At 61.8% G+C, this 54,534-nt stretch carries 62 protein-coding genes and 1 riboswitch (1 of these 63 only partly in view); of the genes, 30 read left to right on the top strand and 32 right to left on the bottom strand.

Going from position 1 to position 54,534, the window contains the following annotated elements:
- The 5 genes from GV832_RS15035 to GV832_RS15015 all read right to left on the bottom strand — a co-directional run.
- On the bottom strand, positions 1-123 hold the 5' portion of the coding sequence (locus tag GV832_RS15035) for a hypothetical protein (protein WP_168775706.1). It extends 318 nt beyond the left edge of the window; 123 of the gene's 441 nt are visible here — the first part of the coding sequence; it begins with the start codon at positions 121-123; the stop codon falls past the left edge of the window.
- 71 nt (positions 124-194) lie between these two features.
- Positions 195-401, bottom strand: a complete 207-nt coding sequence (locus GV832_RS15030; RefSeq protein ID WP_168775705.1) for a hypothetical protein — start codon at positions 399-401, stop codon at positions 195-197.
- A 1-nt stretch (position 402) separates the two neighbouring features.
- Positions 403-780, bottom strand: coding sequence for a DUF6915 family protein (locus tag GV832_RS15025; protein ID WP_168775704.1), 378 nt, complete (start codon positions 778-780; stop codon positions 403-405).
- 10 nt (positions 781-790) lie between these two features.
- The gene (locus GV832_RS15020) at positions 791-1,285 is read right to left on the bottom strand and encodes a DUF6878 family protein (RefSeq protein ID WP_168775703.1); all 495 of its coding nucleotides are present in this window, start codon (positions 1,283-1,285) and stop codon (positions 791-793) included.
- A gap of 184 nt (positions 1,286-1,469) precedes the next feature.
- Complete coding sequence (locus tag GV832_RS15015) at positions 1,470-1,634, bottom strand: hypothetical protein (RefSeq protein WP_168775702.1); 165 nt, start codon at positions 1,632-1,634, stop codon at positions 1,470-1,472.
- A 624-nt stretch (positions 1,635-2,258) separates the two neighbouring features.
- Here GV832_RS15015 and GV832_RS15010 point away from each other — a divergent pair.
- Together GV832_RS15010 and GV832_RS15005 are read left to right on the top strand one after the other, a co-directional pair.
- Positions 2,259-2,888 carry a DUF6088 family protein gene (locus GV832_RS15010; RefSeq protein WP_227754449.1) on the top strand — a complete coding sequence of 210 codons (630 nt, stop codon included), beginning with the start codon at positions 2,259-2,261 and terminating at the stop codon, positions 2,886-2,888.
- Positions 2,863-3,918: a nucleotidyl transferase AbiEii/AbiGii toxin family protein gene (locus GV832_RS15005; RefSeq protein WP_227754448.1), complete on the top strand. Its 1,056-nt coding sequence runs from the start codon at positions 2,863-2,865 to the stop codon at positions 3,916-3,918. Before GV832_RS15010 ends, GV832_RS15005 begins: the two co-directional genes overlap by 26 nt.
- Before the next feature lie 87 nt (positions 3,919-4,005).
- Here GV832_RS15005 and GV832_RS15000 read toward each other — a convergent pair whose 3' ends face one another.
- A complete protein-coding gene (locus GV832_RS15000) occupies positions 4,006-4,329 on the bottom strand; it encodes a DUF736 domain-containing protein (RefSeq protein ID WP_168775701.1) in 324 nt (107 codons plus the stop codon).
- A gap of 696 nt (positions 4,330-5,025) precedes the next feature.
- On the opposite strand from GV832_RS15000, the gene GV832_RS14995 reads away from it, so the two are divergent.
- Entirely contained in the window at positions 5,026-5,253 is a 228-nt protein-coding gene (locus GV832_RS14995; protein WP_168775700.1) for a hypothetical protein, read from the top strand.
- Positions 5,254-5,315: 62 nt separating this feature from the next.
- Here GV832_RS14995 and GV832_RS14990 read toward each other — a convergent pair whose 3' ends face one another.
- From GV832_RS14990 to GV832_RS14975, 4 genes are all read right to left on the bottom strand, one after another.
- Positions 5,316-7,454 (bottom strand): ParB/RepB/Spo0J family partition protein, encoded by a 2,139-nt coding sequence (locus GV832_RS14990; protein ID WP_168775699.1) that lies wholly within the window; start codon positions 7,452-7,454, stop codon positions 5,316-5,318.
- 116 nt (positions 7,455-7,570) lie between these two features.
- Positions 7,571-8,038, bottom strand: coding sequence for a JAB domain-containing protein (locus tag GV832_RS14985; RefSeq protein WP_354001968.1), 468 nt, complete (start codon positions 8,036-8,038; stop codon positions 7,571-7,573).
- A 170-nt stretch (positions 8,039-8,208) separates the two neighbouring features.
- Positions 8,209-9,408, bottom strand: coding sequence for a DUF932 domain-containing protein (locus GV832_RS14980; protein ID WP_168775697.1), 1,200 nt, complete (start codon positions 9,406-9,408; stop codon positions 8,209-8,211).
- Between the two features lie 194 nt (positions 9,409-9,602).
- A complete protein-coding gene (locus GV832_RS14975; RefSeq protein WP_168775696.1) occupies positions 9,603-10,664 on the bottom strand; it encodes a replication initiation protein in 1,062 nt (353 codons plus the stop codon).
- A gap of 636 nt (positions 10,665-11,300) precedes the next feature.
- On the opposite strand from GV832_RS14975, the gene GV832_RS14970 reads away from it, so the two are divergent.
- Positions 11,301-12,503, top strand: a complete 1,203-nt coding sequence (locus GV832_RS14970; RefSeq protein ID WP_168775695.1) for an AAA family ATPase — start codon at positions 11,301-11,303, stop codon at positions 12,501-12,503.
- Positions 12,500-13,495, top strand: a complete 996-nt coding sequence (locus tag GV832_RS14965) for a ParB/RepB/Spo0J family partition protein (RefSeq protein WP_168775694.1) — start codon at positions 12,500-12,502, stop codon at positions 13,493-13,495. Before GV832_RS14970 ends, GV832_RS14965 begins: the two co-directional genes overlap by 4 nt.
- Before the next feature lie 45 nt (positions 13,496-13,540).
- On the opposite strand, the gene GV832_RS14960 is transcribed toward GV832_RS14965, so the two are convergent.
- From GV832_RS14960 to GV832_RS14950, 3 genes are all read right to left on the bottom strand, one after another.
- Positions 13,541-14,437, bottom strand: a complete 897-nt coding sequence (locus tag GV832_RS14960; RefSeq protein WP_168775693.1) for a recombinase family protein — start codon at positions 14,435-14,437, stop codon at positions 13,541-13,543.
- Positions 14,438-14,495: 58 nt separating this feature from the next.
- Positions 14,496-15,398 carry a tyrosine-type recombinase/integrase gene (locus tag GV832_RS14955; protein WP_168775692.1) on the bottom strand — a complete coding sequence of 301 codons (903 nt, stop codon included), beginning with the start codon at positions 15,396-15,398 and terminating at the stop codon, positions 14,496-14,498.
- Between the two features lie 135 nt (positions 15,399-15,533).
- Entirely contained in the window at positions 15,534-16,631 is a 1,098-nt protein-coding gene (locus tag GV832_RS14950) for a tyrosine-type recombinase/integrase (RefSeq protein ID WP_435531767.1), read from the bottom strand.
- 126 nt (positions 16,632-16,757) lie between these two features.
- Between GV832_RS14950 and GV832_RS14945 the strand changes: the two genes are divergently transcribed.
- Together GV832_RS14945 and scpB are read left to right on the top strand one after the other, a co-directional pair.
- A complete protein-coding gene (locus GV832_RS14945; RefSeq protein ID WP_168775690.1) occupies positions 16,758-17,645 on the top strand; it encodes a DUF1403 family protein in 888 nt (295 codons plus the stop codon).
- Positions 17,646-17,647: 2 nt separating this feature from the next.
- Positions 17,648-18,256, top strand: a complete 609-nt coding sequence (scpB, locus tag GV832_RS14940; RefSeq protein WP_168775689.1) for an SMC-Scp complex subunit ScpB — start codon at positions 17,648-17,650, stop codon at positions 18,254-18,256.
- Here the strand turns inward: scpB and GV832_RS14935 are convergent.
- Genes GV832_RS14935 through GV832_RS14925 form a run of 3 tightly spaced genes read right to left on the bottom strand, consistent with a single transcriptional unit; the run spans position 18,253 to position 21,837 of the window.
- The gene (locus GV832_RS14935; protein ID WP_168775688.1) at positions 18,253-19,296 is read right to left on the bottom strand and encodes a TniQ family protein; all 1,044 of its coding nucleotides are present in this window, start codon (positions 19,294-19,296) and stop codon (positions 18,253-18,255) included. The two genes, scpB and GV832_RS14935, sit on opposite strands and share 4 nt — an antisense overlap.
- A complete protein-coding gene (locus GV832_RS14930) occupies positions 19,293-20,174 on the bottom strand; it encodes a TniB family NTP-binding protein (RefSeq protein ID WP_305545309.1) in 882 nt (293 codons plus the stop codon). Before GV832_RS14930 ends, GV832_RS14935 begins: the two co-directional genes overlap by 4 nt.
- 1 nt (position 20,175) lies before the next feature.
- A complete protein-coding gene (locus tag GV832_RS14925; protein ID WP_168775687.1) occupies positions 20,176-21,837 on the bottom strand; it encodes a TnsB C-terminal domain-containing protein in 1,662 nt (553 codons plus the stop codon).
- Between the two features lie 128 nt (positions 21,838-21,965).
- On the opposite strand from GV832_RS14925, the gene GV832_RS14920 reads away from it, so the two are divergent.
- Positions 21,966-22,952, top strand: coding sequence for a hypothetical protein (locus GV832_RS14920; protein WP_227754452.1), 987 nt, complete (start codon positions 21,966-21,968; stop codon positions 22,950-22,952).
- Positions 22,953-23,030: 78 nt separating this feature from the next.
- Here GV832_RS14920 and GV832_RS14915 read toward each other — a convergent pair whose 3' ends face one another.
- Both GV832_RS14915 and GV832_RS14910 read right to left on the bottom strand, forming a co-directional pair.
- Positions 23,031-24,434, bottom strand: a complete 1,404-nt coding sequence (locus GV832_RS14915; RefSeq protein ID WP_168775686.1) for an ATP-binding protein — start codon at positions 24,432-24,434, stop codon at positions 23,031-23,033.
- Positions 24,431-25,153, bottom strand: a complete 723-nt coding sequence (locus GV832_RS14910) for a response regulator (protein ID WP_168775685.1) — start codon at positions 25,151-25,153, stop codon at positions 24,431-24,433. The genes GV832_RS14915 and GV832_RS14910 overlap by 4 nt, the downstream gene beginning before the upstream one ends.
- A gap of 184 nt (positions 25,154-25,337) precedes the next feature.
- Here GV832_RS14910 and GV832_RS14905 point away from each other — a divergent pair, with 184 nt between their 5' ends.
- The 4 genes from GV832_RS14905 to GV832_RS14890 all read left to right on the top strand — a co-directional run bounded on the left by GV832_RS14905 (position 25,338) and on the right by GV832_RS14890 (position 27,046).
- Positions 25,338-25,841 carry an EF-hand domain-containing protein gene (locus GV832_RS14905; RefSeq protein WP_227754447.1) on the top strand — a complete coding sequence of 168 codons (504 nt, stop codon included), beginning with the start codon at positions 25,338-25,340 and terminating at the stop codon, positions 25,839-25,841.
- Positions 25,842-26,048: 207 nt separating this feature from the next.
- Positions 26,049-26,435 carry a DUF302 domain-containing protein gene (locus tag GV832_RS14900; protein WP_112312830.1) on the top strand — a complete coding sequence of 129 codons (387 nt, stop codon included), beginning with the start codon at positions 26,049-26,051 and terminating at the stop codon, positions 26,433-26,435.
- 81 nt (positions 26,436-26,516) lie between these two features.
- Positions 26,517-26,699: a TCR/Tet family MFS transporter gene (locus GV832_RS14895; RefSeq protein WP_168775684.1), complete on the top strand. Its 183-nt coding sequence runs from the start codon at positions 26,517-26,519 to the stop codon at positions 26,697-26,699.
- A gap of 71 nt (positions 26,700-26,770) precedes the next feature.
- Entirely contained in the window at positions 26,771-27,046 is a 276-nt protein-coding gene (locus GV832_RS14890; RefSeq protein WP_168775683.1) for a hypothetical protein, read from the top strand.
- 69 nt (positions 27,047-27,115) lie between these two features.
- Here the strand turns inward: GV832_RS14890 and GV832_RS14885 are convergent, their stop codons facing one another.
- The 8 genes from GV832_RS14885 to GV832_RS14850 all read right to left on the bottom strand — a co-directional run bounded on the left by GV832_RS14885 (position 27,116) and on the right by GV832_RS14850 (position 35,058).
- Positions 27,116-27,700 carry a hypothetical protein gene (locus GV832_RS14885; RefSeq protein ID WP_168775682.1) on the bottom strand — a complete coding sequence of 195 codons (585 nt, stop codon included), beginning with the start codon at positions 27,698-27,700 and terminating at the stop codon, positions 27,116-27,118.
- The gene (locus tag GV832_RS14880; protein WP_168775681.1) at positions 27,681-27,857 is read right to left on the bottom strand and encodes a hypothetical protein; all 177 of its coding nucleotides are present in this window, start codon (positions 27,855-27,857) and stop codon (positions 27,681-27,683) included. The genes GV832_RS14885 and GV832_RS14880 overlap by 20 nt, the downstream gene beginning before the upstream one ends.
- Positions 27,858-27,881: 24 nt before the next feature.
- The gene (locus tag GV832_RS14875; RefSeq protein WP_168775680.1) at positions 27,882-29,549 is read right to left on the bottom strand and encodes a cbb3-type cytochrome c oxidase subunit I; all 1,668 of its coding nucleotides are present in this window, start codon (positions 29,547-29,549) and stop codon (positions 27,882-27,884) included.
- Positions 29,550-29,562: 13 nt separating this feature from the next.
- On the bottom strand, positions 29,563-30,237 hold the full coding sequence (locus tag GV832_RS14870) for a cupredoxin domain-containing protein (protein WP_168775679.1): 675 nt from the start codon (positions 30,235-30,237) through the stop codon (positions 29,563-29,565).
- A gap of 668 nt (positions 30,238-30,905) precedes the next feature.
- A complete protein-coding gene (locus GV832_RS14865; protein WP_168775678.1) occupies positions 30,906-31,661 on the bottom strand; it encodes a CbtA family protein in 756 nt (251 codons plus the stop codon).
- A gap of 18 nt (positions 31,662-31,679) precedes the next feature.
- Entirely contained in the window at positions 31,680-31,856 is a 177-nt protein-coding gene (locus tag GV832_RS14860) for a CbtB domain-containing protein (protein WP_168775677.1), read from the bottom strand.
- 35 nt (positions 31,857-31,891) lie between these two features.
- Positions 31,892-32,107: riboswitch (cobalamin riboswitch) on the bottom strand.
- 17 nt (positions 32,108-32,124) lie between these two features.
- A complete protein-coding gene (gene cueR, locus GV832_RS14855) occupies positions 32,125-32,595 on the bottom strand; it encodes a Cu(I)-responsive transcriptional regulator (RefSeq protein ID WP_168775676.1) in 471 nt (156 codons plus the stop codon).
- A 12-nt stretch (positions 32,596-32,607) separates the two neighbouring features.
- On the bottom strand, positions 32,608-35,058 hold the full coding sequence (locus tag GV832_RS14850; RefSeq protein ID WP_265332517.1) for a heavy metal translocating P-type ATPase: 2,451 nt from the start codon (positions 35,056-35,058) through the stop codon (positions 32,608-32,610).
- A 196-nt stretch (positions 35,059-35,254) separates the two neighbouring features.
- On the opposite strand from GV832_RS14850, the gene GV832_RS14845 reads away from it, so the two are divergent.
- The 3 genes from GV832_RS14845 to GV832_RS14835 all read left to right on the top strand — a co-directional run bounded on the left by GV832_RS14845 (position 35,255) and on the right by GV832_RS14835 (position 38,073).
- Entirely contained in the window at positions 35,255-35,443 is a 189-nt protein-coding gene (locus tag GV832_RS14845) for a heavy-metal-associated domain-containing protein (protein WP_168775674.1), read from the top strand.
- A gap of 29 nt (positions 35,444-35,472) precedes the next feature.
- The gene (gene copM, locus GV832_RS14840; RefSeq protein ID WP_168775673.1) at positions 35,473-35,898 is read left to right on the top strand and encodes a CopM family metallochaperone; all 426 of its coding nucleotides are present in this window, start codon (positions 35,473-35,475) and stop codon (positions 35,896-35,898) included.
- A gap of 225 nt (positions 35,899-36,123) precedes the next feature.
- The gene (locus GV832_RS14835) at positions 36,124-38,073 is read left to right on the top strand and encodes a copper-translocating P-type ATPase (protein ID WP_168775672.1); all 1,950 of its coding nucleotides are present in this window, start codon (positions 36,124-36,126) and stop codon (positions 38,071-38,073) included.
- Positions 38,074-38,201: 128 nt separating this feature from the next.
- On the opposite strand, the gene GV832_RS14830 is transcribed toward GV832_RS14835, so the two are convergent.
- From GV832_RS14830 to GV832_RS14820, 3 genes are read right to left on the bottom strand one after another with little or no spacing between them, the layout of a single operon-like run.
- Positions 38,202-38,789, bottom strand: a complete 588-nt coding sequence (locus GV832_RS14830) for a cobalamin biosynthesis protein CobQ (RefSeq protein ID WP_168775671.1) — start codon at positions 38,787-38,789, stop codon at positions 38,202-38,204.
- 4 nt (positions 38,790-38,793) lie between these two features.
- Positions 38,794-39,513, bottom strand: a complete 720-nt coding sequence (locus GV832_RS14825) for a DsbA family protein (protein ID WP_227754446.1) — start codon at positions 39,511-39,513, stop codon at positions 38,794-38,796.
- 44 nt (positions 39,514-39,557) lie between these two features.
- On the bottom strand, positions 39,558-40,121 hold the full coding sequence (locus tag GV832_RS14820) for a L,D-transpeptidase (protein WP_168775669.1): 564 nt from the start codon (positions 40,119-40,121) through the stop codon (positions 39,558-39,560).
- Positions 40,122-40,643: 522 nt separating this feature from the next.
- Here GV832_RS14820 and GV832_RS14815 point away from each other — a divergent pair.
- The 10 genes from GV832_RS14815 (at position 40,644) to GV832_RS14770 (ending at position 48,905) form a co-directional block, all read left to right on the top strand.
- The gene (locus GV832_RS14815; protein WP_168775668.1) at positions 40,644-41,204 is read left to right on the top strand and encodes a L,D-transpeptidase; all 561 of its coding nucleotides are present in this window, start codon (positions 40,644-40,646) and stop codon (positions 41,202-41,204) included.
- 510 nt (positions 41,205-41,714) lie between these two features.
- Positions 41,715-42,395, top strand: a complete 681-nt coding sequence (locus GV832_RS14810; protein WP_168775667.1) for a cytochrome c — start codon at positions 41,715-41,717, stop codon at positions 42,393-42,395.
- 2 nt (positions 42,396-42,397) lie between these two features.
- Positions 42,398-43,381, top strand: coding sequence for a c-type cytochrome (locus GV832_RS14805; RefSeq protein ID WP_227754445.1), 984 nt, complete (start codon positions 42,398-42,400; stop codon positions 43,379-43,381).
- Between the two features lie 22 nt (positions 43,382-43,403).
- Positions 43,404-43,799 (top strand): hypothetical protein, encoded by a 396-nt coding sequence (locus GV832_RS14800; RefSeq protein WP_168775666.1) that lies wholly within the window; start codon positions 43,404-43,406, stop codon positions 43,797-43,799.
- Positions 43,789-44,280: a hypothetical protein gene (locus GV832_RS14795; RefSeq protein ID WP_161763852.1), complete on the top strand. Its 492-nt coding sequence runs from the start codon at positions 43,789-43,791 to the stop codon at positions 44,278-44,280. The genes GV832_RS14800 and GV832_RS14795 overlap by 11 nt, the downstream gene beginning before the upstream one ends.
- Positions 44,277-45,020: a ferric reductase-like transmembrane domain-containing protein gene (locus GV832_RS14790; RefSeq protein ID WP_227754444.1), complete on the top strand. Its 744-nt coding sequence runs from the start codon at positions 44,277-44,279 to the stop codon at positions 45,018-45,020. The genes GV832_RS14795 and GV832_RS14790 overlap by 4 nt, the downstream gene beginning before the upstream one ends.
- Complete coding sequence (gene mrdA / locus GV832_RS14785) at positions 45,007-46,962, top strand: penicillin-binding protein 2 (RefSeq protein ID WP_168775665.1); 1,956 nt, start codon at positions 45,007-45,009, stop codon at positions 46,960-46,962. Before GV832_RS14790 ends, mrdA begins: the two co-directional genes overlap by 14 nt.
- A complete protein-coding gene (locus GV832_RS14780; RefSeq protein WP_168775664.1) occupies positions 46,959-47,435 on the top strand; it encodes a c-type cytochrome in 477 nt (158 codons plus the stop codon). Before mrdA ends, GV832_RS14780 begins: the two co-directional genes overlap by 4 nt.
- Before the next feature lie 112 nt (positions 47,436-47,547).
- Complete coding sequence (locus GV832_RS14775; protein ID WP_168775663.1) at positions 47,548-48,270, top strand: DsbA family protein; 723 nt, start codon at positions 47,548-47,550, stop codon at positions 48,268-48,270.
- Entirely contained in the window at positions 48,267-48,905 is a 639-nt protein-coding gene (locus GV832_RS14770) for a hypothetical protein (RefSeq protein WP_168775662.1), read from the top strand. Before GV832_RS14775 ends, GV832_RS14770 begins: the two co-directional genes overlap by 4 nt.
- A 39-nt stretch (positions 48,906-48,944) precedes the next feature.
- Here the strand turns inward: GV832_RS14770 and GV832_RS14765 are convergent, their stop codons facing one another.
- Positions 48,945-49,412, bottom strand: coding sequence for a DUF411 domain-containing protein (locus tag GV832_RS14765; RefSeq protein WP_168775661.1), 468 nt, complete (start codon positions 49,410-49,412; stop codon positions 48,945-48,947).
- A 94-nt stretch (positions 49,413-49,506) separates the two neighbouring features.
- Positions 49,507-50,118: a hypothetical protein gene (locus GV832_RS14760; protein WP_168775660.1), complete on the bottom strand. Its 612-nt coding sequence runs from the start codon at positions 50,116-50,118 to the stop codon at positions 49,507-49,509.
- 182 nt (positions 50,119-50,300) lie between these two features.
- Here GV832_RS14760 and GV832_RS14755 point away from each other — a divergent pair, with 182 nt between their 5' ends.
- From GV832_RS14755 to GV832_RS14735, 5 genes are all read left to right on the top strand, one after another.
- Positions 50,301-50,657, top strand: a complete 357-nt coding sequence (locus tag GV832_RS14755; RefSeq protein WP_168775659.1) for a hypothetical protein — start codon at positions 50,301-50,303, stop codon at positions 50,655-50,657.
- Between the two features lie 61 nt (positions 50,658-50,718).
- Complete coding sequence (locus GV832_RS14750; RefSeq protein WP_168775658.1) at positions 50,719-52,194, top strand: multicopper oxidase family protein; 1,476 nt, start codon at positions 50,719-50,721, stop codon at positions 52,192-52,194.
- A gap of 58 nt (positions 52,195-52,252) precedes the next feature.
- A complete protein-coding gene (locus tag GV832_RS14745; RefSeq protein ID WP_227754443.1) occupies positions 52,253-52,777 on the top strand; it encodes a TlpA family protein disulfide reductase in 525 nt (174 codons plus the stop codon).
- Between the two features lie 94 nt (positions 52,778-52,871).
- Positions 52,872-53,606: a response regulator gene (locus tag GV832_RS14740; RefSeq protein WP_168775657.1), complete on the top strand. Its 735-nt coding sequence runs from the start codon at positions 52,872-52,874 to the stop codon at positions 53,604-53,606.
- A gap of 50 nt (positions 53,607-53,656) precedes the next feature.
- On the top strand, positions 53,657-54,118 hold the full coding sequence (locus GV832_RS14735) for a hypothetical protein (RefSeq protein WP_168775656.1): 462 nt from the start codon (positions 53,657-53,659) through the stop codon (positions 54,116-54,118).
- 20 nt (positions 54,119-54,138) lie between these two features.
- On the opposite strand, the gene GV832_RS14730 is transcribed toward GV832_RS14735, so the two are convergent.
- Positions 54,139-54,534: IS66 family transposase (locus GV832_RS14730; protein ID WP_168775655.1), on the bottom strand; the 396-nt coding region annotated here is incomplete at its 5' end.

The following is a 54,534-nucleotide window of genomic DNA, read 5'->3' as shown; positions in this document are numbered from 1 at the left end:
TTCGGGATCGTCCGCGTCTTCCTCCTCTGCGCGCAAGCGCAGCAGGAGGTCGAGCGCCGCGGCGGCGTTTTCGGGGGTGCCTGCGTCAAGGGCGCAGGAGAAATGGGTGAAGTAGTCAGCCACGATGGGCTCCTTTCAGGATGAGAAACCCGGGCCACATGGCCAGGTCAGGATGGGTTGCTGTGGGGAGGAGATCAGCCCGCTTCCGCGGGCTGAGGGCGTTCGGCGGCGGCCTGCGCTGCGGCATGGGCCTGCAGCAGCTCGCGGTAATAGCGCTTGCGCGCCGCGCGCCAGCTGCGGACGGCCAGCGTGTCGGGGTGCAACCGACGGATCGCCGTCCGCAGGACGGTGAGGTTCGAGACCTCCGGCGGCAGGCCGAGGTTCAGATAGGCCCGGCTCATGTCAGCGGACCTCCAGCACAGGCAGTGCCATATGCGGATCGACCTCGGCTTCGATCTTTTGGGTCCGGCCCATCCAGGGCTCGGCCCGGATCGACCGCGCCCAATCGGCAAAGCTGGGGATGAAGCCCAGATCCTCGCGGACATGCTGTTCACCGACCCAACGGGTCGGGATGACCCGACCAGTGGACAGGGTCAGGGTTTTCCCGTGGACCTGCTCCAATAGGAAAATTCCCTCGGCATGATGCCGCAGCGCCCGATGCCGAAAGTCCGCAAGGATGAGTTTCGAGGCGTCGAAAAATTCGTGAAGGGGCAGGTAGTCGTCGACCGTCCCGCCCCATTTCTTCACCGAGGAGAGGGCGTGGTGGTATGGATGTGCCATCTCCGCCCCCTCAGAAATCATGGGTGTAGAGTTCGGACGAGGTAAACCGTTCGTTGAACTCAAGGTGGATGGTCCGGGCGCGGGCATCGATGCAGAACTCGCCATAGGCGCCGTCATTGTCCTGCCAGCCGGAATGGGTATCGGAGAGGAGGTCGTAGACCAGTTCCTCGACGGCACCCTCAAGGGTCAGGCGGCGTTCGGTCGGTGCACCGCTTTGCCAGTCGATGCTGGCAAAGGTGATCTGGGCGGCGGGCAGCGTGACGCTGGCATCGAGGTCATTGCGGGCGTCAATGCTTTCGAGCTGGCCGCTGTCGCCTGAGCCATCGAAGCTGACGAGGACATGGGCAATGCCGACGAGGCGCAGCCCGTCGAACAGCACCTCCTTGTTTCGGGTGTGCAGGGCCACTTCGGCAGCCTCACGCTCGGCCTGTTCGGCCATGATCCGCGCCAGGTCTGGCGCGACCTCGGCGGCCGCCGCAGCGCGGCCGGGAAGGTGAATGGTCATGTCGGGATCTCCGGGAGAGCGGATCAAGGGCAAGCCCGCCGCTGCTCTCTCTTCCCCGGCGGGCTCGCCCTGCCCGCTCCCTTCTCGACCTCTCCCTTGCCGGAACCTTCGGTTCGGCGCCGCTTCCCCGGATGGGCACGCTGGAAGAGCGCGACCCGATGAGGGGAGTGAGGCGCTTCGCGCCTCATTGCCAGGGGTCTATTTCCAGGGCGACGAGCGCCTCGTCGCCGTCGTATTCATCGGACGGCATCGCCCCGTGCGTGCCGTCCCCGGCCTGAAACACGGTGATCGCGACCATCAGCGTGGCGGCAAGGCTGGCGGCGTAAGCGGTGGCATCCTTCTTGGACATGGGGTCGGCTCCTGTCTTCTTGGGGGCGGAGGACCATCCCCCGCGCGACAGGCGCCCGAAGTGTCTGACCGGATCTGCAATCACCCTCGTGCGTTTGGCTCGTCCAAATCCGCGAGGGCGGCACGCCCGCGTAGCCGACCCCTCTGGGGTTGAATGTCAAAGAGACGGATCAGACCAAGGACAGCGAATGGAAGCGGGGGATGGGGCTTTGCCCCGGACAGGAGCCCCTGCCCCGTCTGAGGATGCCCACCGCTCGCCAGCCTTGATGCCATGCGGGTCACCGGCGATCACCATGGTTCAAGCCGGGAAGGAATGGCAGCCCGCTGCCGCAGTTGATGTATACGGGCGGGCAAGCACGCCACCTGGAAATCCCTGGCACGAGGTCGAAGCGCCGAACCCATCGGCACTGCTTTCCTTCCGGCCAGACTGGCCGTCGCGCAAGGGATCGTTGCCCGAGTGGGGGAGACTGCCTGGCAGGCTCCAGTCGGCACGACCAGTGCCTGGTCCCGGCCCTGCCGGGATGTGCAATGCTTTTTGCACACCATCTACCTCTGACACCACCCGCAGCCAAGATCAGAGTCTCCACACTTGATTGTCAGAAAAACATAGCCTATTTTCTGACACATGATGACGCCATCCGCCTCTGTTCCCGACCGGGTCATGAAGCGTGCCCGTGCAAACGGACGCGGCAGCGTTTTCACACCTCGCGATTTCCTCGACATCGCGGCCCGGGCCGCTGTCGACCAGGCCCTGTCACGACTGGCGAAATCCGGCCAACTGCGGCGGCTTGCCCGCGGGCTCTATGATTTTCCCAGGCTGCACCCCAAACTCGGAGCCCTGTCCCCTGCGCCGGACGATGTGGCACAGGCGCTCGCCCGGGAAACCGGTTCCCACCTACAAATCGACGGTGCCCGCGCCGCGAATGCGCTTGGCCTTTCGACCCAGGTTGCCGCCCAAAGCTCCTGGCTCACCGATGGCCCCTCCCGGCGCGTCGTGCTGGGCAAGCGCATCGTGGACCTTCGCCATGCCTCGCCTAAGCATCTAATTGCGCCCGGCAGCCCAGCCGGGACCGTCGTTCAGGCGCTGCGCCATGTCGGCGTGTCCCGCGCTGCAGATGTGGCACAAGTCGCGGCCCGTACCCTGTCAGACGGCGACAAGAAGATCCTCAGCAAGAGCGCAGCTCAAGCGCCTGCCTGGATGCGCGCTACGCTTCTGTCGATTGCCGGTCATGGAACGGGCGACCTTCGTGGATAAGGTCGCCCGACTCCCCGCCGCCGAACGGGCCGCACTGTTCGGGGAAAGCGCCGCCGCGAGAGGTGTCTCCAACACGATCATCGAGAAGGACTTCTGGGTCTGCTGGACCCTCCGGCGTATCTTTGCCTTGCCGAAAGGCGAGACCGCGTCGCTTGTCTTCAAGGGTGGCACATCGCTTTCGAAGGCATATGACGCAATCCGGCGGTTTTCCGAAGATATCGACCTGTCGTTTGACCGCGCCGACCTTGGGTACGCGGGCGAACGAAACCCCGAAAAGGAAGGCCTCGGCCGAAAGAAGGCAGAGAAGCTGATCGACGATCTCGGTGACGATGTCGCGGCCCATATCGCAGGCAGATTTCTCCCTACCCTGCGGGCCGCCGTCGTCAGCGCCTTGGGAGAACCTTCCCAGGGAGAATGGTCTCTGGTCATCGATCATGCCGATGCCCAGACAGTGAACTTCCACTACCCGCCGGCGTTTGCCAGCGCAGAATATGCCGGAATGTCCTACATTACCCCCCGCGTGAAACTCGAACTCGGAGCCCGCGGTGATCCCTGGCCAACCGAGGAAAAGGTGATCCGGCCCTATGCAGCCGAGGACTTCCCTGACTACTTCGAGGACCCCGACACGACTGTGACCGTCCTGTCTGCGCGACGCACCTTTTGGGAGAAGGTCACGGCACTCCATGCAGAAGCCCATCGGCCAGAAGGCTCACCCGCGCCGCAATATTTCTCGCGACACTTCTACGATATCGCGATGCTGCTTGAGACCGTCGAGGGGAAGGCGGCAGCGCAAGATTTCGACCTCCTGGCGCAGGTCGCGCGGCACAAGTCGATCTTCTTCCGCTCGGCATGGGCCAGCTATGACACGGCAAAGCCAGGATCACTGCGGCTGCTGCCGAGTGAGGCAAGGCTCAAGGATCTCCGCGCCGATTACCGCGCCATGGCGCCGATGATGTTCGACGCGAAGGCTCCAGCCTTCGACGAAATCCTGGCCCGGATCGGGCAGTTTCAGGACGATGCGAACCGCTGAGGCCCACTTGGCGCCGGAGAGCGGTTGTCGCCGATCTGGAAGAGGCCTTCGGCCCCGGTCTTTCGACCGGGGCCTTTTCCTTGGCGATCAGTCGCCGCGGCGGGTGTTGGGGCGGGACCAGATCAGGCTCGCGCCCTCGCCGTCTTCGTCGTCGAAGAGGTTGGCGTAGATCGGAGCCGCGAAGCTCGGATCGTCCAGCTTCAGGCCCAGGTATTCGCGGTTCTCGTTCGATTTCTTCGTCCAGGCGGCGCCGATCTCGGCGCGGCCGACCAGGACCCGGTGGGTGGGGGCATTCTCGCCCGAGGCGCCCGAGGTCGGGACGAGGCGCACGCCCTTGGCCTGCAGGCTGAGGGTGAAGATTTCGCCGGTGTATTCGGTGCCGGTCTTCTTGAAGGTGCCGATGGTCGCCATGATCTTTCTCCGTTTTGCTGTTTCGGGCCCGCGTCCTTGCGGCCTCGATGGCGATCGACAGCCCGGAGGCGACCGATGGCGCACCCCCTTCACGGGGGCTGGACAGCACAGGAGGAACTTTCTTGCTTCGCGAGGAATGGCGGTGCCCGCACCGGCAGGGGAAGAAAGTTGCGACGACGCTGTTGCGCCGAAGCGGTCGAGGCGAAGACGTCCTTCGGGCAGATCAGCCCATCACCAGAGGCCGATTGGACGCGGGCTGGGACAAGAAATTCACGGAGATCAAGGCGACCCTGAAGGCCCGGCAGGAAAGACAGGTCAGGCACTTCCGGCGATGGGATCACCTCTGGTTAGGTCAGGCCGGTTTGCACATCCCCCTGCCCTGCCGCCGCGCGACTCCCGCCACCCCACCGGTTCAGGTCTGCCAGCGTGATGGCAGGTAACGAACGATACTCGAACGAGGGCAGCGATTGGGCCAAGACGCTGGCTGATCGGGCTGACACGACGAGTTCAACAGCCCTCCTCAATGACAATCCGGCCGTAGGGCCTTGCCCTCCTCCCCCGCCCGATGTCCTGCCGCTTCAATGATCGCATGGCAAAGGCACGTCGAAACCCCGGGCCACCGCAAATGCACCTGAGCTTGAACGAAACACGAACAGTCACTATGCTTCTTCAGCATATTGTGACGCAGGGACTCGAATGACACCATATCGTGATTGGGACCAAGATTCCGGCATCCGTGCCTATGACATCGGCTCCACGCATGTGGATGTCGCGTTCAAGGACGGAGCGATCTATCGCTACACCTCGGTGTCAGCCGGCCAGGCCAATATCGACCGCATGATCGTCCTCGCGCGATCAGGCGATGGGTTGAACGAATTCATCAACCGGGCCGTGAAGAAGCGATACTCCGAACGCCTTGCCTGAAGGCCCCGCCTCTCAATCCCCCACATGAAAAAACGGGGTGACCGAAGCCACCCCGTTCAAGGTCATTCCGCCGCGATCAGCTGCTGGCGCTCCTCGTCGTCTTCGGGCTGAGTCTCGTCGTCGCCCGTGAGGAAAGCGGGCAGTTCAACGCCGGCATCCTCTGTCGCCATATCTTGCCCCAGGTCCGGGTCGTCCAAACGCAGCGGCTCGGGCAGCCAGCCGGAGCCGTGGAGGAGCCGCTCGGCCTCGCGTGCCATGTCGCCCTTCTTCAGATGGTCGATGAGTTGGGCCGCGCCTTCGCCCACCCCTTCGCGCACGGCTTCCAGAATGCGGCTCTTGGTGACCCGACCGAGGTAGTTGGCCACCGTCGGCTTCCAGCCCGCTTCGACCAGATCGAGCCGGGTAGTGCGAGCCAACCGGTCAGCTTCACGCAGGCGGCGGTCGAGGCCGTGCTGGCTGATCCCCATGCCGCTGTAGGGGTTTGGACGCTCGTAGAGGGCATTCACCCCGAAGCTGAGGCAATGGGCCAGAAGCGCCTGACGGCTGGCCTCGTCCAGCGCGTGGATCCAGTCCCAGAGTACATCGTCCCCCTGCCCCAGCGGCATGTCCGCCTTCCAGGCAGAGTGCCGCGCGTCGATGTTCTGCGCCGGATAGCTGTCGGCCAGGTCGGCGGCCTGCACCGGCAGGTGGATGTCGCGCACATTGGCCTCTAGCGCCGCTCCAGAGGCACGGGAGACGAAGCAGTCCGTGACCAGCTTGTGCAGAAGCGCCGTCATCGCAATGCGCGGGTTGTTCGCCACCGCATCTCGCAGCGCCAGCGTGCGATGCGCTGTCAACTCGATGACCAGACGCTCGGGCAGCGGTTTGATCGCATCGCCTTCGTCCTCATCGTCCTCTTGTGGAGGCGTGTGGCCTGCCGTGCTGATCACCGGAGCGTGACGTTCACTGATACTGGGGTCCGTCGACCCGGTCTCATCCGGACCGCTATCACTCGCATCGCCCAGGGGTTCTGCGCGCGCTTCATCCTCGGGGCGGACAAAGCCGCGCTCGACCAGCAGGCTGCCGTCGCTGTCGATGCTGACGAAGGCCCCTGCCCTGCCGACCTCAACCGGATCGAAAGCCATCGGGCGGCTATCGAAGGCGCTGAGCTGGCGTTCGATTTCGCCGAGCCGTTGGTCGACCTCTTCGGGCAGATCCTCGGCCTCGGCATATTCCGCCTCCAGCCGATGGTATTCATCGCGCAGCGCTTCGCGGGTGACCCGCTCCGCGTCCGTCAGATCGACCGTGGTGCCCAGAAGCTCGCGCAGGCCCATGGTGTGGCCATAGGGAAAGCCCACGGCGACCTCGATCCATTTCCAGCCCTCGCCAACAATGACCGCGGCCTCCGCCTTCAGCTTCTCGCCCACCAACCGTTCGAGCACGACAGGGTCTTGCAGCCAGCCGCCGTCATCCTGCTGGAAGAGATCGCGCAGCACAAAGCCCCCAGCGGCCTCATAGGCCGCGAGCCCGAGGAAGCGGACACGCTTGTCGGAGGCCCGTACTGCGGTTTCCGTCAGCATGCGGCGGATTTGGTAGGGCTCTTTCGACCAGGAGTTCTTCACCGCCTCCCAGACTTGCGCCTGACGCGCGTGATCGCTGGAGACGGTGAAGGCCATCAACTGTTCCAGCGTCATCTCGTCGGCGGCATAGACCTCAAGCAGCACGGGCGCGACAGTGACGAGGCGCAGGCGCTGTTTGACCACCTTCGCATCGACGAAGAAGGCCGCAGCGATGGCCTCCTCGGTCATTCCCTTCTCGCGCATGGCCTGGAAGGCGCGGAACTGGTCCAGCGGATGCAGCGGCGCACGCTCGATATTCTCGGCGAGCGAGACTTCGTCGATCAGGACGCCATCATCGGCCGCGCTAACGATGCAGGGCACCGGAGCCGATTTGGCAAGGCGCTTTTGCTTCACCAAGAGTTCCAGCGCGCGGTAGCGGCGCCCGCCGGCGGGGACTTCGAACTTGCCGGTCTCCGCTCCGTCCTCGCCGATCACCGGGCGGACATGCAGGCTCTGGATCAATCCGCGGCGGGCGATGGACTCGGCCAGTTCATCGACCGAGAGCCCGGCCTTCACGCGCCGGACGTTGGACTGGCTGAGGACCAGGTTGTGGAAAGGGATATCCCGCGACGAGGCGAGGGTGATTTTCTGCATGTTGGTCATCGGACCGATCTCCAGACGGGCGCCGAGAGCCTCTCTCTCGGTCTCCAACCCGTCGACCCCCCCCCCTGCCCTTCTCTTCCTCTGACCGACTTGGCCGCCACGCCCGGGGCCGGTCATCAGAAATCCCCCCGACCGCGCAGGCTGACTTCTCGGCCGGCACCGACGATGATGTGGTCATGCAGGACGAGACCGAGGGCCTGACAGGCCTTCTGAACCTCCTTCGTCATGGCGATATCGGTGTCCGAAGGCTCAGGATCGCCCGACGGGTGATTGTGTACCAGAATCAGGGCGGACGCATTGAGGTCCAGGGCACGCCGGACGACTTCACGAGGATAAACCGGAACATGATCGACGGTGCCGGTACCAAGACGCTCGTCGGAGATGAGCCGGTTCTTGCGGTCCAAATACAGGACATGAAACCGCTCGACCTCGCCCATCACCGACAGGGCGCAATAATCCATGACCGCAGTCCAGGAAGTTAGGACAGGATTGCGGTTGATGTGGCGCGACAGGATCTCGCGCGCGGCAAAGATTGTGGCCTGTTCCGAAGCGGTCAGTTCAACGCGACCTGTGCGACGCGGCATGAAGGCGGTGCTGTGTTCAGAGAAACGTGTCATGGAATGCTCACGAGTTGATCTCGTGCAACTTCAGCCAGCCGCAGCGTGCTGCGGTGGCAAGAAGTGCCGGGAGGGGAAGGGCGGACGGGGGTTATGATGGACAGAGGGCCGTGCAGCCCCCTGCCCCGGCGCGAAGCTCAGCCGACGCGGTCGAGCAGCTTCTTGGCGCGGCCTTCCATGTCGAGGCGGGCATCCTGCTGGGTCTTGTCGCGCGCAAGCCGCGTGATTCCCTGAACGAAGTCGAAGATGCTCTCGGGCGGGCGGCCTTCCTCCATCAGCACCTTCTCGATGATCTTGCCTGACTCCGCCTTCGAGAAGCCGCGCTTTCGAAGGAAGTCATCACGATCCTCATCCGACCGCGCGACGATCTGCTGCCGCGCGGCCTTGATGCCGTTCACGAAACCCTGCGGCGAAGAATTGGCAAAGCGCGTCAGCGCTGGTGCTGCTTCCTGCGCAAAACGAGAGGCAGCATATTTCGAGTGGCGGATGGTGATTTCCTGGAAGTCCTCGACGCCCCATAGGTTGCGATTCTGGCAAACCGCGCGCAAGTAAAAGCTAGCGATTCCAAGAGTTTTTGCGCCGACCTCCGAATTCCAGCAGTAAAATCCCCTGAAATAGAGGTCTGGCGAGCCGTCGGCCAGACGCCCCGCTTCGATGGGGTTGTGATCATCGACCAGGAACAGAAACACATCGCGATCCGAAGCGTACAACGTGGTCGTGTCCCGGCTGATTTCGACATCGGGGTTGTAGACCCCGGTAGACCAGTCGAGCACGCCCGGCACCTTCCAGCGCGTGTCGCCGGTGCCATTGCCAGCGATCCGCTGCACCGCCTCGACTAGTTCGTGGTCATGGATGCGGCCATAGTCGGGACCGGTCACCGCACGCAGTTCGGTCCGGCCATCTTCTGTTTCGAAGGTTTTCACCTGCTCGGCACGGTGATTGCTGAGCCCATACTGCAGGTTGATCCCCGCCAGCGGCGCGGGCAATTGCCGCAGATAGGAGGCCGGGGCAGCAACGATGCTGGCGAGTTGGCCAAAGGCCCAGTGTGTCGGTGCCACCGGCTCCTTTGCCTTGGGGAGGACCAAGTGCAATCGCTCGGCACTGTCGCGCGCGGCTTCGACCCGGATATCCGCCGTCTCAACGACGCGGCACCGGCTCCGCTCGGATCGACCCTTCACCGAGGCCCAGAGATCGTCGAGCGAGAGATATCGCTCGTCATCGGGCCGGTTGAACCATTCGGACGACACCCGCCCGTTCCGCTCCCCTTGGGAGACATCCACTTTCCAGCCACCAGCCCGAACTGGCCGAACGGGGTCCAGAATTTCCATCGTGTTCATGACAATCACTCCGTGACGGCCGCCGGGAGCCACTCTCCCGGCCTTGGCCTGTCACTCGAAGCTCAGCCAAACTCGAACTCTCAATTCGGCCTCGAGACATTCTCGCGGATCAAACCAAGCAACATCCCCTTACGGACTTAACGCTTAAACTATTGTTACTAAATACTTTTGAAGAAAGTTGCCAGCTGGCAACCTTAGATTGGATTTGCCTCCGCGTACTTTCTGAAGAACGCAAGGAAGGCTCTGTCCGGGTCATCGGCCGGAGGCTTCCCTGCTGCCCATGACCGCCATTCACCCTCCACAAAGTAGATGTCATATCCAGCATGTCGCAGCCGCGCGGTCTCATATGTCTCAGTTCGTAGCGGCGTTCCGCGGGACAGTAGCCACGCAGGCCGCGGCTTAAGTCCTGGAGCCTTTAGCCTTGCTTCGCCTAAAACCTCTTTGGATTCAGGCGGCAAGATCTGGTCTTCGGTTCCGGCTGCCTTCACACGCCGGCCGACCTTCGAGAATTGCAGTGCCCTACCCGCTGCGCCTGTTGCATCCTCATCCTTGCGCCACCACTTTAGCTCAACATGTGTGACGCTACGGCCAGACTTAATTGGCTCAACGGCTACCATGAAATCGGAGAGATCGTTTACCTCGGCTACGGCAGGGTCTAGGGCGCGGAGCTTGAGATTAGACCACGAAGTGAGTTTGCCCTTCGGAACGCCCAAAATACCCCGCAAAGCCTCCAACGAGAAGCGTTCGGAAGAGCGCCAGCGGAGATTTCCCCGCTTCTGCACCATCTCGTAAAGCGTCAAAGCATACTTCGACGAAAGGGCGAACATCACCTCTCGTTGCAGTCGTGCAAAGACTGTAGAGTTGCCGATGATTTTTCGAAGACGCGCAGGAATTTCATACTCGATCAACCCGTCGGAGCGTAGGGCTTCGATGTTGCCCCCCAGCAGCTGGACACGTTCAATAGCCGGTCCACCGTCCCAGTTCACCGAAACCTTCACCACAGCAGACATCAGGCGCTCGAGGCTCTCACCCACACGATCGTTTGAATTGTGCTTGCCACGGAGTGCTGCTTTCGAGATGACATGGCTCACGGGCTTGTCGATTGCATCCCAAGCGTTTTCGAGGAGCTGATTGTAGATCCGTCGGTCGTTAAGACTGAGGGGTGTGACCTCAATCAGGTCAACCAGCTCCCCTGGCTTTATCAGGCTATCGGCGCTTGGCCGAGCGTCAAGGGTGCGATAAGGTTTGTCAGCCATGGAACCCGTACTTCAGTTGCCTTACTTTTGTATCGCCAAGCGCGTAAGCGATCAAGGTCCTTGGTTCGGCTACACCCCTCCGGCGACGCAAGTCACCCAATTTGTAAGAGTTACGTGCGGAGATGATTCGTGGCTGATTCGCAGGCGGCTGATAACTAAGGAAAAATTGCCGTCGTCCCGCCAGGCACACCAGCTCACCCAAAATGTAAGGCTAGCCCACGCGCCAAAATGTAAGACTTGCCGCCCCGATTCGTAAGTCCTCACATCCCGTAAGGTAAGCGCTGCCGCCCAAAACGTAAGCCTTCAGATCCTTTTTATATTTTTATCAATAGCTTAGTCATCGCGAACACTAGAACCCAAGAGAATCTGAACTAAGAGGTTTTTCTTGTGGATATTTTTTTCAAGGCGAGCTAGCTCGACCGCAGCTCCCGGCTTCCAATGACATACATATTGGGATAGCTCAGAGCCTAAACCTGACCCCAACTTCCGGTTCTGACGCTTCGTGTGCCAAATGAGCGATAGTTGACGGGCTACAGGCGCATTTCCGAATTTTGCAGTCCTACCCCACGATTTCCGAACTTTACGCCGCTGCGAACTTCCCGCATGGTTCCCCATAGAAACCACAGAGAGCAGCTGATGGACGATACCGTACTTCCCCCGGTCACGCTGAACGAACTTACCCAACTGACGCGCCGTGCGGCCACTGTGATCGAAAGGCTGCGAGAGCGTGTCTTCGCCCCGAATGCGGAGAAGCGCCTGGAAATTCGCTTCAATGTTCGCACGGCTGCGGACATGGTTGGACGAACAGAGAAAGCGATCCGGGATGCTGAGGCGGATGGACGGTTACCAGAGCCGGACAAGGATGACGGCACAGGTCGGCGCACTGGATACACACTCGCCCAGGTCAACAAGATGCGCGAGGTGTTCGGCACGCTACCTCATCGCGCCCCAGACGATCCGGCACTTGTCCTTGCTGTCCAGAATTTCAAAGGGGGAGTCGGCAAGTCCACGATTGTCAGTCACCTGGCGCAATACTTTGCGCTTAAGGGCTATCGTGTCTGCGTGATCGATTGTGACAGTCAGGCGTCGTCTACTGCGATCTTCGGGATGAACCCCGACGTTGATGTCGATGAGGAAGAGGACACGCTTTACCCTTTCTTGCGCCATGGTGGGCCCAAGTCGCTCCACTACGCTCTCCGCGCAACTTATTGGCCAGGGATCGCTCTGATTCCGGCAAACCTTGGACTCTATGACGCAGAGTACGAGTTTGCCGCACGGATGGCGCGAGAGCCCACTTTCATCCTTGACCGGCTTCGGGACGGCATAGCCAGCATCTCGGATCAGTTTGACGTTGTGCTCCTGGACCCACCGCCGGCGCTCGGAATGATCTCCCTTTCCGTCCTGCGTGCAGCGAACGCACTTCTCATTCCAGCACCGCCAAGCAACATCGATTTTGCTTCCACAGCCCACTTCCTCAAGATGATGGAGGCAACACTCTCGGAACTGGCGAAGTTCGGCGGGGAGCGTTCGTACAGCTTTGTAAAGATTCTTGCTTCGAAAATGAACGACCAGAAGTCAGCACATGTCGCCATCAAGCGCATGATGGACGCAGTCTTTCCCCAGGATATGCTCCAGTCAGTCCTGAAAGACAGCGCCGAGATCGATAACGCGACGGCAAACCTATCGACCGTCTATGAGTTGACCGGTCCAAGTACGCGAACGGAAACTCACAAGCGCTGCCGAGCTTATCTTGATGCGGTCGGCCGGGAGGTCGAGACACTGGCCCGAAAGACCTGGCCAAGCCACCACCGCGCACTTCGGAAGGAGGGAGTCCTATGAGCAAACGTCACGATGCGATCTTTGAAGACGTCCTCAAAGACCTAAACAAGGATGCCGCCCCGGGCGAAGATGATCGTGGTGGCACCAGATTCCTTCGTCGGTCAAATGCGCTGGCCGAAGTTGGCGAGCGAGAGGAAAAGGTACTTCGCTGGGTTGACCCGGCGTTGTGTGTGATGTGGGAGCGGCACAATCGCGCATACGAGCTTTTGAATGAAGACAATTGCCGTGATCTGATCGACTCGATCCGATCTCAAGGGCAGCAGGAATTCCCGGCCATCGTCAGAAAGTTGGGAAGAGGACAGGCCGCTGAATACGAAGTGATCTGCGGAGCAAGACGCCATTTCGCGGTGTCCTGGCTTCGTGCAAACAACTATCCGCAGTTCCGGTACCTCGTGGAAGTGCGCGAACTTTCGGATGAGGAAGCGTTTCGACTTGCCGATGTTGAGAATCGGGATCGGGAAGACATCTCGGACTTCGAGCGCGCGAAGGACTACGCGGGTGCGCTTGAACAATACTATGGTGGTCGCCAGAAAGCGATGGCCGAGCGACTTGAGGTCTCCGAGGGCTGGTTGTCTCGGTATCTTACTTTGGCAAGGCTGCCTGACATCATCGTGTCGGCTTACGCGTCCATTCGTGACATCAAGGAGCTCCATGCCCGGACTCTAAAGCCGCTTTTGGCCGATCCAAAGTCGGGACCCGCAGTCTTGGAGGCCGCGCAAGATGTTGCCGCTAGGCAGGCTGCGGCTCGGGAAGGGAAGGGGACTCCCATTGAGGCTTCAAAGGTGCTGTCTATCCTCAAGAGTGCGGCATCGAGTCCAAAGCGCACGCGGCCGCCAGAGCAAGTATTTCGCGGCGCTGAAGGCGGTACTGGTGTGACGCTGCGGAAGCGCGGCTCGAAGGTCATACTAGAGTTCAGTGAAAAGCTTTCTGATGAAGAGCTCCGGGTCGCATTTGATGCATTTCTTGCTGGCCGCCCCAAAGGAAAAAGGTGAGTTGCCAACTGGCAAGATGCCAAAGAGTAAAATAAAAACAATCTCTTAGGCAGTATATTGCTCTAACAGCCCCAGCCTCTCAGCCCGCTCCAGCAGCATCTTCACCGAGGAGGGTTGCCAGCTTGTCCGCCCACGGGGCGTGCGCTCGCGCATCGCCTCCAGCCGGTTGCAGATCGCCTGAAGTGTGATCTCGGGGTCCGCGCCCTTGATGGCGGCGACGATGGCGGGCAGGCGGTCGTCGGTCTCGCGGCGGCCGGCGCGGACGAGCACAGTCTCGGGCAGAAAGCCATCGCTGACATAGGCATTCACGGCGCGCAAAAGGCGGCTTTGCGTCCACTGGCGCTCGCGGGGCAGGGGACCGTTGACGATGCGCAGCACGTCCTCCCAGGCCATGTCGGGCCGCAGGCGGCGGACATGGGGCACCCAATCCTGAGCCGTCTCGTTCAGGCGTTCCATGTAGCCGTCCTGTCGCGCCAGCCGCACCTTTCGCAGCGCCGCCGGATCACGGGCGCGGAGGCCCGGATTGCCGCCGACCCGGCCCTTGGTTCGTGCGCTGGCCAGGCCGGCCTTGGTGCGTTCGCGGATCAGGGCGCGCTCGAACTCGGCCGCGGCGCCCAGGACCTGCAGGGTGAACTTGCCCTGAGGCGAGGATGTGTCGATGGGATCGGTCAGCGAGCGGAAGAAGGCGCTCTTGGCCTCCAGCCGTTCGATCACCTCGAGGAGGTGCGAGAGCGACCGCGCCAGACGGTCGATGCGCACCACCACAAGCGTGTCGCCCTTGCCGATCCGCTCCAGCACCCGCGCCAGCACCGGCCGGGCACGATTTCCGCCCGAAGCCTGTTCCTCATGGATCTCGGCGCAGCCTGCGGATTTCAGGGCCTGCGACTGGGGCAGGGGGGTCTGATCCTCTGTCGAGATGCGCGCATAGCCGATCAGGGGCATCAAAACAGGCCGTTTGCAGTTTCCGATACCATCACTAAACGACCGTTTCCTTGCAAAGTCAGTCACCTAGAAGGTCAGTCGCCGGGTTCTCGCTGATCTCGACATCGGCATAGTATTTCTGGGCCTGCACGGCAGAGCGGTGCAGCGACAGCTTCATCGCGGCGGCCAGTGGGGCGCCGTCGAGTGCAGCTTGGGTCAGAAAGCCTGCCCTCAGTCCGTGCGGGGTCGCAAAGTCTACCGGCATCCCGGCGAGCTCCAACCGGTGTCGCAGGATCGTCCGTAGCGCGTCCGAGGCAAGGCGGCGGGGGAGGGGGCGGTCGGAAAGGGAGACGGGACGGAACAGCGGGCCACTGGTCAGCTTTGTCACGTCCAGCCAATGCACCAGAGCACGGGCTGCTCGTCCCTTCATCGGCAGGCGCGGAGCCTGATCCTTTTTTGTGGTCTTGGTCTCCAGCAGGCGCAGCCAGACAAGACCTTTGGCGGCGAAATCTTCAAGTCCGACATCTTCGACGTTCAGAGCTGTCACCTCCGACCGCCGCCGCCCGCCGCTGGCAAAGGCCAACATCAGCATGGACCGGTCCCGGATACCGCGATGGCTGTCGTCGCATGTGTCCAACAGCGCTTCCAGAATGTCGCGGGTCACTGGCTTGGGCGACTTTGGCACCCGCGGCCGTGCATTGGCGCGCCGCGACTTCTGACGAGCCTGCTGCACGAGAGGCGACGAGAAAGGCGAGGGCAGATTGCGCATCCGATGAAACGCCTGCCAGCTCGCGATCCGGCGGTCCAGCGTAGCAGGGGAAGGGCAGGAAAGCGCTCGGCGCAATCCGATAGCGATCAACTCCATCGCCACATCTTGAGCAGGTCCGGGCTTTTCCGTCAGGTCCTGTGCGTGATCGAGGATGAAGCGCAGCGCGACCTTCTCCTCCTCGGGCCAGTCCAGCGGCCTGCCGAAGGATGCCATCTTCCAGGCTGCGATATAGGCCAGATCCCGTTGTCGCGTTTGGTTCCCGATTTCAATTGAAGCGATTAGCTGAAACCTGAGCGGTCTGGTTGGAGCTTGGCATTTCAGCAAAGGCTCGACGGAAGGGCAGGGGGCTTACAGGCCTGCGGCCTTGGTCAGGTTCACCCGGAACCTGTCGCGGCGTCGCTGGTATCGGCGGGTCATCTCTGCGCTGGCATGACCAAGCTGCTTTTGAACGTAGCGCTCATCAACTTCCGCGCTGCTGGCAAGGCCTGCGCGCAGGGAATGGCCCGAGAACAGCCGCACGCGCTCGGCTTCAGGCAGATCAGGGCGTAGCCCGGCCTCGCGGGCGCAGGACTTGATCAGCCGGGCGACGTGCTTGTCCGACAACCGCTCGCTCGTAGCTTTCAGGCCGTTGCGTGACGTGGCGACGAAGATCGGGCCGAAGTCGATCCTTGCGTAATGCAGCCACTGCGTCAGGGCATGGACCGGGCAGGTCTGATCTGATGAGCCGCGGGCGATTTCGACCTCGCGCCAACCGGTCTTGCCGCGCAGGGTGAGGAGCACGCCGTCCTCCAAGATCTCGACCCAGCCGCCGGAGTCAGGCGTGTCATCCTTGCCGTGGTCGAGGCTGACAATTTCGGACCGACGCAGGCCACCAGAAAAGCCGATCAGCAGGATCGCCCGGTCGCGCAGGCCGCGCAAATCGTGGGGGAGGGTTGCCAGCATGTCGCGCAGGTCTTCCGGCAGAATGGCCTCTTTCTGTGCTGGTGGCCGTGCGTGCTTGCGGCGGATGCCAGCCAGGACGCTGGCAATGTGCCGATCTTTGCGGTCGAGCCGCTCTCCGCGCTGCGCATAACCCCAGGTCAGGCCAGACAGCCGCCGTTCTATAGAGGAGGCCGAGAGGGCAGGTGCTTTGCCGCTCGGCGCTGCCAGATCGGCGATGTAGAGGCCGATCAGCTGGGACGACGAGGGGAGAGGGTCCGCGCCACGCATCCGGCACCAGCGCGCGAAGTGGGCCCAATCCTTGGTGTAGGCCTTCAGCGTGTTCTCCGACGCCGCCTGACGCGCATAGTCACGCGCCGTTTCGACCAGGCGGTCGAGCGTGCCCGAGCCAGCGACATGGGAGGGCAGGGCGATCGTGTCGCGCTCCGTATCAGCGCTGTCGTCCCGCTCATGGCGATCGGGACGTTCCGGGGGTTCTGAAGGCGATTTCTCGGGCGTTTCGGTCATACCGTCGAGCATACTCCCGGCACGTCCGATAATGCAAGATTATTGGACATTGCAACGATGACAACGATGCGGCGGTTGCAGGCATAATTTCTGGTATTAAGCGCCGCGTTGAAATAGGCTCTCGCCATGAGAAAACCGCGCATCCAGACCACTGTGGCCCTGCCGATGCTCCCTCCCCTCCCGGGCTGGATCATGTCCGGGCCGGCGGAAACCTTCGAGGCTGCGGCGTTCCGGTCCGGGGCAGCACTGGCGCATCTGACCTTTGCTACAACCGCCGCAGACCTGCCCCAGGCCTTGTGGCGTGACCGCCTGGCGCTGGTGGCAGCGGAGTTTTGCGCAGGAATTGCCGGTCGGCGCGAAGGGGCCGGAGCGTTGCGTGACTCCTTGCACCTGACAAAAGCAGGCGATGATCCCGGCCCGGCGGGACGAGTTTTTCGACAATGGTCGAGGGCGGTTGCGCGGCCGATTTCAGTCTCGAATCTGAGCCGCGCGCTGGAGGGGGTTGCGCCAGAGCAGATTGCCCTTTGTCTGGATGCCACCGGACCAACCCCGGTTGACCGCGCGGCGCAGGTCATCGAGGCCGTGTTGGAAGGTAATCCGCGGGGCGAGACCGTGGCCTTGATCCTTGCCGATGCGGTTCTGGTGAAATCCCTGGGGCAGGATCTTGTGCTGCCGCTATTGTCGCTGGCCTTGAAGGCCCGTGATCTGCAGCTGCGCGGGGCTGACTTGCGGCTGGCCTGTCACAGGGCGGTTGGTGTCGGGGTGCGACAGGCCCTGCCGTTGGCGGCGGAACTTTCCCGGGCGGCGGTCCGATTGCGCGCGGTGGCCCCCAAGCTGCGCGCCAAGGGGGCCACGCGCGCCGTCGATCTGTTTCTGTCGCGCGATGCGCTGGCACCCTCGGCCCTTGACTTCATGTCGGACCGGGCCGCGCGGCGGCTGTGCGACCGGCTGGTCAGCCAGGGGGCCATCCGTGAGCTGACTGGGCGGGACACGTTTCGCCTTTACGGGGTCTGACCATGGCGCGGCGCGAGGAGGCGGGGCTTGACCGGGACCTGGCTGACCTGCCAGCCGATCTGCGGTGGCGGGAATGGATGTGCCGGATCGAGGCGGTGATGTTTGCCAGCGCCTCGCCGGTCGCGCGCGAGGATCTGGCGCGCGTGGTGGGCACAGGGGTCTCGGTCGACCTGCTGATTGACGATCTGGCAGTGGATATGGTGGGCCGCCCCTATGAGGTGGCGCAGGTGGGCGCGGGATGGATGCTGCGGACCAAGCCCGCCTATGCCCCGGCGATCCGCGCGGCGGCGGATGTGGGGGAGCAGGCCCTGAATCTGTCAGAATACGATCTGGCCGTGCTGGCGGCGATCGCATTCCACCAGCCGGTAAGCCGCGACGGGCTGAAGGACATCTTCGGCAAAGAGATCAGCCGTGATCTGATCGGCAGGTTGGCCGAGCGCGACCTGATCGGCACCGGCCCGCGCGAACCCCGGCGCGGCGCGCCCTACACTTTTGTCACCACCGAGACCTTCCTTGCCACCTTCGGGATGGCGTCCTTGCGCGACCTGCCCGATCCCGAGCAACTCGTAGATGCCGGCCTCGCGGGCCCGTCGGAGGCTTACGACATTTAAGGAGCGGGTTGAGCTTCGGCTGCAGATCGGCGGGCTTCATGTAGCTGGGTCGCTGCCCGCAGCAGGGCGGCCAGATCAGTCGCTCTGGGGGAGGAGGCCCGCCGCAGCCCTGCAGTTTCCGCAAGCTGATCCGTGAGCTCCTTGACCAATCCGTTGTGGTTTCCAGCGGCATTGGCAAGCCGGACCCAAAGGTTCAGCGGGCCACCACCTTTGTGGCCAACTATTCCGCTCTGCCCTTCCGACAGCCGCCGGAAGAAATCGTGGCGAAGCCGATGCGACAGTTGCGGTATCGTTGATGTCGTCGTACCGACGGGCACCGGGCATATTGCAATCCTCTCTGGCAGGGTTTTCCGTTTCCCCCGGCCCACGCCAAGTGCGAGCCCAGCTGTGTCAAGACGAAGCAGATCGTCGATCAGCCGCTCGAGACGCCGGGCGCCTGGGTTTGCCGGGTCCGTCGGTTTGGCGAGAGGAGCGTCGCAGAAGGCGCAGTATTGCTGTGAAACAAGGCGATCCTGTCTGAACGGAGCAAGGCCCTGACCGCAAGACGGGCAGCGGTCGCGCAATCGGCAGCCATGGCGAAAGCAGGACACGCGGGTTGCCAGAGTCCAACTCTGCCGGAAATAGGGCACCTCGTCTTCCCGCAGGCAGGTGGGACAGAACTGCAGCCAACAGGACTGCGCAGTCGAAGTCCCTGCATGTTGCGGCCGGCTCCGCAGCCGCAAGCGCACGCTCGAGAAGGGACTGTGGGCCAGACAAAGTCCGTCGATATCGTCGGGGCAGATCGACGTATGGTCGAGCAGGATGCGGCGAACGGCCTCCGGCAGATGCCGGTCGAGTTGGGCCGACCATGTCTCGACAGCAGCTCCGAGCACCGCTCCGAAATAGCGCGGCGGCACACCGTTGGCATGCGCAACCCGATGCAGCCAGCTTGACAAAAGCTCACCGGGAGCGGGCCTGACCTCCACCGGCCAGCGACGTCCCGCCACCACACTATAGCGGCGGGCCGGGGAGACGGTGATCCTCGGCACAGTGCTGGTCATGTCATTGAATGGCGCAAGGCTGAGTTCCGCCGCCGTGACAGCGGCACATATCCGAGCGCCATGACGGTGCTGGACGTGATCCTTTCCTCACCGCTCTCAACAGCTGCCACAGCCGCCCGGGTGACGATGTCGACCACCTCGCCAATCAGCCCTTCCGACAGATCATGGATCATTTTGGCCAGGGGAGGTCGTGAGAGGTTTGAGGCATCCGCAAGTGGCATGCTGGCCTCAAGACTGTCGAGAAGTGTGGCGAAGTCTTCGTCGAAACCCCACCGTGGCACCGCGACCGTATCGAACCGCGAGCCCATTTCTTCGGTGTCGTGCAGCGCATCGTAGACGGCGATTTCGCCGACAAGCACGGGCGAGATGTCATGCACGCGTGCGATCCGCCGCAGAAATGAGAAGATTGCCTTCACATCCTGTCGGCGTCCGCGCAGCGCACTGTGGAATTCGTCGAAGATGAGCAGGCGCGGCTTCAGGCTGTCGAGAAGATGATCGACCTGTTCGCTGGCGCGGGACAGGCTGCGCCAGCCGACAGCCTGCGGGGCGCGCAGCCCGGACAGGATGCTGGCGTAGAAATGCGACAGGCCAGCCCCCTCCCGAGTCTGGATCATCCAGACCCTTTGCCGGTCGGCACGGCGCAGATGTTCGACGGCGAAGCGTTCGGCGATCATGGTCTTGCCGTTGTGATAGGGGCCGGCGAGCAGCAATCCGCGAGGGCGGAGTGATGGCGGGCGTTCCAGCAGCTGCCGCATCGCATCATGTGCCCTAGAGGCACCGGGATGGCCGATCCAGCGTGGCGCCCGAATATGCGCCATGCGGGCGGCAGCATCCGCATCCAGCAACGCTGAGGTTGATGGCAGGAGATGGTCGGCCACGTCACCAGGTCTCGATAGGAAAGACGCGACGGGGTCGGTCAGGCGCCGGTCCAGGATTCGTCGCCTCTGAAACGGCTCCTGCAGCTTGATATGGTTTTGTCGCGCCTGCGGCGTGTCGGGCTCGGGTCATCTCTCTCAGTTGAGCCTTTGCGGATTTGGCCCCCGCGACCGTTGCAGCGATTTCTCGGCGCAGGAGCGTCTTGTCCTGCACGGGGCGTTGCTGGTTCTGGCGCTGGCGCGCTCGGTCGGCTTCATGGTGCCAGAGGGTGACCGACATAGTGACCCCGTCCCGTCGCCTTACCGGGCGCCAGACACGCGTGTCGGGATCGGCGATGTAGATCTGGCTGATGTCCCGGGGGTCATAGCACAGATCCAGAGCTGCAAGGCGGTCACGCCGGGCTACGAGCGGCCCAAGCCAGTGTTCAAAGTAGTCGATGGCGAACAGGCTGACGCCTTGGGGAGAGATGCGGCGCGTCTTGCGAGGCAGGAAGTTGAGCAGGACATCGGTGGGATCGTCGATCTGTCGGTCAATCGGTGGAAGCCGCCGTTCCCATTCGAGGCGAGGCACGGTCAGCTTGCGTGCGTTCTGTGTCTGGTTGTGATCGATGATTGCCAGGGCAATGCAGCGCTCAAGGGCCGCGAAGGTCAGGCTTGCCCGCTTGTCGGACGAATAATCTCCGCGGTCCGCGATGGACCGCCCGGTCTTGCCGGGAAGAGAGCGAAGCACCGTGTTCACCTTGCCCAGAAGCCGCTCGACAATGCCACCCCGATGTACCGTCCCCTTGTTCCGGGTGCGGACGGCGATGCCGAAGTCGGCACATCCCGTCGTGAAGGTACTGCTCTGGAATTCCTTGGCTGAGTCGACAACGATCTGCTTCGGGCGGCCATACATTGTCCATGGGTGCGCAATCCCGCGTTCGGCCAGCCAGTCATCCTTTCGGCACATCGCGTGCGCAAGGCAAAGTGCGACTGATAGTCGGGAAGGGCGCTCGAGGGTGAGGCAAAAGCCGATGATTGCACTGGTCGCGACATCGGCGGCGATGGTCAGATAGGGTCTGCCCACGAAAACGCCGTGGTCGTCGATCACCTCGACGAACTGGATATCGGCCGGCGTGTGATCGATCTGGACGACGTCAAGGGCATGGGTCGCGCGGATGTACCCCGGACGCGGCTTCAGGCGGTGCAAGTGTTTGCCACCGGAAAGCCGTCGCCGCGCAATCTCTTCGGGGGAGAACACGCGCGGGATCCTTTTGGCCACGGTGACATAGGCCGGGGGCTTTAAACCTTCACTGGCACAGCGCGCGCGGATTTCGTCGACGATCGGCGCGAGATCGGGTTGTTCCGGCCGGAGCCACATCTCCCGCAGTGTTGCAACAATGATGGTTTCGACCTCGGAGGCGATCCGCGTGCGCCGCGATCCGTTCGTCCTGGGCAATAGCGATGAGACACGACGATCCCCGCGATACCGGGCAAGATGATTGTAGACCTGACGGGTGGAAAGGCGCAGCTCTGTTGCCGCACGTGTGACGGCCTCCCGCATCGGCACGACCCCATCGAGGGCCTGATCCAGTTCTCGCGCGATCCGGACGGCCTTGTTCCAAGCCTCATCGGACGCCGCCTGGCTGTTGCTGTTCAGCGGTCGATCGTCGAAGGAAGCTGTCATCCCTCTGTGCCCTCGCCTCGCTATTGAAATCAGTGATGAAATTGAAATCGCAAAGCACAAGTTGGCCCCTGTTTTCCCCCTACCATGCGGAAATAATGTGAAAAGGACGCAGTGAAATCGTGAAGCAAATGCGACAGTGGTTCCTGCCCGGCCCGATGGAAGAGGAACCGGACTATCTGCTTGCCGGCCCATTGGCTGAGCCCAGTGAAACCTCAGTCGTTGCCGCATGGGCCCGGGCCGAAGCGGGTTGTGCGGCCCGCCTCGCACGCGTGGCCGGAAGATTGGGCGCGCTTGACGACCGTCTGCGACGCGGCCCATCGGGTTGGCGGCACAGATTGGCCCTGATCGAGGCTGCAGAGCTGAGCTGGTTCGTTGGCGATCGAGTCAGCCCTGACCGCCTTGCACTCTGGATCGCGCTTCGTCTGTCTGGCCCTCAGGAAGACTCTGGGGCGCTGTCACGCGTTGGATGGGCTGTTCGACGTCTTACTGGGGGGCCTGGCCCTGAAGCTGGGCTAGCCGATTTTCTCGACCGGCGGGACCCTGAGAACATAGCGGATGACGCCGAGCGGTTCACCGATCGCGCCGATGGCTGGCTCGCCGTGACGGGAGTCGCTCGACATCTGCACCCTATCACCCGGGCTTGTCTGGGCTTCCACCTTTGGAGCCTGGCAGGTCTCGGTCAGCATGGTGACCGGATGGAAGCCGCGGTCACGGCAGGCCGGATTGCTGCAGCCGAAGGGAAGGGTGCGATTTTCGCACCAGTAGCAATGGGTGGGGCAGGGGGGATTCGTGCCGGCGGACCTCCGGCAGAGCGGTTGACCCGATGGCTGGACGGGATGAACAACGCATGCCTCGCAGCGATGCGGCACCTCGACGATCTCGAAATATGGTCTACCCAAGCGGAGACTGTCATGTCGGTGTTGTCTGGCCGTACGCCTCCGGCTTTGCGCGCTGTATTGACCGAATGGCCCTTGGTCTCCGCACCGATGGCCGAGACTTTGATCGGCGCCAGCCGCGCGGCTGTTCAGCGAAACCTGGCTTGGATGGAGGCGAGTGGGCTGATCCACGAGGTGACTGGCCAAGGGCGTTTCAGGATGTGGCGTGCAGCAATTTAGCGTCCAGATGTGACCACAGCTTTTTCTGAGGCTCGGCTTCGGAGGGCCGAAAATGGTGGGCGCTTTTGTGAGGTGAGATCAAGCATCACCGAGTGGCAAGGTCACAACTGCTTCGAGTCCACCTGCCGCCACATTGCGGAGCAAGACTGTCCCGCCGTGCGCCTGAATGATGGTGCGGGCGATTGCCAGGCCGAGGCCGACGCCGCCGGTATCTCGGCTGCGAGACCCTTCCAAGCGTACGAACGGCTCAAAGACCGCTTCAAGTTGGTCTTCGGGCAATCCCTGGCCCTTGTCCGCGATGGTGATGACGGCCAATCCAGGTGTTCGGTCCAACTTTACCATCGCCACCCCGCCATAGCGGACAGCATTATCGATCAGGTTCCTTAGCGCGCGGTTCAAGGCGTGCGGGCGGACGGTGATGGGCAGAGGCGACGACGGGGCAAGATTGGCCTGATCTCGCCCTACATCGTTGACCAGATCAGTCAGCAGGACGGCAAGATCGACTTCAGCGGCGGGTTCTGCCCGTGCAACCCCGCGTGCGAATTCCAAGGTCGCCTCGACCATTGCCTGCATTTCCTCGACCAGTGCCTTCAGGCGTACACTATCCTCGGTTTCGTCCAGCATTTCGATCCTGAGCCGCATCGCGGTCAGGGGCGAGCGCAAGTCATGACTCAAGGCGGCGAGCATGTGCGTGCGCTCGTTCACGAAGCGGGTGAGTCGGGCTTTCATCCGGTTGAAGGCCTGCGTGGTCTCGCGCACCTCGGATGGCCCCGTCATCGGCAACGGATCGGCATCAAGCCCACGGCCCAAGCGGTCGGCGCCAACTGCAAGAGCGCGCATCGGGCCGACGACGCGCCGCGCGGTCCACCAGGCCACCAAAGCTACCGCCACCGCCATCAACACTACTGGCAGAAGGGCCTGTGGAGTCAGTTGCAGGGCAGGGCGGTAAAACATCGTGCGCACGTTCAGCCAATCGCCCGCCGCAAGTCGAATCGACAGCGTCAGTTCAATGGGGTCGGTCCGCCCTGCCATCATCGCCTCATGCATTGGGCGCATGTTGGCTGGCACTCCGTCTGGCAATGGCATGGACGCGAGGGGAAGCGCATGGACATCGGCGCGAACCTCCCGTTCCGGCTCTCCGAGAATCTGGCGGATCTGCCGCAGAACCATGTCCGCCTCTGCGCTGTCGTGGGACGCTGCAGGCTCGGGCCCGACTTCAAACCGGACAAGCGGAGAATCCGCCGCGCGGAGTATCGACGAGCGCAGATCAGTGGGGGCGCCATCCAGAAGCAAGACAACATTTGCAGCGCGCCCTGCCGCCTCCAGCCCGAGGGCTGCACGGACCGCCCGGTTCCGCTCGTCTGTCAGCAACAACAGGCCAAGCCCTTGTGTGATGGCCAGCGCCAAAAGCAACATGATCAGCAACTGCCCGCCAAGAGATTGCGGGAACAGCTTGCGAAGCTTCGGGAAGCGCGCACTCATGGCATTGCACTGACGTCTGCGGCAAGGCTGTAGCCACCACCCCAGACGGTTGCGATCAGCGCAGGCTTGGCCGGATCGGCCTCGATCTTGCGGCGCAAGCGGCTGATCTGGTTGTCGATGGTGCGATCGAACACCTGTGCGGCGCGACCCGATGTGAGATCGAGCAGTTGTTCGCGACTGAGCACGAAGCGCGGCCGCTCCAGAAACACCGTCAGCAGACGGAATTCCGCGGTTGTCAGCGCGACCTCGACGCCATCGCCGTCAGTCAGGGTCCGGCGGTCGGTATCAAGCACCCATCGGTCGAAGGCCAATCTATGCCCGGCAAGGCTGCCACCAACGACTTCTGCCCGGTCGGATCGGCGCAGGATCGCCTTGATCCGGGCTAGCAACTCACGCGGATTGAAGGGTTTGGGCAGATAGTCGTCCGCCCCGACCTCCAACCCCACGATACGGTCAGTTTCGTCACCCAGGGCTGACAGCATCAGGATCGGAATGTTGCTTTGCGCGTGAAGGCGCCGGCAGACCGACAGGCCATCTTCGCCCGGCATCATCACATCTAGCACGATCAGATCGAACTGACCCACCTTTATCGCGGCATCCATCGCGACCGCATCGGCGGCAGATGACGCGCGCATGCCGTTCTTTTCCAGATATTTCACCAGCGCATCGCGGATCTCGCGGTGGTCATCGACGATCAGGATATGCGGCGGCTGGGTCATCTTCTTGTCTCCTGCTGTCGACCCTATCTGAACCCCTTGGTTCTGCGGACAGAAGATTGTCGCAAACTTCTCTCAGCACCCTTGCTTGCGACATATTGATACAAAACAGGCGTCCCCCTGACAAACCTGTGGGACACCTGCCCCCCAGATTGGACACATCGCAAACTGATCCAGGAGAGACAGAATGAAACGTTCGACAAAATTCGCCCTCGCAACCGTTGCCGCCCTTGGAGTGGCAGCTGTCGCCGTTCCGGTCGTTGCCCAGCAAGGCCAGATGCAGCACGGTGGCATGATGGGGGGCGGCATGGGCATGACGGGCCAGCATGGCGGCATGATGGGTGGGGCCATGGGCATGATGGGCGGCGGCCAAAGCTTTGCCATCACCACGTTCGATGCCGACAAGGATGGCACGCTAAGCCCCGAGGAAATGACGGCCGGCATGCAGGCTGAACTCAAGACCTACGATACCGACGCCAATGGCACCCTGTCGCTGGATGAATTTGCGGTGATGCACGCGGCTCACACCCGACCAATGACCGTGCGTGCCTTCCAGATGCACGACGCCGATGGAGATGCGCAGGTGACAGAGGCTGAAATGGCCGCCATGGCAGAAATGATGCAAAGCCACATGGTCGGGCAGCAGGGCAACATGCCGGGCATGGGTCACGGGATGATGGGCAACAACTGACGCGCCTTTCTTCTCCCGCTAACGAGGCGAAGCAGCATTAGCGGGAGAAATCCCAACACAGATCAGGAGGCCATAAAGATGAAAGGCTATGGTATGGGATTTGGCATGGGCTTCGGCTGGCTCTGGATGATGGTCACCCTTGTGCTGGTCGGCCTCGCGATTGCGGCGCTGGTCAAATATTTGCGCAAATAGTCGAAAGGAAACACGATGAACTATACGATCAACCGCCTGATCACCGGCGCGGATTTTGACGCGGTCGATGCCCGAACCCGTGCCGCGCTTGCGGAGAACGGCTTTGGCGTGCTGACAGAGATCGACGTCAAGGCAACGATGAAGAAGAAGCTGGACGTGGATATGCCAGCCTACCGGATTCTAGGGGCCTGCAATCCGAAGATGGCACTGGAAGCCATAGGGATGGAACCGCGCGTCGGTGCGATGTTGCCCTGCAACGTTATACTTCGCGAGATCGAAGGCGGAGTCGAGGTAAGTGCGATTGATCCGGTGGCGTCGATGCAAGCCATCGATAATCCGGCGCTTAACAAGGTGGCCGGGCGGGTGCGTGATATGCTGACTGGCACAGTTGCAGCGATCTGAGCCGCGCCGCATGACAGACACCCCTCGTGATCTTGTCAAAGCCTGAGCTCGGGCATCTATGCTTGAAGCCCTGATGCTGACTTGTTCACCATTTCCGTCGGTTTCGGGATATTGCTGCCGCAGCTGCCCGACCTGATCGAATGCCTGCTGTGCGTGGCCGGCAAGGCGGAGCAGGTGTCGCGCGCTACCGGGCTGTTGACGGCGCTTCATATCTTCGCCTTGTTTCTTTGTGCACCGTTCTGGGTGCGGCTGTCGGATCAGTAGGTGCGGCGGCTGTCCTGCTGATCGGGCTTGTGGGCTTTGCTGCGGCTACAGTGGCCTTCGCAGTGTTCGAAATGTTGAACGCAGTCCATGTGGAACGGGTGTTGAGCGGGCTCTTCGCAGCCGCGGTCACCCCGGTTGCCCTTGCGGCGGTCTCGGACCTGCTGGCGACCAAGGTGGAACTGGGTCGTCGGTTGACGTTTGTCTCGCTGGCGGGAATTTCCGAGTTTCTGTTGGGGCTGACGCTGGGCGTTGCGCTGACACGTGGATTGGGAGGGTTTGGAGGTGCGACGGGTGCCTTGGCGCTGATTGCGGCTCTGGTTGTAACGCTGCCTGTGCGTGTCGCGTAGCTATTAGTTTCGAGATACGAAATTCAACAAAATCAACAGTCGGTCGTGGGACCGTTCAACGACCTGAGGTCATGCGGCACGCTGAAAGAGCGGTAGCGGCACAAATGGCGAAATGATGGTCTGCCTTCGTTGAAGGGGTGGCTGGCAAGCGAGATGTTCCGAAAGATCGTCGTTGGCAAGGGCGACGCGAACTTGAAGGAGCAGGTTTGCCCCGCGTTCAATCCAGCGCATCTGCTGCTTCTTGACCATCCGCCTTGCAACAGGATTGTTGACACTCGCTTCAGCAGCTGTGGAGGCTATCCGCTTCCCTTCGAGATATCTTGCACCGAAGTTGGCGATCGAACCCCCGTTTTGCTCGATCTCCGCGCGCAAGTTGAACAGACAGCCACGTAGCGCGATGATCGCGGAGCTGCCCTGTTCATCTGCCTTTAGGTCGTGAAACAGTCGACCGATCAGGTCAATTGCCTTGTCTGTTTGACCATTCCAAAGACGCCACCTCACCGCTGCTAGGTCTTCGAGAAGCTCCTCCCGCTCGTTTGGCGGCAGTCGTCGCGCCAACCATTCGGCAGTCTGTTCAATGGGGACCTCTGAGTAGACTACCCGCCAGACAGGCTTGTCTGGCGGGCAGGGTAGCTCACGGTTGCCTTGCAGCATTCCAGACGAGGGCGGCAACTACGAAGAAGAGCGCAGCACCTAAACCCCATACTCGCGCATAGCCGATCATGTCGCCCCAAGGAGCAATGGCATAGCCAATGGCGAGCAGCGTCCAGACGGACGCCACACCGAGAAGCAGCAAGATGTCTTCAGTCATTTTGGATCTCCCATGAAGTGTGTGTCAGTGGCCCGCAGTGCCGGTGGCAATCAGAGGAACCGCTTGCAGAAGTTCAAAGCCGATTGCGCCAAAACCATACATGGCAGCTGCGATCACCAGGATCGAGAGCGGCCCCGTCCAAGCGGCAGTGCTTCCACTTGGCAAATCAGACCACTGAAAGCCGGCAAGCTCCTGGTTTTCATTCACACCACGCCGACCAACGAACGATGCTAGCAACGTGGCTGCATAGGCAAGAAGCGCCAGCGCCATTACACCGCCGCCGGCACCAACGAGGGCCATGAGCGTGGACCAGAAGGCCGGGGCTTCTCCACCGTAGCTGACGTCCATCACCCGTCGCGGCACGCCCATGAATCCTGCAATCACGCCCGCGCCACCGAACACCAGTAGTCCTGCGGATGCTACCCATGGCAGGATGCGTAACAAACTGGGCATCCGCAGGCTGCGTCCGGTGAGCCCAGGCAACAGCACCGACAGCCCTGCCAGAAGCGAAAGGCTGACCGTTCCGACCGTGAAAAAATGGAAGTATCCCGGAACGAAAAACGTGTCCGACAGAAGCGGTGCCAGCTTTTCCTGGATCAAGACGAAAGCCAAAGAAATCCCCAGCATCATGTTGATCACGGCCACGGACGCCGCCGTAGTCGCAGGATGCTCCCAAGGCAGCTTGCGAATCCACCCGAAAAGCCCGGTTGCGCCAGCCGCTCGTGCGTGCACTTCCAGTGAAGCGATGATTACCAGAAAGGCCGTGAGCGTCGGCACCGAGACAAAGAGCGACAGTACCGAGCCGGCGACCTTGACATATTCAGGCAGGCCGGGGTCAAGGAACATATGATATAGCGAAGTCGGCGGGACGAATACCAAGTAAAGACTGAAGACAATCTTCGAGAACCTGGCCCCGAACACCGACTTGGTTCCGGTAAGGGCCTGCATCAGGATGTACCACACCAGGACCGTTGCCATCAGCGGCAGGTAGTGCAGGTTGTGGAACAGGATGTGCCAACCGGTCTCCTGCCCGACCGGGAAATCGGCCAGTCCGAGGGACCACAAGAGGGACGGCAGAAACGCATGGATCGCCGCAAAGCCGGTGACTATCAGAAATCCCGACCAGGCCAGCAGGGCGAAGCCGAGCGCATCCAGCACTTTGCGACGATCTCTTCCGAGTGAGGACAGGAGCGTTGCGATGGCCGATGCCGGAACCAGCATCAGGCCGAGTCCCAGCAGGACATAGCCCGCGCTGAACACAAGAACGGTCAGCGGCTCGTCGGCGAGAAGTTCGGCATTTCCGTCATAGAGCGGGGGCGAGCCCATCACCGTCGCAACAAGGCCGAGGGCAAAGCCCAGCATCATGGCGCCGATACCCAGGCTGGCCAGAGAGCGGCGGAGAAGGCCGGTCGGGCCGCCGCCATTCCCACGTTCGACTGCCGAAAAGCCCAGAACGAGCGCGGCCTGTGCGAAATAGAGCCAATAGAAGAATGCGCTGACGCCATGCACCGAAAGGTAGCGGTAGCCGGATTCTGGCAAGACGTTAAGGAAGCCGGCTCGGACAAGGGCCGTCAGCAAGCCACCGGTCAGTCCGATGATCAGCGCCAGAAGTGAGGCAATCGCCAGCGCGATAACCAGGCGACGGTCCTGCGGCGGAAGCGTGCGCAGGCGGGAAATGATTGTGTCAGACATCGAAATTCCCTCCTTACGCTACCGTTATGCGGGCTTGCATGCCGTCATGGCCGGGCCCGCAATAGGACGTGCAATAAACAAGAAAGCTTCCCGGCCGGGTGAATGTCACGTTCAGCTCAGTCTCGGTCCCTGCCGCAAGGCGGATCATCCTTGCGCCTTCGCCGAACTGGATTGACGCACCATGCGCCACATCTGCAGCCAGCATCCTGAAGCGGTAGGGCTGGCCGAGGTCAAACCTCAGGGCCGGCGGATCGAAGTAATAGCGCTCCGCGAGCATAAGCACCTCGACGGTGCCGAGCATATCGGAAATGTCCTCCGCTCCATGATCCGCAAGGCCACCGGACGACATCACCATTCCTGCCATGTCCATGTGAGACGGGTCGCCCGCTTCGGCACTTGGCCTGGGATAGACAGTCCCATCCGGCTCACTGAACCTTTCGACAAATGCGGCGACTTCTTTACGGAAAGCATCGATGTCTGTTCCGGATCCCATGCCCGCATGTTCTGGCATGGCCATTTCGGCTTCGGGTCCAGCGAGTTCCGGGTATTGATCTGCGGCCAAGACGGAAAAGGGGTTGGGCGCCGCCCCGTATGCTGCCCACAGGCCGTAAAGGCTGACGCCTCCGAAGCCCAGTGTCGCAATGAAACCCCGTCGGGTGGTGATATGTCTTTCGACTGGCATGGTCATGTCCTTAAGATGGCCAACCACAAAAGAGCGCGGCAAGCGTCACTTCGGATCGGCTGAAAAGGGGCACCTGCAAGCACACGGCAATGGCGCGCAGCAAAGCTGCCCAGCTGGTACCGTGAAGTCAGGTGACTGCGACGGTCGGATCAGATCGAAATTGGGGGGCGGTGCCCGGGTGAAACGGGCAAGCCTGCGCAAGTATCTCCGTCGCCAGGCTCAAGCACATCTGTTCCAACCGAGAGCACAGCCGCATCCGAAGGGATGTCTCGAAGACCAATCGGAAAACAAGCTCCAGAAGAACAGAGAGACTGAAGCGGACCCTGACCACCGTCACCAAGGCCTGGAGACTCCAAAAGGGTAGCGTGATCTGCACTGGCGTGTAGCGACACCGTGCTGCTGCACCCGGACGAATGGTCGCCCGCCGCAGTCAAAGAAAACTGTCCGAAAAGACTCAGAAAGACGACTGCAATCCAGCAAATCAACCGCAGACTATATTGGCGCTGTCCGCGGCCTCCGCTCACTCCTTTGGCATGATTGGTGCGCCGCATTACGCATCCCTAGCGTCCGAACTATTGGAGGTTCTACGCTGGGAGCCACCAACCGCCTTGATGCAAGTCAATCGACGCAGAGTTCACCTGACACAAGTCTGTGATCGCGCGTCTCGACTGCACTCAACGGGTGTCAACAGCTTCCGCGACCGCAGTAGGTTGCTCCCGCCCGTCTTCCGGCATCAATCGGAAGAGAAGGGAAGCGAGAGCAAGCCAGCCGATCAGGCTTAGACCGAGTGCCCGCGCACTGTAGAGCGCGGCCAGATCCGGAGGAATGACCGGGACGGACGCAGGTGGCTGCGGTGCCCCGAGAAGGTGGGGGGCGACCATCAGGGCAAGCCCTGCGAGACGCCCGGGCCAGGACTTGACCCCACTTGCGAGGAAAAGCCCTGCCACCGTCGCCGCCGCCGTCATGACCCACCAGATTTGCCTGTCCGACAGATCAGCGGCCTGCATGCCTGGCAACTCCGGTGGCAGTCCCAAGCTGGGTGACAGGGCGAAAGCAGCGAAGCCGGAAAGAGCGAGCGCGGGCACAGAAATGCTGGTTGGACCCCACAGGGCACGGTGTGTTGCAAGAGCAGCTCCCGCAACAAGGGCAAAGCCTGACCAGGTCAAAACCAAAGTCAGGACTGTCAAGCCGCTTCGCACGACGACAGAAAACTCATCATCCGCCTCGTGGGCATCGTGCGCAGGCAGGACAGGATCGCCATTCGACGCCGAGCGGTCATCTTGCGCCACCCCCATCAGGACAAGTTCGCCGGTCTCGTATCGCTCGGCTTCGACGATTAGTGGCTGGATCAGAAAAAACTGCAAAAAGGCAACCGCTAGGCCCGTAACGGCACCAGCAATCACCCCGCCGGACAGCAGGGACTTCGTCATGTCAGCTAACCCGATCTGTCAGTGGCAGGGAAAGCCGGTGGCGTGGCGGGTATCATGTGTTGCGGCATGCAGCGCATCTGAAGAGGCGAAACCTGCCGCAAAGATGAGAAACGCTCCAAGGACAGCACTGGTCAGGATGGGCCGAACCAGACCTGCGTGCTGTAGGGACGAGGTGGAAAGAGTGGTGGCAGACATGATGTTTCTCCGCCCGTCACACCCGACGGGATTGGGGTTAAGTCTCCTGTCTGGCCGGTCTCCTGGCTCACGGTCACTGCAACCCTTCGCCTTCCCGGGCAGTTGCCCAGTGGCATATCGAAGGGACACTACCGCATACAGTCGCGGGGGCGGCTGAGGTAACGGGCGCCGCAACTGGGTCCGCCCTTCCTCATTCCCGATTGAGTTCGGGGATTCTGCATCCCATGAACACCAAACAAAATCACAATCATGCGCACGCCGGAGAATGTCAATGCGCTTGAAGTCCGGCAGCCTTGCCGGAGCGGGGCGCGGATTGTTGATCTTCCTCGCGTGCTCCGCTGCCATGATCGGGGCCATTCACGAGGTCGGCAAGGATCGGACAGTCCGGGCGGTGATCGCCGCAGCACGCATCTGCCAGATGACGCAGCGTGTCCATCATTGCCTGCATTTCACGAATTCGAACTTCAAGACCGGCGATCTGCTCAAGCGCAATCTGTTTCACGTCGGCACTCTGCCGCGAACGATCCTGCCAGAGTGCCAGCAACTCCTCGATTTTCTCGACGGAAAAGCCCAGATCCCGCGCCCTTCGGATGAAGCGCAGTAGCTGAACATCGGTCATCGTGTAGACGCGATATCCTGCAACCGTCCTTCCTGCTGCCGGAATGAGCCCGATCGACTCATAGTAGCGAATCATCTTTGCGGAGACGCCCGAGGCTTTTGAAGCTTCACCGATGTTCATTTCAGAACCTCCTTACGCGGCGTTTGCGGGTGCAAAGCGCCGCAGCCGCAGGGCGTTTCCAAGAACGAAGACCGACGATAGCGCCATCGCGGCGGCGGCAAAGATCGGCGACAGCAGGATACCAAAGGCGGGCCAGAGCGCGCCTGCGGCAACCGGGATCAGCAAGGCATTGTAGATGAACGCCCAGAACAGGTTCTGGCGGATATTTCGCATCGTGGCCTTGGACAGCGCGATGGCATCCGAGACGGCAGTCAGCCTGCCCGACATCAGGACGACGTCCGCCGCTTCGATGGCGATGTCGGTGCCGGTGCCGACGGCAAGGCCCACATCCGCTTCGGCCAGGGCGGGCGCATCGTTGATCCCGTCGCCAACATAGGCAAGCGGGCCTTGCGCCTTCAGACGTTTCACCGCAGCGACCTTGCCGTCGGGCAGCACCTCGGCCACCACTTCGTCAATGCCAAGCTGGCGGGCGATGGCGTTTGCCGTGCGGCCATTGTCGCCGGTGATCATCGCAACCTTCAGCTCCAACCGATGCAATGCCTGGATCGCCTGCGGCGTGGTTTCCTTGATCGGGTCCGCAACGGCGAGGATTGCAGCAAGTTTTCCGTCGATGGCGGCATAGAGCGGTGACTTGCCTTCGTCGCCGAGCCGGGTCGCGGTGTCGCCGAAGCCAGACACGTCGAGGCCGAGCTTGACCATGTAGCGGTCGGCACCGATTTCGACCCGCTGACCGCCCGCCTGCGCCGTGACACCGAAACCGGTGACGGAATCGAAGGCAGTGACCTCTGGAAGGATCAGCCCCTCGGTTTCGGCCGCCGTGACGATTGCGCGGGCGATCGGATGCTCGGACTTCGCTTCGACAGCCGCCACCACGGCCAGCACTGCGGCGCGGTCGAAGCCCGGTGCCAGCGCCATGTCGGTCAGGCGCGGCTTGCCCTCGGTCAGGGTACCGGTCTTGTCGAACGCGACCACCTTGACGCTCTGCAAGGCTTGCAGAGCCTCGCCCTTGCGGAAGAGCACGCCCATTTCGGCACCACGCCCGGTGCCGACCATGATCGACGTTGGCGTGGCCAGACCCATGGCGCAGGGGCAGGCAATGATCAGGACGGCGACGGCGTTGACCAGGCCGAAGGTCAGGGCCGGATCAGGCCCGAAGATCAACCAGACGGCGAAGGTCAGCACGGCAAGTGTCATAACGACGGGAACGAACCACATCGTGACGCGGTCGACCAACGCCTGTATCGGCAGCTTGCCGCCTTGCGCGGCTTCGACCATGCGGATGATCTGAGCCAGCATCGTGGCCTCGCCCACCGCCGTCGCCCGGAAACTGAACGCGCCGGTCTGGTTTACTGTGCCACCGGTCACTGTGCTGCCCGGTGCCTTCTCGACCGGCAGGGGCTCGCCAGAGATCATGCTTTCGTCGATCCAGCTTGCGCCCGTCGTGACCTCTCCGTCGACCGGCACCCGCTCGCCAGGACGGACCTCGACGACATCACCGGGGCGGACTTCGGCGACCGGCACTTCGACCAGGCCGCCATTGCGAAGGACACGGGCAGTCTTGGCCTGAAGCCCGACCAGTCGCTTGATCGCCTCTGAGGTCCGGCCTTTTGCGCGAGCTTCAAGCAGACGACCAAGGAGGATCAGTGTGACGATGACTGCCGCCGCTTCGTAATAGACATTCTGGGTGCCCGTGGGCAGGACTCCGGGGGCAAAGGTTGCCACGAGGGAATAGCCGAAGGCAGCCAACGTTCCGACCGCGACCAGGCTGTTCATGTCAGGCGCCAGACGCGCCAGGGCCGGAAACCCCTTGCGGTAAAACCTGAGGCCAGGACCAAGGAGGACCACGGTCGTCAAGGCGAACTGTATGTACCAGCTGTTCTGCATGCCAATGCTTTTCATCACCGCCATGTGGACCCACATGAACAGATGCGACCCCATCTCGAGGACAAACACAGGCAGAGTCAGAGCCGCAGCAAAAAGCACATCGCGCCGCAATGCGGCTTCCTCGGCTGTTTTCTTCGCGGCGGACTCTTCTGACATGATGGCGGTTTCGGTCGTTGCCCGTGCCTCGTAACCCGCATCCGCGATTGCGCCGATCAGGGAGGCAAGGTCCGCCGTTCCGGTGACCGTGGCGCGTTCCGTGGCCAGATTGACATTGGCTGCGGTCACACCGGGTACCGTTTTCAAGGCCCGCTCCACCCGTGCGACGCAGGAGGCGCAGGTCATACCCTCGATGACGATATCGTTCGGACGCGATGGCACATCATAGCCCGCGTCCTCGATTGCCTTGACCAGAGCCGATCGGTCCAGGTCCGGTCCGATGATTTCTGCCCGTTCCGTCGCGAGGTTTACGGCTGCAGTTTTGACCCCGGGGACAGCCTGCAGTGCGCGTTCAACGCGCCCGACACAGGATGCGCAGGTCATGCCTTCGACGTCGATCACGATCCTGCCGAGGTCTGCCATGGCGTTCTGAGGGACTTGTATGTTCATCGCGGCACTCCAGTGGCGAGTTACTCCGCTGACTGAGATAGGGCTTCCCATGATGGGAAGGTCAAGTCCTGATTTCAATTTGTCTCATCACGGAATTGTTCCCTTGACCTTACAACGGTGGGAAGGCCCATATCGAGGTGCATGAGACGACTGTCCAAAGGAGACACTCATGCAGTTCCACATCGAGAACATGACCTGCGGCGGCTGCGCGCGCAGCGTCACCAAGGCGATCCAGTCGGTGGACCCCTCCGCTGAGGTGAGCGCGGATCCGGGCTCGCACAAGGTCGAAGTGAAATCAGCGGCTTCTCGCGACCGGTTGGTCGCGGCGCTGACCGAGGTCGGCTACGCGCCTGCCTGACAAAACATAATCATCGAAGGAAAATCTGAATGAACAAACGTACTCTCGCGCTGTCTATTGCGGCAGTTGCTGTTGTCGGCGGGATCGCATTTGCCCAGCAAACCATGGAGGGCATGGACCACTCCAACATGGGTGGCATGGGCATGGGGGATATGGGCATGATGAGCCATGCTTCCATGATTCCGGCAGAGTTGGCCGACAATCCGGCTGTGCAGGCCTACGCGGCGGCAATGGACCAGATGATGGCGGACATGATGGTGCCTTATACCGGGGACGCTGACGTGGACTTCGTGCGAGGCATGATTCCGCACCATGAAGCTGCGGTCGCGATGGCGCGAATCCAGCTGAAGCATGGCACGGACCCGGAAATCAGAAAGCTCTCGGAAGAGGTGATCGCGGCTCAGGAGGCCGAGATCGCCGAGATGAAGGCCTGGCTCGCGGCTCGCGGGTTGTAAGGCGCTTCAGTGGCGGCAGGGTGGCCCGCTCCCGGCCATCCTGCCGTCCGACCTGACACACAGCGACCGTCTGGCCGCATCGGTCTAGGGATTATTGCCATGACGGCTGAGAATGGACACGCAAACCACCACGACCATCAAGTTGGGCACGCGGCGAAGTCGAACAAGAGCGAACTCCGGTCCGGTGCTGGCGGGCATTCAAGCCACAAGGCCGGGCACGCTGGCATGGTCGACGACTACCGCAGGCGCTTCTGGTTGGCGTTGGCTCTCACGATCCCGGTTTTGGTCCTGTCCCCAATGGTCCGCGATTTTGTCGGGCAAGGCATGGCACGCTTGCTTGCCGGTGAAGAGTGGATCGCACTGAGCCTGTCATCTGTGATCTACTTCTGGGCAGGATGGCCCTTCCTTAAGGGCGCCGGTCCTGAAATCCGCGCTGGCCGTCCAGGAATGATGACGCTGGTCGCGCTTGCCATCTCGACAGCCTATTTCTACTCGGCTGCCGTCACACTGGGACTGCCCGGCGGAGAGCCGTTCTATTGGGAACTGGCCACGCTCGTCACGATCATGCTTTTGGGGCATTGGCTTGAGATGCGGTCCGTCCTCGGCGCTTCTCGCGCTTTGGAGGAACTGGTACGCCTGCTGCCCGATACCGCACTGCGGGTGACCGCGGACGGTGGAACGGAGGACGTGCCCGTCGCGGCCTTAATCGCCGGAGACCGGGTCGTGATCCGCCCCGGTGCCAAGGTGCCGGTCGATGGAAAGATCATCGAAGGCACATCATCCTTCAACGAGGCCATGCTGACCGGGGAATCGAAACCTGTCACGCGGTCTGCCGGCGAGGCTGTCATCGGCGGTGCGGTAAATGGCGAAGGTGCCGTCACCATCGAGGTGAAGGCGACGGGCGAGGCAACCTACCTGTCGCAGGTCATCGCCATGGTGAAAGCAGCACAGGACAGCCGCTCGCGCACACAGGATCTGGCCTCGCGCGCCGCAACTGTCCTGACCTGGATTGCCATCACCGTCGGCCTCGGATCGTTCGGTTACTGGTATGCGGTCGGGGCGGGGGCCACCTTTGCGCTTGAGCGGATGGTGACAGTCATGGTCATCGCGTGTCCGCATGCGCTCGGCCTTGCCGTGCCGCTTGTCGTGGCCGTCTCGACGTCGCTGGCGGCGCGCAACGGACTGCTGATCCGCGACCGTGCAGCCTTTGAGCGTGCGCGGGATCTGAATGCCGTGGTCTTCGACAAGACCGGCACCCTGACCGAAGGCAGGTTCGGCGTCAGCGATCTGGTTTTGCTGCAAGGTGGCGACGAGACGACCGCTTTGCGTATTGCGGCTTCGGTTGAAAGCCAGTCGCAGCATCCGATCGCTACCGGGATTGTCGCCGCCGCAAAAGCCCGTGGCATAGACTTTCCGGCCCCGGAAGGCTTGCAGAGCATCACGGGTGCGGGGGTTACGGCACGTGTGGACGGGCGGGAGGTCGCCATCGTCAGCCCTGGTCATCTTCGGCGGCAAGGCCGACCCGTGACCGACCCGCGCCTCGCCCTGCTGGAGGAGGCAGGCAAGACCGTCGTGGTGCTGGAGGTCGGCGGCCAGCCCTATGCGTTGCTGGCTTTGGCAGACATCGTGCGCGCGCAATCGCGTGATGTCGTGGCACGTCTCAAGGCCAGGGGTGTCAGGTCCATCATGATGACGGGAGACGCGGAGGGGGTCGCGAAATCGGTCGCTGCAGAACTCGGCCTCGATGAATATTTCGCACAGGTCCTCCCGGAGCAGAAGGCGGCCCACGTGAAAGAACTTCGCGCCCGGGGTCTGAAGGTTGCAATGGTTGGAGACGGGGTGAACGACGCGCCGGCGCTCGTCGAAGCCGATCTTGGAATTGCCATTGGTGCGGGCACGGATGTCGCCGTGGAATCCGCCGACGTGGTCCTGGTGCGTTCTGACCCACGGGATGTGGAGGCCATTCTTGGCCTGTCCCGAGCGACGTATTCGAAGATGGTGCAGAACCTGATCTGGGCGACCGGATACAACGCATTTGCCATTCCAATGGCTGCTGGCATCACGTTCGGCACCGGCTTCCTGATGACACCTGCAGTCGGCGCCGTATTCATGTCGGCATCGACCATTATTGTAGCGATCAATGCACAACTCCTGCGGCGATACAGATCGAACTAAGGCGACATTGAGCGCCTAGCAAGACCAAGCGTGCTTTTCAGTAAGTTGCTAGGTGAGGCGCGATCAATCCTGAACGGCCATGCAAGCCATGCCGAGCGGGAACTTGAAGCACGCTGCGGTGCGCTCTTTCAGCCCATGCCGTGAAGTCCGTGGAAGCCACCTGTAACTATCACGGGTACGACGATCACAGCGGCCAAAATGACGATCACGACGCGCTGCCAGAGTTTTCGGTGCCGCCAGCAGAGGAAGGCAGTGGCGAACAGAACCAGCCCAAGTTCCACCACGCCGATGATACCACCGTAATAGTTCGGGTCCCAGTAGCTGACCGGACTGCGGAAGACCCAGTCCGACACGGGCCAGAATTGGCGGCGGGCATCGTCATGATGGGTGACGAAGTCGGTGGCCGCATGCAAAAAGCCGGCTCCTGCAAAGGCGGTGAGAATGAGGTGACGTCGCCAGTGTCCAAGAGCAAGAAGCAGGCCCCAGACGAAAAAGCTGTGATCAACGGCAAAGACGGCCTGCCATGAGTCCGAGTAGAAGAGGCTTCCGAAGACTTCATGCTGGGGAATTCCAGCCAGGCGGGTCGACCAAAGCACCAGCGCAAACATTGGAACATCAGGGGCGAGGCCGCCCAGCATGGCCGCCACCAGTGTGGACGGCACGACGGGCCGCGCAAAGACAGCAGCCCCGATCAGCATATGCGTTGGTGTGTTCATCGCATCAACAGGCCGGAAATGGTTCGGCCTTCTCTTCTTCCGCAATCTGTCGGAGGAGGGAAAGGGGAACCGCACCGCTGAGCACGGTCCGTCCGATCACCAGACCTGGGGTGCCGATGAACCCGAACAGATCGGCAAGTGCGCGCGTTCGATCGAGCTCAGCCTGAACCCCGGCGGAGGACATGTCGATTAAGAGCTGCTCGACATCCAGATCAAGGGTCTCCGCAACACGCCGTACCGAGGCCTCTTCGGCAACCATCGGTGTCCGCATGAAGCGGCGGCGAAGCTCCTGTTGCTTGCCCTGGCGTGCGGCGGCAACGGATGCCCTTGCGGCCAGTTCAGACGGCGGCCCGAAGATCGGAAGTTCGTGTTGCACGAGCCGGAATGTGGCTGGGTCCTCGGCCAGCAGGCTTTCAAGATCTCGCTCGAGAGCACGGCAGAAGGGGCAGCGAAACTCGCTGAAGTAGGCGATGGGAACTTCAGAGTTAGAGGCGCTGTTCCCAAATAAGGCCGGGCATGGGTCGGTGCGCATGGTCTCCATGCGCGCCCTGCGTGCGCCCGCATCAGGTAGTGGCCCATCGAGACCGACGAGTGCAATGTTTGCCGTGGAGGTCTGAGCGGCTAGCTCCAGTCGACGAAAAGGCGGCACACCCTCAATGTCGACATAGGACAGCGGGCTTCCGCCAAGCCGGTCCCAGGGCAGGGCTCGCAGTCCATAGATCAAGGCTATGATGCCCCCCAACACGAAGACATCACGACGGCGGATCGTCACAGGACTGTCACCGGTGTTCCGACGGGTACCTGCTCGTAGAGTTGGATCACATGGTCGTTCAGCATCCTGATGCAGCCGTTCGAAACTGATTGTCCAATCGACCAGGGCTCTGTCGTGCCATGAATCCGGTAGTAGGTGTCGCGCCCGTCGCGGTAAAGGTAGAGGGCGCGGGCACCTAGAGGGTTGCCAGGTCCGCCTGGCACCCCCTCGGCAAACTGGGCATAGCGATCGGGATTCCGGCGGATCATGTCGTTTGTCGGGCGCCATGACGGCCATTCTGCCTTGCGTTCGATGATTGCCGATCCCTTGAATGCCAGACCGGCCTTGCCGACGCCAACACCGTACCTGACGGCCCGCTCGGAATCGAAAACATAATAGAGAAAGAAACTTCGCGGGAAGACCAGGATCTGACCGGGGCTATGTTGCTCTCGGACTCGGACCTCGCGAGGTTGAAATTCGTCGGCCAGGACAAAGGGTTCTTCGGTATGGGCGCGAAGGACAGTTGGCATCGAGAGGGCTGCAGCGGCTGCGCCGGTTAGAAAGGATCGACGGAAAATCATGCGAACTCCTGAGAGGAACGTGAAGGACGAGGGTTCACTCAGAGGAAGGTTCGCGGAGGTGGGCGTCCGGGGGCAAAGGCGCGGCTTGAGGCAGAGACCGGCGTAATCACGAACCGCGCAGACTTGGCATACGGTGCCACCTCGAAAAATGACAAGGAGGCAGTTGCGACAAGCTGGCATGAGGCATGGCCTGATCCGTCGCTGCAAAGGGCGTCCTGGTCTACAGCTGCGGTTTGAGCGTGATCGGCATGCGCGCCATCGGATGCGTGACCGGGAATCGCCGCCCAGAGAAAGGCGACGAGCAAGCACAGACCACACAGGATGTTCGCAAACTTACGCATAGGCACAGAATAGCGCCCCTGGTGCATGGGAGAGGTGTTCACATCGAAGTGAGCGGAAAATTTCCCAAAAATTCGGCGAAAACGCCACGGCTTCACCTCTTTGTGACCCCTGTGCGATGCAATGCGATTTGACCTTCCCACGTTGGAAGCCGGCAGAGGTAACAAAAAAGAGGAGCAGACCATGCGATTCAGTCGACGACTTTTCGTTGCCGGAGCCCTTGCCGCGCCTTTCCTGACGGGCCGGGCAGCCTTTGCGACCGAGGACAATCAGGGGCCCGTCCGAAACAACATCTCGGCGTTCCGCACCCATGAGTGGCAGGACCACTTCGACTCGCTTGGGGTGGGGGTTATCATCTCTGACACCACGGCCAAGGTTCTCCAGCACTGGACGAGCGATGGTCAGATGTTTCTCTACCCCACTTCGGTTCCGCTGTCGGATGAATTGACCCGGCGGGGATATACCGAGGTCGTCGAGAAGCGGGAAAACCCGAGCTGGGCTCCGACACCCTCGATGCGGGAGCGCAACCCGGAATGGCCAGCCTTTGTGCCAGGAGGCGATCCAACAAATCCGCTTGGCACCCGCGCCCTGTATCTCTCGTGGCAGTACTACCGGATTCATGGTACCCACGATACGCGCAAGATCGGTCGCCGCTCGTCGAACGGCTGTATCGGGCTTTACAACGAGCACATCGAAGAAGTGTTCGATCGCACGCCGGTCGGAACGAAAGTCAAGCTGATCTGAACAGATGAGAGCGACAGCAACCCCATTGGCCCTCCCGCAAAACCTGCTTGTACGCAGGCTGTTGCGTTTCGCGTCGATGTGGCTTCTGACTGTCGCTCTGGTCATGGGCTTGGTGTTGGGACAATCTGCTGAAGCAGCGTCTGGCAACGAGCATCATTCCGGCCCCACCGTCGAGGCTGCCGATACCCCCGAACAGCAATCTTCGGTAACGCCTGCCTGCCATCCCGGCGTCATTTGCACAGCGTTCGTTTTGCCAGATGCTCTGGCATCGATACAGCCCACGGCCGTTCCGGCTGTGCTTCAGCCCGACGCTGAGCAGTCGCAACGCCGTTTTGGCGGTCCGGCCATCACACTTCCTCCCCCGCGAACCCTGACCTGACAGTCGGGCCGAACGATTGTTCGATGACCAGACGAGCCGGTTTGAAAGACTGGCTCAGGTTAGACCCTTTCTCAGCCTGACTCCAGAATTCGTCCCAAGCTGTGACCTGCCTGACCGGCAGGGTGCAGCCAATGATCAACAACAAGAAACCAATGGCAGTCAGGCAGATGAAATCTCAATGGACGGGCGCGATCGCGCTTGCCGCTTCCGCCGTCGCGGCAGTGGCACTGGCACATACGGGGGCGACGGGCGTCGTCCTGGACCGAATGAACGGAATGACGGCAATGCGCGACACCATCGCCGAATTGGCACCGATGATGCAGGGCACCGTGCCCTACGACACCTTCATTGTGTCTGAAGGCGCCAGCGTCATTGCAAGTCATGCGGGTGGGACGATGCTGTCGCTCTTCCCTGAAAACAGCCTTGAAGGCACCACCTATGCCAAGCCGGAAATCTGGGCCGATTGGCAGGAGTTCGCGGCTCTCTCCGAAGAACTGAAGGCCTATGCCGACGCCTTGGCCGAAGCAGCCCCGAACGGTCTCGAGCCTGCGAGTTCGCCAGATGGCGAGATGGCTGGCATGGATCACTCGGCCATGGGCATGACCGGAACACCGCAACCGGCGCAGGGCTTCACGATCGCGGAATTGATGGGATACGGAGCGGCTTCGGAAAAGATCGCGGTGACACGAGGGACATCGGACCCGACAGTTTTGGAGCTTGATCTGACGACACTGGCGGCGGACGACCTCTTCAACCGGATCAGCGCGACATGCTCTTCCTGTCATGCACAGTTTCGTGCGGGCCGGAACTGACCATGCGAGGTTTGATCCGGCTTTCCTTTGTCTTCCCAGCCATCGTGGCAGGTATAGGTGCCGGAGTGTTGGCACTGTGGCCGATCGGGGAGGTCGAGCCCGCGAGCTTCCCTTCCGGCGATGCCGAACGTGGGGCCTATCTCGCGCGCGCAAGTGGCTGCGTGTCCTGTCATACCAACTCGGCCGCCAAAGGATTGGCGCTCGCGGGAGGTGCGCCTCTTGACACTCCCTTCGGCACCTTCGTGCCACCGAACATCACCCCGCATAGGGAGGCCGGGATCGGGCGCTGGACCGTCCAGGATTTCGCCAAGGCGGTGCGCCAAGGGGTGTCGCCCGACGGAGACCCCTACTACCCGGTTTTCACCTACTCTTTCTACGCCGGTTTTACCGATCAGGACATTGCCGACCTCTGGGAGGCGTTCCGCACCGTCCCGGCTGTTGGCGATGCAGCCCCACCCCACGACGTCGGCTTTCCCTTCAGTTTCAGATCGGGACTGAAGCTCTGGCGCGCGGCCTACCTTGATACGCCTGATACGGACGCACTTATGGGCACGTCTTCCCCGTGGAACCGCGGACGGCAACTGGTCGAGGGGGCTGCACATTGCGCTGCCTGTCACACGGGCCGGACCTTGGCAGGGGGACTCGATGATGGCGCCCGCTTTGCCGGGAACGACAGCCTTCCAGGGGGCAGCAAAGCACCGCCAATTCTGAGCGACGTTCTCCTCGCAAAAGGTTGGGGCGTTGCGAACCTGGCTTACGCGCTTCAGTCCGGAATTCTGCCCAACGGGGATGCTTTCGGCGGAAGCATGGCCGAGGTCGTGGCTGAGGGCACGTCCTTTTTGAGCGATGCTGACCGCGAGGCCATTGCCACCTATCTCCTCGACCCCGAAGGCACGGGCGACATTCCTGCGCCCGCACCGACGCCGATCGAGACCCCGATGGCTGGAATGGATCATTCACAGATGGATATGGGAAATGGGAACTAGAGCGCTTGCCCTCATTCTCGCCTTGGGCGTTGCCGTCTTCGTCGGTGTCTTCATCTGGACGACCGTCTGGACCCTCGATGCGCGCGACACGATCTCCGCTGATCCATCGGTGACAGCCGAAGTGTCTGAAGCGTTTTCGGACGGACGGATGGACGTCCAGGTCTATGCGCTCGGTGGTCGTGACGTTCGGGTCGAAATCCAGTTCATGCCCGATACTGACGCCGGCGCAGCTGCCGGCATGCGGCCAGTTGTGAACTTTGCGATGGTCGACATGCACATGGACGGCATAGCGCCGCCGCTTCAGCTGGTCGAGGCAGGCGTCTGGCGCGCCGACGTGGAGCTGCCGATGGCCGGTCGTTGGGTCGTCAGTGTGGGCTTTGGTGAAGAGTTTGCAGAGGTCGAGTTTGATGCGCGATAACCCGGGTCCGGCAACTTTTCTGAATGATGACAGCCTTCGCCGCAACCTGCGCGGCCTGGCTGTTGGCATCACCCTGTTTGTGGTCCTCGGCACGGTCACTGCCGTATGGGCGAACCCGCTTTTTGTCCGGATGACTCCAGTCGGGCCTTGGGAGTTCGTCGCGACCGTTCTGACGGCCTTCCTCGGAGGTGTGACAGCGGCGATGTGGGTCCCTCAGTGCAACTTGCGCGCTTCCGGGACGGGTGGGCTTGCCAGCTTTCTCGGAATCGCCTGCCCAACCTGCAACAAGGTGCTCATGCTGGTCTTCGGTGGACCCGCGCTTCTTGCCTGGTTTGATCCGCTCCGGCCGTGGCTTGCGACTGCCGGGCTCTTCATCATGGGCATCGCCGCGTTGACAACGTGGCGCCGGTTTCGCGCTGTCCGCACTGGCAACAGGAACGTGCAGGGACCGCGGGGCCTTGATCGGGGTGACGTGAAATGAAGACAGTCACGGTCCATGACCCAATGTTCCGACGGCTGAGCCGGAATGTGCTTCTGCGGCACGGGCTGATGGCCCTCCTCTCTGCTGGCCTCGTTCTGATTTTTGCGGCCATCCATGGCGAGTGGAGTCCGATGCACCGCTGGAACCGGGCACTTGCCGACGCCTCGCTGGTGCTGGTTGCGCTTTCGATGGGCCTGGGGCCTCTGGCCCGGCTCCTCAGACCCGCAGTGTTGGTGCTGACCTACCGCCGCGAGTCGGGGATCTACGGCTGCCTTCTGGCGCTTGCGCATGCTGGAATCATTCTTGTCGGCTGGGTCGAATGGGACCTGATGCGGCTCTTCGGCTTCGAATGGAATCCCGAACTCCTCAGCTATGTCATGTTTCAACATGGCTTTGGTCTGGCCAACGCAATCGGGATCGCCGCCTTGCTCCTCGCGGTCCTCCTGGCCACAACCTCAAGCGATGTCGCAATGCGCCGCCTGGGCGTTTCCGGCTGGAAGTTCCTGCAGATGGGTGTCCTGCCGCTTTGGTGGCTGTCTGTAGCGCATGTCGCCTACTTCCTGTTCATGCACTTCCTCAGCTTTCACCGGGCGACGCCCGAGCCTAACCCCCTGCAGTATTGGTTCGTCGGACTGGTGGTCTTGGTCCTTGGACTGCGACTTGCTGCTTACCTGAAAACCATCGGCGGCAGACGCATACCGGAGTCTCAGGACGAGAGGGCCAAGCATGCGCCGATCTGAACGGGATCTTGCCAAGGCCGCACGGGTAACGACGCGTCGGTCGCTGTTGCTGGGCGGCATGATGACCTCGGTGGTCGGTGTGCTTGGTTTCCGGATGTGGCAACTGGGTGTACGCGATGCTGAGGAGTATTACCTTCTGGCCGAGGAAAACCGGATCAATTTGCGGCTGGTGCGCCCCGACCGGGGCCGCATCTTTGACCGCGCGGGCAAGATCGTCGCGGACAACGAGCACACCTACCGGATCACGCTCGTGAACGAGGAGGCCCGGGACGTCGATGACGTCCTTGCGAAACTGCAGCGGCTTCTTGGTCTGACGAGCGAGGATATCGACCGGATTCGGGAGCAACTTGACCGCGTTCGGGGCTTTGTCCCGGTGACCGTTAAGGACAGGGTCACCTGGGAAGAGTTGTCAATCATCGCCTTGAACACCCCGGCTCTTCCGGGTGTCCACCCGGAGATGGTCCTGTCCCGGGTCTATCCCTTCGGGCCGGACTTTGCCCATCAGGTCGGCTATGTGGGACCCGTCAGCGACAGCGATCTCACAGCCAAGGACGGGGAACCCGATCCGCTTTTGCGCTCGCCGGACTACCAGATCGGCAAGACGGCGCTTGAGCGGATCCACGAGCGTGCGTTGCGCGGTGAGCCGGGAGCTCAGCGGGTGGAGGTCAACGCCGGCGGCAGGACCATGCGCGAGCTGGCACTTGATCCGCCGACCCCCGGCTCGGACATGCAGATCACACTGGATCATCATTTGCAGAACTTCATGCGTGTGCGCCTCGAAGGACAAAGCGCGGCGGCAATCGTAATGGATGTCACGAACGGTGATCTCCTCGGCTGCACGTCTGCCCCTGCATTCGACCCGAACCTCTTCGTGCGGGGGATCTCGAGCAAGGACTACAGCGGACTGCGCGACAGCGAGTTTCGCCCGCTTGCCGACAAGACCGTTCAAGGGGCCTATCCGCCGGGGTCCACGATCAAAATGTCGAATGCGCTCGCGGCTCTGGAAAGCGGGGTCATGGATCCAGCAGAAACCGTGACCTGCAACGGGTACGTGGAAATCTCTGGTCGCAGGTTCCATTGCTGGAAAAGCGGCGGCCATGGGCGGGTCGACATGGTCGGTGCGTTGCGGCAGTCCTGCGACGTCTACTTCTACGAGGTTGCGCAACGGATCGGGATCGATGGCATCTTTGCGATGAATGACCGTCTCGGACTGGGCCAGAAATACGACCTTCCGCTGTCGGGAATGGTTCACGGCAACAATCCCTCACGCGCCTGGAAGCAAGAGCGCTACGGTCAGGATTGGTTGATTGGCGACACGATCAACGCGTCCATTGGCCAAGGCTTCACGTTGACCTCGCCAATTCAGCTAGCCACGATGACCGCGCGCCTAGCCTCAGGAACGGCAGTTCTCCCGCGTCTCGTGCGCCCGCTCGGTGGGGCCAGCCCGGGTGAACCGGCGCCTGTCTCACTTGGACTTTCGGCAGAAGCGCTTGCGATCGTGCGACAAGGGATGTTCGAGGTGTCGAACCACGAGCGTGGTACGGCCTACGCCTCGCGGATCGCGGATGTGACCAAAGCAATGGCTGGGAAGACCGGAACGAGCCAGGTGTTTTCGATTACAGCGGCCGAGCGCGCAGCCGGTGTCCGATCGCAGGACGAACTCCCATGGAACAGGCGGGACCATGGGCTGTTCGTGGCCTTCGCACCCTTCGATGCGCCTCGATATGCCGTGACTGTTGTAGTGGAGCATGGCGGCGGCGGCTCAACGGCGGCGGCACCGATCGCGCGCGACATCATGCTCTTTGCCCAACACGGCGGCCTGCCGCCCGAAGATGCCTATCCTACTGCTCAGCGGGCCCGAATTCGGGAGGATCTGGCTCAACTGTCCGAACGGATTCTCCCGCCGGATGGGGTGACACCGATCACCGTGAGCCGGACATGAAGGCCACCAAGCCAAGAGCTGGCAAGTTCAGAGGCGCTGCGATTGTTGCGCCCGCGGCATTCTTTCTGCTGTCCGCGCCACAAGCAGACGCGTTCTTCCACAATAGCCCCGATCTCGAACAAGGTCGCGCCATCTATGAGGCGGAATGCGGGTCGTGCCACGGCGCCGATCTGGAAGGACATCCCGACTGGCGAACGGCCAATGAGGACGGGACCTATCCCGCCCCGCCGCATGACGCGGGGGGCCACACCTGGCATCACGGCGACATCATGCTGCACGACTACATCAAACGCGGCGGGCAGGCCGTCCTTGACGAAATGGGCGTTGCCTTCACCTCCGGCATGCCGGCTTTCGGCGACCGTCTGACGGACGAGGATATCGAAGCTGTTCTCGATTACATCAAATCGACTTGGCCCGACGGCATCCGCGCCACGCAAGCAGAGCGGAGCGCCGTCGAGGCACTCGCCCCATGATGCCTGACCCGAACGATAGTCTGTCGGTCCAAGTTTGGACTTGCCTCTCGAGTTACTTGAGGAAGCATCAACCCTCAAAGAATGCACGAAATGAAAGGTCCGCCCGATGCGAATGAAATCCCTGCTGCTAGCCATTGTCTTCAGTTTCCAAGTTGCTTTGCCGTCCTTCGCGCAGGAGGTCTCGGATGAACGCATCAAGGCTCTCGTGGCCGAGGCCCTGCGCGAAAACCCCGAACTGATCCTCGAGGCGCTCCAGGCCCTCGAAGAACGGCAGGCGGAAACACAGGCAGCCGCCGCAACCGCAGTATTGGCCAACGAGCGCGACACATTGGAACGTGACCCCAACGCACCGGTTCTAGGCAATCTGGAGGGCGATATCACGGTGGTCGAGTTTTTTGACTACAACTGCCCCTACTGCAAGCGCGCGATGCCGGAAGTCGACGCGCTTCTGGCCGAAGACGGCAACATCCGGTTGGTGATGCGCGAATGGCCAATCCTCAGCGAGGGATCTGCTTTCGCCGCACGCGCCGCGCTTGCATCCCGGAATCAGGGCAAATATACCGAGTTCCACAATGCTCTGATGGGCATGCGTGGCAAGGTAGAGGCCGACACGGTGCTGCGTATTGCCGGCGAGATCGGCCTGGACTTGGACAGACTCAAGGTAGACATGCAGGCGCCTGAGATCGAAGAGCACATTGCAACCTCGATGCGTCTCGCCGAGGCGCTCGGTTTCAGCGGGACGCCGTCCTTTGTCGTAGGCGATCAGTTGGTCCCCGGTTTTGTTGAAAAGGCGCAGTTGTCCGAAATCGTGGCTTCTGTTCGGGCATCAGAATGAGTGGTTCGAGACGACTCGCTTATGAATTCTTCCGTTGCACCGTCTTCCCTGCGCGTAATGCGATCCTGGCCATCGCGGCGGCAATATGGATTGCGCTGTCTGGAATTGCCGCGGCGCATTCGTTCACCGCAGCAATTCTCGTCGTCGGTGAGAATGTTGAGCAAGACCTTGCCGAGGCTGTCCGAGGATTCCTGCTGGCTGCCGACGAGCGGGACGGGCACCCAAACGAAACCTCCGACGGGCATCTGGGCGGCGTTGACGTGCATGTTCTTCCGCTTCCGGCCGAAGCCACCAGACTGGTCCAGGAGTTGACTGGCTCACCAGACGAGGCGGCTGATGTCGTCATCGTCCTTGGACCGAAGCCTGCCGACGACGACGCGGCGAGCAAGTACAGCCGTGCGAGCATCGTTCTGGTGCAAGCACTCCTTGCGGAGGGCTGGAATGGTGATGACCGCATGGAAGGTTTCATCACACGCTACCGGCTCGCCTACGGCAAAGAGCCCGATCCTTTGGCCGCGTCAGCCTACCATGCGGCGCGCAGGTTGGATGTCGCGATCAGACCGCTTGACGGGGCGGGGCCGCGGGATGAGCTTCTGGAAGCCTGGCAAGCATCCGAGGTCGGCTTGCCAAGATGATCCTGTGGTGTCTCGCGCGGCGCGCACCGGGTGGGGATCTCACGCCGCCGGATAGCTGGTGAAGACCGTACTGCTTCCGTCCTGACTGACCAGGACCACGTCATATGCCTGACGCTCTGTCTCTGGACCCATTCCCGGTGAGCCGAATGGCATGCCCGGAACGGAAAGTCCTACCGCCAAGGGGCGTTCGGCCATCAGCCTGCGGATATCCGCTGCTGGAACGTGCCCTTCGATGGTGTAGTCGCCGATGGTCGCCGTGTGGCAGGACGACAGGTTCTCCGGGATGCCGCGCTCCCGCTTGTAGGTCGCGAGGTCTTCGACACTGCGCTCTTCAAAGCTGACGTTAAAGCCGTTTTCGCGCAGGTGGCCGATCCAAGCGTTGCAACAGGGGCAGCCAGGGTCCTTTACCACATGGATCCGCTCGTCCCCTTCGGCCAGCAAAGGCACAGCGCTCATGGCAAGGATGGTCGATCCGGTAAGAAGAAGAGTACGGCGCGCAAGGTTCATCAAAAGCCCCAGTCTATGTGTCACCGCAAAATACTGCCAAAGGCCGGGCGTGGCGAGCGTAGTATGGCTCCCAATAGGCCTGATCACCAAGAAACTACCGAAGACGCGCGTCCCCGGCCTGCACCAGAAGGACGCCATGATTCTCATCTGCGTCATCGTCCGTAACCCTGCGGGTCTGAACGCCCTGCAAATCTGCGAAACCTTCCATCATCCGTTTCGGAAACCAGGTCATTGGCAGGCTTTCGAAGCCGGGAACGCCGTCAAGTACGCGCGATATTGCAATTGTGCAGTTCGCCTTGGGCACCGCGCCGTACGCTTTGGCACGCGCCATGATCAGGTCCGCAACTTCTGGCGAAACCATGATCGTCTGCTCAACAACGTCGTAAGTTTCGCGGGCATGGTAGTCGATGTAGAAGTCGACCATCTTCGGCGTGATCCCGAAATGGACATCGTTGCGCTCCGGAAGCTTCGGATGTCGCCAGGTTCCCGCCGGATCGAAGAGGACACGCTCTGAGCCATTGATCAAAAGCCCGGCATGCGCACCGGTGCCGCTGCGGGTCGACAGGACGGTATAGAGCGTGACCGAGGTCGGGCCGACATGTTCATAGCGCGCCTCGGCCACGGCCTCATCAGGCGCCCAAATCGGTTCGGCGCCGCAGGCGGACAGAAACAGAGGTGCGAAAAGGGCGAAGAACAATCGTTTCATGGCGTGTCCCGTCAGATGAATGACGTTTTCGCGACCTTCGTTCAGTTGCCAGTAAACTCTGCGCTATCAAGTCAAGACGAGGGAAAACGCGGCAATTCTGCTGCAGTCGATGCTATCGCCATGCGGTCCAGACACCAAACTGTCAGATGACGGGACCAGACCAGGCTGATACAAGCGAGAGCATGACCAGTTCGACGTTTCCTATGCGTGCATTGATTCTCGCCGCCTATCTTCTGGCGGCGTTCCTGCCGATGCTTGCCTCCGCCGATGGCCGGCAACAGTCTCATGCAGACCATGAGCAGATGATGGCGATGGCTGGCCATGTCGCGCATATGTCATCCGACGGCAGCCCGATTGACGATGCACAACGCCTGCTTTGCCAGCAACATTGTCTTTTTGCAGCCGCGGCTCTTCCCGCACCAAGCCCGGGCGTCGTCGCCATCGCGCGTTCGGTTGAAATCAGCCTGAACAATGACCTGCTGGCCGCATCGCTTGCCCTCCCGCCACCTGGCCCACCTCCGAAACGCACCCTGATCTGACCCCATAGCTCCGCTGGCCGGGGCCTTCAGTCTTTTCACGTTGCGATACAGGAGAATTCGCATGATCGCTCTCTCTCGCCGCGGCTTTCTGGCCGCTTCTGCGGCTGCTGCCGCCTCACTTATTCTGCCTGCTAGTGCTAGAGCACAATCAGCCCGCATGTCGCTGACGGCGACGACCCGGACGCTCGATGTCCGGGGCAGGGCCGCCACCGTCTGGGGGCTGGTGGACGGCAACGGCCGGTCTGGATTGGTTCTCGACCCGGGTCAGGCATTTGCCGTCGATCTGACGAATACCCTGACCGAGCCGACCATAATCCACTGGCACGGACAGATCCCGCCAAACGCTCAAGACGGCGTGCCGGACATGCCTATGGCCACGCTGCAACCCGGCGAAAGCCGCGCCTATGACTTTGCCGCGCGCCCGGGCACCCATTGGATGCATGCGCATGTCCCCGCGCATGAGATGCTGCTGCTGGCCGCGCCCTTGATCGTGCTGCGACCCGAGGACGTTGCGGCCGATCGGCAGGACGTGACGCTGTTCCTGCACGACTTTTCGTTCAAGCCGCCTGCGGAGGTGCTGGCAGAGATTACCGGTGGCGCGTCAATGGCCGGCATGGACCATGGCCAGATGGGCCAAGGAGGAATGGACCACTCTGGCATGGACATGGGCGCGATGGGTCAGGGGGACATGACGGCGATGCCGGGCATGGACGGCATGGCGATGGACCTGAACGACTACAACTTTGATGCCTACCTTGCCAATGACCGGACGCTGGATGACCCTGAAGTCGTCCAGGTGGACAAGGGCGGCAAGGTCCTTGTTCGGGTGATCAACGCAGCCGCCGCAACGGTGTTCTGGATCGACACCGGCGCGCTAACCGGGCGGCTGGTCGCCGTGGACGGCGAGCCGGTGCAGCCTCTTCCTGGCAGCCGTTTCGGAATCGCGATGGGCCAGCGGCTGGACATCGAGCTTGATGTTCCTGCCGAAGGCGGGGCCTTCCCGGTCCTCGCCTTGCGCGAGGGTGCAAGAGAACGGACGGGTCTCGTCCTTGCGACGCCAGGGGCCACGGTGACGAAGATCGCCGACATGTCCGATGCCGACCATCCTGCCTTCAGCTCCGATCTGACGCAGGAAGCGGCCCTGCGCGCCGTCACCCCACTGCCGGAGCGCGCGGCATCGTCCCAGCCGATGTTGATGCTGGGCGGCTCGATGATGCCCTACGTATGGACCATCAACGGGCAGACCTGGGGCAAACATTCCCCGGTGACCGCGAAAACCGGCGAGCGTGTCGAGATCATGTTCCACAACATGTCAATGATGGCACATCCCATGCACCTGCATGGCCACGCTTTCCAGGTGGTCGGCGTGGGCCAGAGCCGGATCGCGGGTGCTGTTCGTGACACCGTTCATGTGCCGCCGATGGGGATGGTGACGGTCGCGGTGGATGCGGGTGAAGCAGCGCGGTGGATGCTGCATTGCCATCACATGCCGCATCTCTCGACAGGCATGATGACTGAGTTCGCGGTTTCGGCCTGACGACGATCCGGACCCGCAGATTGCCTGCGGGTCCGACCTTCCGCGAAGGGAAATGCCAATGTCAATTCAGATGGGTCGTCGACCTCTCCTTGCCGGTCTTGCAGCGAGCTTCATTGCGGAGCCCGCCCAGGCGCGACCGCCTTTCCGGCTGCGAAAGGACCCGCAGCCTCTGCTTTCCCCGCCTATCCAGGAAGAAGCAGGAACCACCAAGGTTCTTGGGGACTTTGCCGGGCGTGTGATCCTTTTGAACATCTGGGCGACCTGGTGCCCGCCCTGCCGGCAAGAGATGCCAGCACTCGACCGTTTGGAAGAGCTGCTTGGAGGCCCGGATTTTGCCGTACTACCCCTTTGCATCGACGAAGGCGGGATCGAAAGGGGCCGACGTTTCTATGATGAAGTCGGACTTGTGAACCTGCCGCTTTACTGGGCGGAACCGTTGCGGGTTCAACTGGCACTCGCCTTCATCGGACTGCCGACGACGCTTCTGATCGACCGCGAGACGCGTGAAATCGGGCGGCTTCAGGGCCCTTTCGACTGGGGAAGCGGCGAGGCTGTCCGTCAGATATCTTCGGTCCTTCAGTAGCAGCCGGCTACTGCAACAATTCGATACAAATGCGCAACAGTGTCGTAGCGTCGCGCGACCACGTGTTGAGCACGCTGAACCAGATTGAAAAGTGATGTTGAAACTGTCCAGCACCGCCGAAGCGCCGGAAGGCCGCATTCTCGTCGTCGATGACGACGGGGAGATCCTTCTGTTGGTCGCAAAATTTCTGCGCTCAAACGGATTTTCCGTCGCAACTGCTCGAAACGGGGCTGAAATGAAGGCGCAGATGCAGGCGTCTTCGCCCGATCTTGTTGTGCTCGACATCATGCTGCCTGGTACCAATGGCTTGGAGCTGTGCCGCGCTTTGCGTGCCGAAAGCCAAGTGTCAGTCGTCATGTTGACTGCGAAAGGTGATGAAATCGACCGGATCGTAGGGCTGGAGGTCGGCGCCGATGATTATCTTCCGAAGCCTTTCAATCCGCGCGAACTTCTGGCGCGGATCAAGGCAGTTCTTCGACGCAGTCGTTTTGCAGGTAACGCCGGAAATCAGGGGTCAGGCCGGTTAATCGAGTTCGAAGGCTGGCAACTTGACACTCTGAAGCGCGAACTTATGGATCCGACAGGCGTTGTAGTGGACCTGTCGAGCGGCGAGTACGACCTTTTACTCACCTTTCTTGAGGCGCCTCAGCGGGTCCTTTCGCGGGACTATCTGTTGGATAGCACAAAGAACCGAACCGCAGACGTGTTTGACAGGTCGATTGATGTTCAGGTCAGTCGGCTTCGTCGGAAGATTGAGGGGACCGCCGAAGTGATCAAGACGATCCGTGGCGCAGGCTATCTCTTTACAGCATCGGTGCGCCGAAAGTGATGCGGGTCAGGGCGCTATGGGGCGCTGCCCGGCGACTACGACTCGATACGTTGGTCGCCCGCACGACGATCGTTCTGATCCTGGGAATTGCAACCGTCCAGATTGTCGGGTTGCAGACCTATCGTGCTTCTCTCAGTGCCGACCTGTCCGATGCTACGGAGCGTCGGCTGGCTGACAGGTTGGTTACCATCAAGCGCACGCTGGCGGGACTGCCCGAAGAGCTGCGCGAAGACGCCGCCCATGATCTTTCGAGCGGAGCTATCGAGGCGCATTGGAGCCGGGACGAACGGGTCGTCGAAGCCGACAGTCCTAACGCCCTGTGGGTAGATCTGCAGGCCCGACTGATTGAACTGGCCCCCGAACTCGCTGAAGGCGGGCTGACCATCGGCGCGCAGGACGGACTGGCTTCGGACCCACATGTCGCTTTGATCTCGATGCGTCTGGCCGACGACACTTGGCTGAACGTCAGCCTGCTTAGCTGGACACCGCGCATTCCAGGCGCGCCACAGTAAGCCTCCGGTCTAGGCCGTGGCTATTTGGTTTTCCAGTTCCAGGGCAGGAGATCCGGCAGGCGTGACGGTGTGGTTGCCGGTAGCTTGGCGAGGACATCTGCGAGCCAGGTCTGTGGGTCAACGTCGTTCATTTTGGCGGTGACGATCAGGGAATACATGAAGGCTGCGCGTTCCCCGCCGCGGGCGGAGCCTGCGAAGAGCCAGGCCTTGCGTCCGAGGGCGACGCCGCGCAGGGCGCGCTCTGCCGCGTTGTTCGTGAGACAAATGCGGCCGTCGTCGAGGAACCGGGTGAAGGCCTCCCAACGGCCAGGCTCCTCGAACATGTAGTTGATGGCTTTGGCGACCGGGTTGTGCTTGGACATGCGGGATCGTTCGGCCTTGAGCCAGTCGTGCAGGTCTTCAACGAGCGGGCGGAC

Source organism: Stagnihabitans tardus (assembly GCF_009925085.1).
In the GTDB taxonomy this organism is placed as follows: Bacteria; Pseudomonadota; Alphaproteobacteria; order Rhodobacterales; family Rhodobacteraceae; genus Stagnihabitans; species Stagnihabitans tardus.
This window is presented reverse-complemented; position numbering and strand designations above follow the sequence as displayed.

Excerpts from the sequence above, each read along its gene's own strand:
- GV832_RS14845 (WP_168775674.1), top strand. The coding sequence starts at position 35,255 with ATGCAGTTCCACATCGAGAACATGACCTGCGGCGGCTGCGCGCGCAGC.
- GV832_RS14945 (WP_168775690.1), top strand. The coding sequence starts at position 16,758 with ATGAGAAAACCGCGCATCCAGACCACTGTGGCCCTGCCGATGCTCCCT.
- mrdA (WP_168775665.1), top strand. The coding sequence starts at position 45,007 with ATGCGCCGATCTGAACGGGATCTTGCCAAGGCCGCACGGGTAACGACG.
- GV832_RS14860 (WP_168775677.1), bottom strand. The coding sequence starts at position 31,856 with ATGTCTGCCACCACTCTTTCCACCTCGTCCCTACAGCACGCAGGTCTG.
- GV832_RS14990 (WP_168775699.1), bottom strand. The coding sequence starts at position 7,454 with ATGACCAACATGCAGAAAATCACCCTCGCCTCGTCGCGGGATATCCCT.
- GV832_RS15025 (WP_168775704.1), bottom strand. The coding sequence starts at position 780 with ATGGCACATCCATACCACCACGCCCTCTCCTCGGTGAAGAAATGGGGC.
- GV832_RS14920 (WP_227754452.1), top strand. The coding sequence starts at position 21,966 with ATGCGACAGTGGTTCCTGCCCGGCCCGATGGAAGAGGAACCGGACTAT.
- GV832_RS14740 (WP_168775657.1), top strand. The coding sequence starts at position 52,872 with ATGTTGAAACTGTCCAGCACCGCCGAAGCGCCGGAAGGCCGCATTCTC.
- GV832_RS14890 (WP_168775683.1), top strand. The coding sequence starts at position 26,771 with ATGTTGAACGCAGTCCATGTGGAACGGGTGTTGAGCGGGCTCTTCGCA.
- GV832_RS14980 (WP_168775697.1), bottom strand. The coding sequence starts at position 9,408 with ATGAACACGATGGAAATTCTGGACCCCGTTCGGCCAGTTCGGGCTGGT.
- GV832_RS14805 (WP_227754445.1), top strand. The coding sequence starts at position 42,398 with ATGCGAGGTTTGATCCGGCTTTCCTTTGTCTTCCCAGCCATCGTGGCA.
- GV832_RS14885 (WP_168775682.1), bottom strand. The coding sequence starts at position 27,700 with ATGCTGCAAGGCAACCGTGAGCTACCCTGCCCGCCAGACAAGCCTGTC.
- GV832_RS14970 (WP_168775695.1), top strand. The coding sequence starts at position 11,301 with ATGGACGATACCGTACTTCCCCCGGTCACGCTGAACGAACTTACCCAA.
- GV832_RS14790 (WP_227754444.1), top strand. The coding sequence starts at position 44,277 with ATGAAGACAGTCACGGTCCATGACCCAATGTTCCGACGGCTGAGCCGG.
- GV832_RS15015 (WP_168775702.1), bottom strand. The coding sequence starts at position 1,634 with ATGTCCAAGAAGGATGCCACCGCTTACGCCGCCAGCCTTGCCGCCACG.
- GV832_RS14995 (WP_168775700.1), top strand. The coding sequence starts at position 5,026 with ATGACACCATATCGTGATTGGGACCAAGATTCCGGCATCCGTGCCTAT.
- GV832_RS14775 (WP_168775663.1), top strand. The coding sequence starts at position 47,548 with ATGAAATCCCTGCTGCTAGCCATTGTCTTCAGTTTCCAAGTTGCTTTG.
- GV832_RS14770 (WP_168775662.1), top strand. The coding sequence starts at position 48,267 with ATGAGTGGTTCGAGACGACTCGCTTATGAATTCTTCCGTTGCACCGTC.
- scpB (WP_168775689.1), top strand. The coding sequence starts at position 17,648 with ATGGCGCGGCGCGAGGAGGCGGGGCTTGACCGGGACCTGGCTGACCTG.
- GV832_RS14880 (WP_168775681.1), bottom strand. The coding sequence starts at position 27,857 with ATGACTGAAGACATCTTGCTGCTTCTCGGTGTGGCGTCCGTCTGGACG.
- GV832_RS14750 (WP_168775658.1), top strand. The coding sequence starts at position 50,719 with ATGATCGCTCTCTCTCGCCGCGGCTTTCTGGCCGCTTCTGCGGCTGCT.
- GV832_RS14795 (WP_161763852.1), top strand. The coding sequence starts at position 43,789 with ATGCGCGATAACCCGGGTCCGGCAACTTTTCTGAATGATGACAGCCTT.
- GV832_RS14745 (WP_227754443.1), top strand. The coding sequence starts at position 52,253 with ATGTCAATTCAGATGGGTCGTCGACCTCTCCTTGCCGGTCTTGCAGCG.
- GV832_RS14765 (WP_168775661.1), bottom strand. The coding sequence starts at position 49,412 with ATGAACCTTGCGCGCCGTACTCTTCTTCTTACCGGATCGACCATCCTT.
- GV832_RS14760 (WP_168775660.1), bottom strand. The coding sequence starts at position 50,118 with ATGAAACGATTGTTCTTCGCCCTTTTCGCACCTCTGTTTCTGTCCGCC.
- GV832_RS15030 (WP_168775705.1), bottom strand. The coding sequence starts at position 401 with ATGAGCCGGGCCTATCTGAACCTCGGCCTGCCGCCGGAGGTCTCGAAC.
- GV832_RS14810 (WP_168775667.1), top strand. The coding sequence starts at position 41,715 with ATGATCAACAACAAGAAACCAATGGCAGTCAGGCAGATGAAATCTCAA.
- GV832_RS15010 (WP_227754449.1), top strand. The coding sequence starts at position 2,259 with ATGATGACGCCATCCGCCTCTGTTCCCGACCGGGTCATGAAGCGTGCC.
- GV832_RS15020 (WP_168775703.1), bottom strand. The coding sequence starts at position 1,285 with ATGACCATTCACCTTCCCGGCCGCGCTGCGGCGGCCGCCGAGGTCGCG.
- copM (WP_168775673.1), top strand. The coding sequence starts at position 35,473 with ATGAACAAACGTACTCTCGCGCTGTCTATTGCGGCAGTTGCTGTTGTC.
- GV832_RS14935 (WP_168775688.1), bottom strand. The coding sequence starts at position 19,296 with ATGACCAGCACTGTGCCGAGGATCACCGTCTCCCCGGCCCGCCGCTAT.
- GV832_RS14960 (WP_168775693.1), bottom strand. The coding sequence starts at position 14,437 with ATGCCCCTGATCGGCTATGCGCGCATCTCGACAGAGGATCAGACCCCC.
- GV832_RS14900 (WP_112312830.1), top strand. The coding sequence starts at position 26,049 with ATGAACTATACGATCAACCGCCTGATCACCGGCGCGGATTTTGACGCG.
- GV832_RS14975 (WP_168775696.1), bottom strand. The coding sequence starts at position 10,664 with ATGGCTGACAAACCTTATCGCACCCTTGACGCTCGGCCAAGCGCCGAT.
- GV832_RS14905 (WP_227754447.1), top strand. The coding sequence starts at position 25,338 with ATGAAACGTTCGACAAAATTCGCCCTCGCAACCGTTGCCGCCCTTGGA.
- GV832_RS14950 (WP_435531767.1), bottom strand. The coding sequence starts at position 16,631 with ATGACCGAAACGCCCGAGAAATCGCCTTCAGAACCCCCGGAACGTCCC.
- GV832_RS14865 (WP_168775678.1), bottom strand. The coding sequence starts at position 31,661 with ATGACGAAGTCCCTGCTGTCCGGCGGGGTGATTGCTGGTGCCGTTACG.
- GV832_RS14965 (WP_168775694.1), top strand. The coding sequence starts at position 12,500 with ATGAGCAAACGTCACGATGCGATCTTTGAAGACGTCCTCAAAGACCTA.
- GV832_RS14870 (WP_168775679.1), bottom strand. The coding sequence starts at position 30,237 with ATGACCATGCCAGTCGAAAGACATATCACCACCCGACGGGGTTTCATT.
- GV832_RS14915 (WP_168775686.1), bottom strand. The coding sequence starts at position 24,434 with ATGAGTGCGCGCTTCCCGAAGCTTCGCAAGCTGTTCCCGCAATCTCTT.
- GV832_RS14910 (WP_168775685.1), bottom strand. The coding sequence starts at position 25,153 with ATGACCCAGCCGCCGCATATCCTGATCGTCGATGACCACCGCGAGATC.
- GV832_RS14755 (WP_168775659.1), top strand. The coding sequence starts at position 50,301 with ATGACCAGTTCGACGTTTCCTATGCGTGCATTGATTCTCGCCGCCTAT.
- GV832_RS15000 (WP_168775701.1), bottom strand. The coding sequence starts at position 4,329 with ATGGCGACCATCGGCACCTTCAAGAAGACCGGCACCGAATACACCGGC.
- GV832_RS14925 (WP_168775687.1), bottom strand. The coding sequence starts at position 21,837 with ATGACAGCTTCCTTCGACGATCGACCGCTGAACAGCAACAGCCAGGCG.
- GV832_RS14830 (WP_168775671.1), bottom strand. The coding sequence starts at position 38,789 with ATGAACACACCAACGCATATGCTGATCGGGGCTGCTGTCTTTGCGCGG.
- cueR (WP_168775676.1), bottom strand. The coding sequence starts at position 32,595 with ATGAACATCGGTGAAGCTTCAAAAGCCTCGGGCGTCTCCGCAAAGATG.
- GV832_RS14955 (WP_168775692.1), bottom strand. The coding sequence starts at position 15,398 with ATGGCATCCTTCGGCAGGCCGCTGGACTGGCCCGAGGAGGAGAAGGTC.
- GV832_RS15005 (WP_227754448.1), top strand. The coding sequence starts at position 2,863 with ATGGAACGGGCGACCTTCGTGGATAAGGTCGCCCGACTCCCCGCCGCC.
- GV832_RS14815 (WP_168775668.1), top strand. The coding sequence starts at position 40,644 with ATGCGATTCAGTCGACGACTTTTCGTTGCCGGAGCCCTTGCCGCGCCT.
- GV832_RS14780 (WP_168775664.1), top strand. The coding sequence starts at position 46,959 with ATGAAGGCCACCAAGCCAAGAGCTGGCAAGTTCAGAGGCGCTGCGATT.
- GV832_RS14835 (WP_168775672.1), top strand. The coding sequence starts at position 36,124 with ATGGTCGACGACTACCGCAGGCGCTTCTGGTTGGCGTTGGCTCTCACG.
- GV832_RS14850 (WP_265332517.1), bottom strand. The coding sequence starts at position 35,058 with ATGGCAGACCTCGGCAGGATCGTGATCGACGTCGAAGGCATGACCTGC.
- GV832_RS14985 (WP_354001968.1), bottom strand. The coding sequence starts at position 8,038 with ATGCCGCGTCGCACAGGTCGCGTTGAACTGACCGCTTCGGAACAGGCC.
- GV832_RS14875 (WP_168775680.1), bottom strand. The coding sequence starts at position 29,549 with ATGTCTGACACAATCATTTCCCGCCTGCGCACGCTTCCGCCGCAGGAC.
- GV832_RS14820 (WP_168775669.1), bottom strand. The coding sequence starts at position 40,121 with ATGATTTTCCGTCGATCCTTTCTAACCGGCGCAGCCGCTGCAGCCCTC.